Annotated in this window: 41 protein-coding genes, 1 tRNA gene and 2 rRNA genes; 23 read left to right on the top strand and 21 right to left on the bottom strand. The window is 49.5% G+C overall.

Annotated features, from left to right (window positions below; genetic code table 11):
- Together P1P89_06305 and rrf are read left to right on the top strand one after the other, a co-directional pair.
- Positions 1-627 (top strand): 23S ribosomal RNA (locus P1P89_06305); the annotation flags it as partial.
- Between the two features lie 85 nt (positions 628-712).
- Positions 713-829: ribosomal RNA gene (gene rrf / locus P1P89_06300) — 5S ribosomal RNA — on the top strand.
- A 196-nt stretch (positions 830-1025) separates the two neighbouring features.
- On the opposite strand, the gene P1P89_06295 is transcribed toward rrf, so the two are convergent.
- From P1P89_06295 to P1P89_06280, 4 genes are read right to left on the bottom strand one after another with little or no spacing between them, the layout of a single operon-like run.
- Entirely contained in the window at positions 1026-3209 is a 2184-nt protein-coding gene (locus P1P89_06295) for a hypothetical protein (protein ID MDF1591110.1), read from the bottom strand.
- A 12-nt stretch (positions 3210-3221) separates the two neighbouring features.
- Positions 3222-3965, bottom strand: coding sequence for a glycosyltransferase (locus tag P1P89_06290; GenBank protein MDF1591109.1), 744 nt, complete (start codon positions 3963-3965; stop codon positions 3222-3224).
- Positions 3944-4735 (bottom strand): methyltransferase domain-containing protein, encoded by a 792-nt coding sequence (locus P1P89_06285; protein ID MDF1591108.1) that lies wholly within the window; start codon positions 4733-4735, stop codon positions 3944-3946. Before P1P89_06285 ends, P1P89_06290 begins: the two co-directional genes overlap by 22 nt.
- A gap of 2 nt (positions 4736-4737) precedes the next feature.
- Positions 4738-5652 (bottom strand): DUF4384 domain-containing protein, encoded by a 915-nt coding sequence (locus tag P1P89_06280; protein MDF1591107.1) that lies wholly within the window; start codon positions 5650-5652, stop codon positions 4738-4740.
- A 183-nt stretch (positions 5653-5835) separates the two neighbouring features.
- Between P1P89_06280 and P1P89_06275 the strand changes: the two genes are divergently transcribed.
- Positions 5836-7407, top strand: a complete 1572-nt coding sequence (locus P1P89_06275; GenBank protein MDF1591106.1) for an ATP-binding protein — start codon at positions 5836-5838, stop codon at positions 7405-7407.
- Between the two features lie 187 nt (positions 7408-7594).
- Positions 7595-8992, top strand: coding sequence for a sigma-54 dependent transcriptional regulator (locus tag P1P89_06270; protein ID MDF1591105.1), 1398 nt, complete (start codon positions 7595-7597; stop codon positions 8990-8992).
- 188 nt (positions 8993-9180) lie between these two features.
- Here the strand turns inward: P1P89_06270 and P1P89_06265 are convergent, their stop codons facing one another.
- Entirely contained in the window at positions 9181-9453 is a 273-nt protein-coding gene (locus P1P89_06265; protein MDF1591104.1) for a type II toxin-antitoxin system YafQ family toxin, read from the bottom strand.
- Complete coding sequence (locus tag P1P89_06260; protein MDF1591103.1) at positions 9453-9713, bottom strand: type II toxin-antitoxin system RelB/DinJ family antitoxin; 261 nt, start codon at positions 9711-9713, stop codon at positions 9453-9455. The genes P1P89_06265 and P1P89_06260 overlap by 1 nt, the downstream gene beginning before the upstream one ends.
- Positions 9714-9908: 195 nt before the next feature.
- Here P1P89_06260 and P1P89_06255 point away from each other — a divergent pair, with 195 nt between their 5' ends.
- From P1P89_06255 to P1P89_06245, 3 genes are all read left to right on the top strand, one after another.
- Positions 9909-11681: an SUMF1/EgtB/PvdO family nonheme iron enzyme gene (locus tag P1P89_06255; protein ID MDF1591102.1), complete on the top strand. Its 1773-nt coding sequence runs from the start codon at positions 9909-9911 to the stop codon at positions 11679-11681.
- A 307-nt stretch (positions 11682-11988) separates the two neighbouring features.
- Positions 11989-12411, top strand: coding sequence for an HRDC domain-containing protein (locus tag P1P89_06250; protein MDF1591101.1), 423 nt, complete (start codon positions 11989-11991; stop codon positions 12409-12411).
- The gene (locus tag P1P89_06245; GenBank protein MDF1591100.1) at positions 12408-13412 is read left to right on the top strand and encodes a reverse transcriptase/maturase family protein; all 1005 of its coding nucleotides are present in this window, start codon (positions 12408-12410) and stop codon (positions 13410-13412) included. Before P1P89_06250 ends, P1P89_06245 begins: the two co-directional genes overlap by 4 nt.
- A gap of 1137 nt (positions 13413-14549) precedes the next feature.
- Here P1P89_06245 and P1P89_06240 read toward each other — a convergent pair.
- The 5 genes from P1P89_06240 to P1P89_06220 all read right to left on the bottom strand — a co-directional run bounded on the left by P1P89_06240 (position 14550) and on the right by P1P89_06220 (position 20323).
- Entirely contained in the window at positions 14550-15539 is a 990-nt protein-coding gene (locus P1P89_06240) for a ketoacyl-ACP synthase III (GenBank protein ID MDF1591099.1), read from the bottom strand.
- Between the two features lie 253 nt (positions 15540-15792).
- A complete protein-coding gene (locus P1P89_06235; protein ID MDF1591098.1) occupies positions 15793-17403 on the bottom strand; it encodes a glycogen/starch synthase in 1611 nt (536 codons plus the stop codon).
- A gap of 21 nt (positions 17404-17424) precedes the next feature.
- A complete protein-coding gene (locus tag P1P89_06230) occupies positions 17425-18912 on the bottom strand; it encodes a hypothetical protein (GenBank protein ID MDF1591097.1) in 1488 nt (495 codons plus the stop codon).
- A 721-nt stretch (positions 18913-19633) separates the two neighbouring features.
- The gene (locus tag P1P89_06225; GenBank protein ID MDF1591096.1) at positions 19634-19918 is read right to left on the bottom strand and encodes an integration host factor subunit alpha; all 285 of its coding nucleotides are present in this window, start codon (positions 19916-19918) and stop codon (positions 19634-19636) included.
- A gap of 270 nt (positions 19919-20188) precedes the next feature.
- On the bottom strand, positions 20189-20323 hold the full coding sequence (locus tag P1P89_06220) for a hypothetical protein (protein ID MDF1591095.1): 135 nt from the start codon (positions 20321-20323) through the stop codon (positions 20189-20191).
- A gap of 391 nt (positions 20324-20714) precedes the next feature.
- On the opposite strand from P1P89_06220, the gene P1P89_06215 reads away from it, so the two are divergent.
- Complete coding sequence (locus P1P89_06215) at positions 20715-21437, top strand: substrate-binding domain-containing protein (protein MDF1591094.1); 723 nt, start codon at positions 20715-20717, stop codon at positions 21435-21437.
- Positions 21438-21613: 176 nt separating this feature from the next.
- On the opposite strand, the gene P1P89_06210 is transcribed toward P1P89_06215, so the two are convergent.
- Positions 21614-21689, bottom strand: a tRNA-Thr gene (locus tag P1P89_06210).
- 23 nt (positions 21690-21712) lie between these two features.
- On the opposite strand from P1P89_06210, the gene mfd reads away from it, so the two are divergent.
- The 14 genes from mfd to P1P89_06140 all read left to right on the top strand — a co-directional run bounded on the left by mfd (position 21713) and on the right by P1P89_06140 (position 38069).
- Positions 21713-25228 carry a transcription-repair coupling factor gene (gene mfd / locus P1P89_06205; GenBank protein ID MDF1591093.1) on the top strand — a complete coding sequence of 1172 codons (3516 nt, stop codon included), beginning with the start codon at positions 21713-21715 and terminating at the stop codon, positions 25226-25228.
- A gap of 206 nt (positions 25229-25434) precedes the next feature.
- Positions 25435-26175 (top strand): SurA N-terminal domain-containing protein, encoded by a 741-nt coding sequence (locus tag P1P89_06200; GenBank protein MDF1591092.1) that lies wholly within the window; start codon positions 25435-25437, stop codon positions 26173-26175.
- 17 nt (positions 26176-26192) lie between these two features.
- The gene (locus tag P1P89_06195; protein ID MDF1591091.1) at positions 26193-27206 is read left to right on the top strand and encodes a SurA N-terminal domain-containing protein; all 1014 of its coding nucleotides are present in this window, start codon (positions 26193-26195) and stop codon (positions 27204-27206) included.
- A 27-nt stretch (positions 27207-27233) separates the two neighbouring features.
- Positions 27234-27971 carry a helix-turn-helix domain-containing protein gene (locus P1P89_06190; protein MDF1591090.1) on the top strand — a complete coding sequence of 246 codons (738 nt, stop codon included), beginning with the start codon at positions 27234-27236 and terminating at the stop codon, positions 27969-27971.
- A gap of 62 nt (positions 27972-28033) precedes the next feature.
- Positions 28034-28963 (top strand): CBS domain-containing protein, encoded by a 930-nt coding sequence (locus tag P1P89_06185; protein ID MDF1591089.1) that lies wholly within the window; start codon positions 28034-28036, stop codon positions 28961-28963.
- A gap of 44 nt (positions 28964-29007) precedes the next feature.
- Positions 29008-29385: a magnesium transporter gene (locus P1P89_06180; protein ID MDF1591088.1), complete on the top strand. Its 378-nt coding sequence runs from the start codon at positions 29008-29010 to the stop codon at positions 29383-29385.
- Between the two features lie 4 nt (positions 29386-29389).
- The gene (gene recO, locus P1P89_06175) at positions 29390-30154 is read left to right on the top strand and encodes a DNA repair protein RecO (protein MDF1591087.1); all 765 of its coding nucleotides are present in this window, start codon (positions 29390-29392) and stop codon (positions 30152-30154) included.
- Between the two features lie 9 nt (positions 30155-30163).
- Positions 30164-31252 carry a galactokinase gene (locus tag P1P89_06170; protein MDF1591086.1) on the top strand — a complete coding sequence of 363 codons (1089 nt, stop codon included), beginning with the start codon at positions 30164-30166 and terminating at the stop codon, positions 31250-31252.
- A 243-nt stretch (positions 31253-31495) separates the two neighbouring features.
- A complete protein-coding gene (gene glyQ / locus P1P89_06165; protein MDF1591085.1) occupies positions 31496-32374 on the top strand; it encodes a glycine--tRNA ligase subunit alpha in 879 nt (292 codons plus the stop codon).
- 19 nt (positions 32375-32393) lie between these two features.
- Positions 32394-34484, top strand: a complete 2091-nt coding sequence (gene glyS, locus P1P89_06160; protein MDF1591084.1) for a glycine--tRNA ligase subunit beta — start codon at positions 32394-32396, stop codon at positions 34482-34484.
- Between the two features lie 21 nt (positions 34485-34505).
- A complete protein-coding gene (locus P1P89_06155; GenBank protein ID MDF1591083.1) occupies positions 34506-34757 on the top strand; it encodes a hypothetical protein in 252 nt (83 codons plus the stop codon).
- A gap of 263 nt (positions 34758-35020) precedes the next feature.
- Positions 35021-35755, top strand: coding sequence for a nucleoside phosphorylase (locus tag P1P89_06150; protein ID MDF1591082.1), 735 nt, complete (start codon positions 35021-35023; stop codon positions 35753-35755).
- Positions 35740-37776, top strand: coding sequence for an NAD-dependent DNA ligase LigA (gene ligA, locus P1P89_06145; protein MDF1591081.1), 2037 nt, complete (start codon positions 35740-35742; stop codon positions 37774-37776). Before P1P89_06150 ends, ligA begins: the two co-directional genes overlap by 16 nt.
- 11 nt (positions 37777-37787) lie before the next feature.
- Positions 37788-38069, top strand: coding sequence for an acylphosphatase (locus P1P89_06140; GenBank protein ID MDF1591080.1), 282 nt, complete (start codon positions 37788-37790; stop codon positions 38067-38069).
- 368 nt (positions 38070-38437) lie between these two features.
- Here P1P89_06140 and P1P89_06135 read toward each other — a convergent pair whose 3' ends face one another.
- The 3 genes from P1P89_06135 to smc form a co-directional block, all read right to left on the bottom strand.
- A complete protein-coding gene (locus P1P89_06135) occupies positions 38438-38710 on the bottom strand; it encodes an HU family DNA-binding protein (GenBank protein MDF1591079.1) in 273 nt (90 codons plus the stop codon).
- Between the two features lie 295 nt (positions 38711-39005).
- Entirely contained in the window at positions 39006-40091 is a 1086-nt protein-coding gene (gene ftsY, locus P1P89_06130; GenBank protein ID MDF1591078.1) for a signal recognition particle-docking protein FtsY, read from the bottom strand.
- A 3-nt stretch (positions 40092-40094) separates the two neighbouring features.
- Complete coding sequence (gene smc / locus P1P89_06125; protein MDF1591077.1) at positions 40095-43721, bottom strand: chromosome segregation protein SMC; 3627 nt, start codon at positions 43719-43721, stop codon at positions 40095-40097.
- Positions 43722-44045: 324 nt separating this feature from the next.
- Here smc and P1P89_06120 point away from each other — a divergent pair, with 324 nt between their 5' ends.
- Positions 44046-46154: a 6-phosphofructokinase gene (locus tag P1P89_06120; GenBank protein MDF1591076.1), complete on the top strand. Its 2109-nt coding sequence runs from the start codon at positions 44046-44048 to the stop codon at positions 46152-46154.
- An 87-nt stretch (positions 46155-46241) separates the two neighbouring features.
- Here P1P89_06120 and P1P89_06115 read toward each other — a convergent pair whose 3' ends face one another.
- The 6 genes from P1P89_06115 to P1P89_06090 form a co-directional block, all read right to left on the bottom strand.
- A complete protein-coding gene (locus tag P1P89_06115; protein ID MDF1591075.1) occupies positions 46242-47192 on the bottom strand; it encodes an inorganic phosphate transporter in 951 nt (316 codons plus the stop codon).
- Positions 47192-47845, bottom strand: coding sequence for a DUF47 family protein (locus tag P1P89_06110; protein MDF1591074.1), 654 nt, complete (start codon positions 47843-47845; stop codon positions 47192-47194). Before P1P89_06110 ends, P1P89_06115 begins: the two co-directional genes overlap by 1 nt.
- A gap of 152 nt (positions 47846-47997) precedes the next feature.
- A complete protein-coding gene (locus P1P89_06105; protein MDF1591073.1) occupies positions 47998-48603 on the bottom strand; it encodes a CBS and ACT domain-containing protein in 606 nt (201 codons plus the stop codon).
- Positions 48604-48848: 245 nt separating this feature from the next.
- On the bottom strand, positions 48849-49823 hold the full coding sequence (gene hemB / locus P1P89_06100; GenBank protein ID MDF1591072.1) for a porphobilinogen synthase: 975 nt from the start codon (positions 49821-49823) through the stop codon (positions 48849-48851).
- A gap of 46 nt (positions 49824-49869) precedes the next feature.
- A complete protein-coding gene (locus tag P1P89_06095; GenBank protein ID MDF1591071.1) occupies positions 49870-51627 on the bottom strand; it encodes an AAA family ATPase in 1758 nt (585 codons plus the stop codon).
- Between the two features lie 116 nt (positions 51628-51743).
- Positions 51744-53024: an MFS transporter gene (locus tag P1P89_06090; protein ID MDF1591070.1), complete on the bottom strand. Its 1281-nt coding sequence runs from the start codon at positions 53022-53024 to the stop codon at positions 51744-51746.
- Positions 53025-53127 lie beyond the last annotated feature (103 nt).

Raw genomic sequence — 53127 nt, 5'->3', positions numbered from 1 at the left:
GTGCAAAGGTTCCCTCAGGCTGATTGGAAACCAGCCGTAGAGTGCAAAGGCATAAGGGAGCTTGACTGCGAGACCGACAAGTCGAGCAGGTACGAAAGTAGGTCTTAGTGATCCGGCGGTTCCGTATGGAAGGGCCGTCGCTCAACGGATAAAAGGTACTCCGGGGATAACAGGCTTATCTCCCCCAAGAGTTCACATCGACGGGGCGGTTTGGCACCTCGATGTCGGCTCATCGCATCCTGGGGCTGTAGCAGGTCCCAAGGGTTCGGCTGTTCGCCGATTAAAGTGGTACGTGAGCTGGGTTTAAAACGTCGTGAGACAGTTTGGTCCCTATCTTTCGTGGGCGCAGGATATTTGAGAGAATCTGTTCCTAGTACGAGAGGACCGGAATGGACGAACCAATGGTGTTCCAGTTGTCGCGCCAGCGGCATAGCTGGGTAGCTAAGTTCGGATTGGATAACCGCTGAAAGCATCTAAGCGGGAAGCCAGCCTCAAGATTAGATATCCCTCTGTATGGAAACATACAGACTTAAGACCCCTTGAAGACGACAAGGTTGATAGGCCCGATGTGCACGCATAGTAATATGTTTAGCTTACGGGTACTAATAGGTCGTGCGGCTTAGCCACAATTTTTGACACAAATGGTTGAGCGTTTTATTGTGCTTATATACAAATTGACAGCCTGAAAAAATTTATTACTTTGTTTCATTTTTTCGGTGGCAATAGCGAAGAGGCAACACCCGTTCCCATCCCGAACACGGAAGTTAAGCTCTTTAGCGCCGATGGTACTGCATGGGAAGCTGTGTGGGAGAGTAGGACGCCGCCGAAAATCTTTTAAAGCCCGGAATCAGTGACCCTGATTTCGGGCTTTTTTTGTTTTTTACCGGTTTCTATCTTACAGGACGTTTCGTAAAACTCAGCGCCGGCTTCATTTCCGGACGTCTTAGCGGTTACGGCAATCCTGCGGGTCGTGGCGGACAAAGCGGATCGTGTTCCCTTGAAAAAAAATATGATCACCCATGCCGTTATCTTTTCCCGGCTTGAAAAAATCCAAGTCGCATTTTCTCGCATAATAAACATATGACAAGTAAAAATAATCCGGCCAGGGTGAACCATAAACCGATACGAAGCGATTTAGGAAAAAAGTCGAGCAAAATCTCATAATTCCCCGGCGGAATTTTAATGGATATAAAAGTGTTTAAAAAAGGCTCAATCGTTAAAGCGTTTTCGCCTATCAAAGCATTCCATCCGGGATGGAATGACTCTGAGACAATAACCCTTCCCCGGTGAGCCGTCTCAATACCAACTTGGATGCGATTCGGCGAAAGGATTTTCATGGCCACCGGCCTAATAAAGTTATTTTCATTATCGGCTAAAAAAAACGCTCGTGGCAATACCTTTAGATTTTCGTACAAATAAACTTTTTTTTCCTGCCACCACCCGCCATGGAAATGTGGCATTGTAATGCTGTCCTGGATGATAAACTTGAGTTTCGGATTTTCTATCTGTTGGAATGTGATCAGGTGGGTAATACCCGCGATGCTGTAAAGATCGGGTCTTGCAAAATTCCATAACCGAAATCCCCACATCGTTTCTTTAATCGGTGCCGTCCCATCCATACGCGTAAGATAATTAAGTGTCGTGAGCATGGAAAGCGGTTCATAGCCGCCGGCACGGCGAATGCCATATCTGACGGATATCCAATCGTCAAAGGGTATGAGCAGGTTCTCCCTTAAATCCGCAGGTTGAATTTCTGCAACTCTCACATCCCCCGGATATTGCTTTAAGGCTTTAATAAGTTTCATGGGTGGTTTGAAGTCTTTTAGATGATATTTTTCCTTCAGGATCTCAGTCGAAAGCAGTAGCGGTTCCATTATGATCCAGCAGATTAAAATGATTTTGAAAAATTTTGTCCCATGCCGGAGATATAAGGCAGATAAAAGAAAAAATACAATAATTGAGCCAAAGAAACGGACATTCACCCCAACATTAGTCCTAAAGGGTGGGGTAAGAAGGCCAATGACGGCGAGCATTATACACAGCAGCAACAGATACCGTATTTTGGGGTGGTGATTCGAATAAAAACTTACTACCAGCCTCTCAAACCCGTGGCCTGAAAGCACGGACAATATCAAAATAGTAAATATGAGATAACGGGAAGGACTGCTGAGAAGATTCATACCAGGTATGGACTTTGCCACAATCGTGATCGGAGGAAAATCAGGACCGAAACTTATAAGCCACGGTATCACTCCCCAAATAATAATCAGCGGAAGACGATTGCGTAATGTGAAAAAACCGGTCGGTGCCAATAGGAGTCCACTGATTCCTAAGTAAGCACACAACTCCCAGGCATGATCATGGTACAGAATTTCAGGTCGAAATAGGATCCGGAACCATTGTCTAAAGTCCCAATTAAAGTGAAACCCATGTAATGAACCTTCTGAAAATACCCTGCTGGAAAGATAGGTCTGTTCAATTGCCGGAAATAATTGAACACTTATTAGTAAAAATGATATAAGGCCCGAAAGAAGGATTCTATACAGAAGGGACAGGCGTTCTTCTTTTGACGGTTCCTGGATAAAACGCCAGATTGCTTGGAGGGAAAAAAGAAAACAATAAAGAAAGGCATGCTGCGGAGTACCGGATGTAAATATCATAAAAAAGGTAATCGCCAGCCCAATCGTATAGATCCGTTTATTCCTTTCCAGTAAAAGTAATGATACCAATAAAAGCAAAGGTATCCAGCATAATGAGGTATAAAGACCTACCCAACCGGCATTAATGTAATAAAGCAATCTTCCGTTAAGCATGTATAGACAGCCGGCGAGCATACTTCCATTCCTGTTCAAACCGGTATGCCTGGCAAGCATAAAAGTGCCAATCCCGGCAATGACCATATGGATGAACTGATAAGTCCAGAGGGCTTTGAAAAAAGGTAAAAGGAGGAACAAGAAATTTAAGGGATAAAAAAGATTATATTGGAGGTTGCCGACAATAGGCTGTCCGAACATAAAGTAAGGATTCCATAAGGGAATCTCATACAGGTTGCGGAATGTATCGTATTGAAATTGTTTTGTACCATATACATAAGGAATCAGGTCGGAACCGCTGCCCGAGTAAAAATCCGTATATCCCAGCAGTATCGGGGCTTGGATACCAAAGGCCAGGAGGATGATAACGAGAAAATGATAATGCCTTTTAAACATGATTTTGAATTTTCATGTTTTATATCTTTTTCTGATTTTTAAGAATTCAAAAGGAACATTCAGGATGTCTTTAAAGGTTATTTTGGAATCGCTCCTGTCTTTCCAGTTGTTTAAGGGGACTTCGAACATTATTTTTTTCGCTTTTTCAACCCCGTAAAGTTCTTTAATGCGGGCGAAAATTTCAATATCGAATAGCCATCTGCTGATGAATTCCTCTGTAAAAGTACGATAGGCCAATTCTCTGGTAAATAACTTTGCGCCGCATTGAGTGTCATAAACAGGAAGATTTAGCAGTAAACTTGCAAAGGTTGCAAAAATCCTTCCCAGATAGTGCCTAAACGGTTTTCGAATTATCGAAGCGCCCATTCGCTTGACTCTTGATCCAAATGCCACTTGACAATCTTTATTCCTATTAAAGCATTCCTGAAGTAAAAACACCTCTTCCAGCGGGGTCGATAAATCTGCATCAAAATAACCGATGAAGTCATAATGTTCATTTGTTGATATTTTCAAAACAGTTTTTCGAATCGCCTCGGCTTTGCCCAAGTTTTCTGGGATATCATATACGATTACATGCCCTTTGCAATCATCACGCAGCTGTCTTAAAACATATAAAGTTTTGTCCATACTGCCATCATTGACAAAAGAGATGTCAATGCATGCGGATTCGGGAAATTGATAGAATCTTTTAAAATATTCTATCGATATCCTTTTTTCCTCATTGAAACATGGAACTATAATACAGACTTTTTGCATATGATATATATTGAAAGCCCAGGAAGTGTTAACCCGATCTCTTTAAGAAGACATGAAAACTTAAAATCAATGATCAGAATATTTTTCATCAATTTATTCATATACCCCTTTTGCCGCCAGTTTCCAACCTGTGTATTGCGGATCAGGGGTTTGTGGATTTTTTCGAGCAGGACTTGAAAGATTCTTAATTTTAGTAGTACCGTAAAAAAATAACCATGTCCCAATTCAGTTAAATTTGCAGCATGGAGGCGGGCTCGAAGGCTTTTTAGATTATACCTTCGATAATGTTCAAGAAAATGATCATGAGAACAGAATAATGACTGAAAGGCCGGAGCCGTGATTAAGAACAAGGTATTATCTGATATGAATTCGAATGATTGCAAGCGCTTAAGGAATGCAACATCGTCCTTAATATGCTCTAAAACATCAAGTAATAAAATCAGGTCTGCTGTTCCGTACGAATTTAAAATTAAATCATCAGTTGAGTTATACACCTCTATCCTGGTGTCCGAATACCATTTTTTATAACGAGTTAAAGCTTCCTGATCGAATGAGGTGTCTACTGCCAAAAAAGTTGTATATGGCATCCTCTCAGCCAATTGTTCGGCAAAAAAGATATCGCCGCAGCCTATGTCAATGCATACACGTTTACGGTGTAAAAAGTTTGGAAAATACTTTTTTATCAGATAGTGGACTACATCCAGTTTGGCTAGCTCCCAGGGATGTCTATTATCAATATTTCTATAGACTTTGGCCTCTTTCAGATCCATCTCTACTTTTCACCGGTCTCTATTTTCCAGGACGCTTCGTAAAACTCAGCGCCGGCTTCATTTCCGGGTGATGCGGCGGCGACAGCAATTCCGCGGGTCGTGGCGGACAAAGCGGAGCGGGTCCCCTGATAGCGGGACAGGCCTTGCCCCATTTGCTGCAGATTGACCTGGCCTAGGGGCACCTCACTGGCATAGACCACGATCTGATCTTCTCCATACGGCGGGCTCACGGTCAATGAGAAGAGGTCCCCCTGATCAGGGATTTTGTAGACTTTTCCGGCTTCAAAATAGTTGATCTGGCGGTACCCGTTGGGCAGCAGCTGGATAATCTCACCGTCCGATGATATGTTCACGATGCGGGCATAATAATTTCGGTTGCCCTGGATAAATATCTGGATATTTTCACCTTCTTTATAAGTTTTCTTGGATGTCCAGACCTTGACCGTCAACGGCCCGCCAGGACCCAGATCCTGAACAGGAATCTCTTTTCCTTTCGGTTTTAGGCTGTATTCGATTTCGGCCTTGATCCAGACATGATAGCGGCTGTTTTCCTCGATTCCAAAATCTTTCTGCTCATGGACCGAAACCGCACCTTCGGCTTCCGACCAGATGACATCGTATTTTACAACGAAATCCTCAACTTTTGTTTTGGATTGGATAAAAGTCTTGGCCATCTCAAGCGCTTTTCGTTTGGCGTCTGCAAAGGCAGCGGCACGGATATCGGTGAGGGTCATGTTGTCTGAAAGATACGCATATCCATCGACGGAGTGGATGGAAGATCGCATCTCATCATCCGGTGCGGTGACTTTTACACTTCTTTGTTCCTGACTCAAAGCCATATTCGGATTTGTAATAAAGAACACCGTAAGAAAAACAATCCACGGAATGCCGATTAATTTAAAATTGTTACATTTCATAGAATTCTCCGGAATCAAAGGGTCTGAATCTGTTTGGTTGCTAAAAATAGAATAATATATATTATTAATATTCGTCAATCGTTAAATTTGATTATTAACTTGACTGGAAAGCGGGTTTCAGTCATATTTTACTTCAGAAAATCAGGCGCTTATCATTTTATTGGGTTTTCATATGGACGGGCCGTGTTTGCAAGAGGATTAAAGACGAATATTATCGTTATAATCGCCGCACTGCTGATGCTGGCGATGCTGCTGACTGACCTGGTGGTGACCATGAGGGCGCAGCAGGATCTGGTTCAGTCCGAGGGCGAAAAGGGGTACTTGCTGTTATCGAATTTAAACAACATCATCAGGGCATCGGACGATACGGCAGAAACTGATTTGTCGAAATTAAAAAGAGAGAATTTTCTCAAATTGCCGAATCAGGAAGGTTTTTCATGCGCCCTGATCCTTTCTGTGGATGGCAATACCCTCTTGAATACCCTGGAGGCATGTGGACATACCAGAGAAATTGATGTGCTGGTGCGGCAATCGATGGGATCGGGCCGCCGGCAAATCAAGCCGGTCGGAGAAACCTGGGGCGTTTTTTGGAAACAGCCCCACACCATCCTGATTGCAACGCCCCTGTTGAAAAAAAACCGAGTCATCGCCGGCGCGGGCCTGGCGTTGCCCCTTGAAGGTGTTTATCAGTCTTTACGGCAATCCCAGCAGATTTTATTTTTATACATGGTGCTGAATCTGGTCATACTGACGGGAATCGGTCTGTTTCGGCTTTCTAAGGTCTATCTACAGCCGATTCGCCGATTGGTAAACCGGGCGGAGGAATACCGGGAGGACGATGATGAGATCCTCTTTTCCGTTCGCAAAGGCGATAGCGAGCTCAACATATTATCGAAATCCCTGAATCGGATGTTAAAACGTATTTCAGCGGATAAAGAGAAACTGCGCGCCACCGTACAATCGCTTGAAAAGGCAAATCTGGATTTAAACCAGGCGCAAAGCGAAATTATTCGGGCGGAAAAATTGGCGGCGGTGGGGCGGCTGTCCTCCGGGATCGCGCATGAGATCGGGAACCCCATCGGCATTGTCATGGGCTACCTGGAGCTGTTAAAACAGCAGAACATATCCGAATTGGAAAAAAAAGATTACCTTGTCCGGACGGAAAACGAAATACAGCGAATCAACACCATCATACGTCAGTTGCTGGATCTGTCCCGGCCGGTTCCAAAAGTTTCGAAAACCGTATCGGTTCACGGACTTATTGAAGAGATGGCCCATGTTTTAAGGGTTCAGCCGTTGATGTCGAAAGTTCATTTGCAGCTTCAACTGTCTGCTGTAAAGGATGTGATTATGGCGGATGCTGAAAAGCTCCGGCAGGTCTTTTTGAATTTAGCCATCAATGCAGCCGATGCCATTGCTGCCGGTGAGAATATCGGCGATGGGCAATTAACGATTCAAACCGAGGTGTTGTCGCCGTCCGATGGCGGCGTTTTAAAACAACAGGAAACACTGAAGATTATGTTTGAAGATAACGGCCCCGGGATTTCCCCAGAACACCTTGAAAATATTTTTGATCCGTTTTTCACAACCAAAGATCCCGGTAAAGGCACGGGGTTGGGGCTTTCCGTCAGTTTTATGATCATCGATGGCATGGGCGGCGTTATTAAAGCGGCCAGTCGGCCGGGTTGCGGAACGACCCTGTCGGTATACCTGCCGCTGCATGCCGGAGGGGACGCCGATGGGGGGGATTTGTAAATCTTTATGTCTACGTCCATTGATGTTTCCGAACGGAATAAGGATTCGAGGATTCGAGGGTTTTAGGGTTCAAGTGAAGATCAAATCGGCTATTAATAACTAACCCTTGAGCCCTTGAATCCTGAACCCCTTTCTTCCGGGTAACTGGGATTAGGACCAAATAATCGAAGGATAACGCTTAATGGAAATGAGCCAAGTAGATAGCGGTAAATTAAAGCGCCTGCTGATCATTGATGATGAGGAAAACATGCGGCACATGCTTTCGGCCATGTTCAGCAAATCCGCCTATCAGGTGGACACCGCCGCAGATGGCAGGGAAGGGTTGGAGCGAATTGGGCAGCATGCGTATGATTTTATCCTCTGTGACATTAAAATGCCGAAGATGGACGGCAACACCTTTTTGCAGGAAGCCGGATCCCGGCTGGGTTCAGCTACCGTGATCATGATGTCCGCCTATGGTACGATTGATGTCGCAGTTGAAGCCATGAAGCTGGGGGCATATGATTTTATTTCCAAACCGTTTAAAGCCGATGAAGTCCGCTTGATTTTTAAAAAAGCTGAAGAACGCGAAAAGTTAAAAACGGAAAACCGCCAGCTCCGGGAACGGATCGAGCGGATTCAGGAAAATTTCAGTTTTTATAATATGGTGGGTAAAAGCCGGGCGATACAGGCGGTGTATGGGCTTGCTGAAAAGGCCGGACGATACGATACCACCGTCCTGATAACCGGCGAAAGCGGTACCGGAAAAGAGCTGATCGCGCGGGGGATCCACTTTACGGGCAACCGGTCCGACAAGCCTTTTGTACCGCTGAATTGCGGCGGCATACCTGAAAACCTGCTCGAGAGTGAACTGTTTGGGCACATCAGGGGCGCCTTTACCGGGGCGGACAGGAATAAAATCGGCTTGTTTGAGGAGGCCGACGGCGGGACCATTTTTCTCGATGAAATTGGCGAACTGCCCCTTGCGCTGCAGGTTAAGCTCTTGCGGGTTTTGCAGGAGAATGAGATTCGGCCGGTGGGTGACTCCAAGACTCGAAAAATAGACGTGCGCGTCATTGCTGCAACGGCCAGAAAACTGGAAAATGAAATTAAGGAAAACAGGTTCCGTGAAGATCTTTTCTACCGGCTGAACGTTTTAAGAATCCATGCCCCCTCACTGAGAGACTGGGCTGAGGATATCCCTTTATTATGCCGCCATTTTATCAATCTTTTCAACGAGCGGTTCAATAAACGCGTCCGGGGCATCTCACCGGCAGCCATGGCGCTGTTGATGAAGCATGCGTGGCCGGGAAATGTCAGAGAGCTTGAAAATATGATTGAACGCGCAATGGTGTTGACGGATGAGCGCGTCCTGACGCCGGAGAGTTTTCCGGCAGAGCTTGACCCAAAGACCGCTCCCTCTATTCAAGCCAGTGACGTCTTGAGCGGCTATTCCCTTAAAACGGCGCAGAAGGTGCTGGAAAAAGAACTGATTACAAAGGCGCTGATCCAAACCAAAGGGAACCGAACCCATGCCGCGAAATTGCTCCAAATCAGCCATCCTTCTTTATTGAGCAAAATCAAGGTCTACAACATCGAAGAATAGGATAAAAACAGGCGAAGGGCACAAAGCGGTCAGGGGTCGGGAAGAGCAGAGGGATTAGACTGAAAACTGAAGACGAAAGGTGTGAGGAATATTTCCCCTCTTTGGAAAAGAGGGGTCAGGGGAGATTTTTCTTGGCGGCAATTCAATCAACTCCTTACCCTGCCTGATGTGAGGATGTTCTTCTATTCTCACTTGCGGTATAAATCTGAGTGGGTGCCGGTGCGCTCGAACACGATGCGGTCTGTTTCAACCTTATAGATAAGGAGCCAATCGGATTCGATGTGGCACTCCCGTCTTCCTATCCAGTTGCCGATCAGTTTATGGTTGCGATGAATAGGATCCAAGGCTTCTTCAGCAACGAGGGGGCGAATGACCATTTTAAGCTTTTCAAGATTCTTCCCCCGCCGTTTCATTCGCTTAACATCCCTCTCGAATTGACGCGTATAAACCGGAGTGAGCATCAGATATCCAGCTTGTTGAACATATCTTCAACATCCTCGCAGACAACAAGGCGATTGCCTGCATCCGTATCGTTGAAAGTCCGATAGGTCGTTTCACTGGGAATGGCAACGTCAAAAGGCAGGCCGTTTCGGAGCTCTACCTGTTTATAAAAAAGGGTGATCGCTTGAGTCGTGGTCAGTCCGAGTTTGCGGAAGATGTGATCCGCCTTTTCCTTTAGACCGGGCTCAATGCGGGCGCGTATTGTGGATGATTTATGCATCGTTTACCTCCATTTGTCAGTCAATGTAGCACAAACGGGGTACACCGGCAAGTAATTTAAATACACGCCGCGAAATCAAACCGCCCATTCATTTTATTTGACAATCAATCCCCATTAATTTATAAGTCGTTAAATTCAAAAACAATTTTAATATTTCCACGTATCATTCAGCATCCATGACAGAAAGGATTTGTAATGGACGCCTGCCGATTGAAAGTCCTGTTAATTTTTATGTCCGTGTTCATCCTGGGCTTGCTGCTCGTGTCCATGCCTGTAAATGCCGCTTCCAGGGGAATCAGCGTCACAACCAAAACGTCCTCCGGCGCTGCTAGGGAAATACAGCTTTATTCCGGCTACCATGCATTGGTGATAGGATGCGGTGACTACCGCGCCGGCTGGCCGCGGCTTCCCAATCCGGTAAAGGATGCCAAGGCAGTGGTGGATCTGCTTAAGCGGTCCGGGTGGAATGTGGATTTGCTGGAAGATCCTGACGGAAATTCCTTGAAAAGGGAATTAAACAGGCTGGTTACCGGTCCCGGCCGGGATAAGGAAAAGGCCATTCTGGTGTGGTTTTCCGGGCACGGCCAGACCATCGAAGAGGCCGACGGGACCAAGCTGGGATATCTGGTGCCGGTGGATGCGCCGGACCCGGAAAAGGATTTGCTGGGCTTTATGGAACGGGCCGTGAGCATGCGCCAGGTTGAGACCGTATCCAAACAGATTTTGTCAAAGCATGTGCTGATGCTGTTTGACTCCTGCTTTTCCGGGGCCATCTTTCAAATGGTCCGGGCCAAGCCTTCGGCCTATATCGAGGAGAAAGTATCCTTTCCGGTCAGGCAATTCATTACCGCCGGCACGGAAACCGAACAGGTACCCGATCGGTCGGTTTTTAAGGATGTGTTTATTCAAGGGATAAAGGACGGTTTTGCGGATTTGAACCGAGACACGTATATCACCGGCGAAGAACTCGGCGCATACCTCCAGGAAAAAGTGATTAATTACTCCCGCAAGACCCAGCATCCGCAGTACGGCAAGATCAACAACCCGAAACTGGACAAGGGCGACTTTGTCTTTGCGGTTGCCGGAATCGGTGCTGCAGCGCCGGCAGTGGCTGTAGATGCCGGTTTGTCGGCCGAACGCAAGCGTCTTGAAGAAGAGCGCCAAGAGCTTGAAAAGATGAAAGCTGAGATTGCGGAACGCAAAAGGATTGAGGATGAACGCCGGCAGATCGAGGCTGAAAAACAGAAAATACTGGCCATGGGCAAACGGTCGGATGTTGCCCCCGGCGCCGGCAAAAAAATCCAAAACAGTCTCGGCATGGAGTTTGTTTACATCCGGCCGGGGTCATTTACGATGGGAAGCCCTGCCAATGAATCCGGGCGTGATGATGATGAAAAGCAGCATCAGGTGACCTTGACCAAAGGGTTTTATTTGCAGACCACGGAAGTAACCCAGGGGCAGTGGCAAGCAGTCATGGGCAACAACCCATCAAACTTTAAAAACTGCGGAGAAAGCTGCCCGGTGGAGAGTGTGTCCTGGAACGATGCCCAAGCGTTTATCCAAAAACTGAACCAACAGGATGGGAGCGATGTTTACCGGCTGCCCACCGAAGCCGAGTGGGAATACGCGGCCCGGGCCGGGAGCGCGACAGCCTTTGCCAATGGCGACATTTCGAAAACGGGGTGCGAATATGACGCCAATCTGGATGCCATGGGGTGGTACTGCGGCAATTCAAAAGATACCACTCATAAGGTCGCTCAAAAAAAGTCCAACGCATGGGGCCTGTATGACATGCACGGCAATGTCTGGGAATGGTGCCAGGACTGGTACGGCGACTATTCCTCGGGTTCGGTTACCGATCATAGCGGACAATCAAGCGGCTCGTCCCGTGTGCTTCGGGGCGGCAGCTGGGACGACGGGGCCTGGATACTGCCGCTCCGCCATTCGCTTCTGGCTCAATCCCGGTGATCGCCGCAGGAGCGGCGGTTTCCGGCTTGTCTTGCTTCCAGGTCAGTGAGCCGGGCAAGCAGCGGAGCGCGGAATCGAGCGCAGCAGACGGGCACAGGCCGTTGCGGAGCAGGCCTGTTGCCGTCTGCTGCGGGGCGATGGCGCGTGGAGGGGTGGGTTGCCGGGTTAATAATACCTTTGATCAGGGTGCCCTTGGAATTTCATTCCTAATTCAAAATTCATGAGTTTAGTCAGCCTTTTTAACATGTCCACTCAGTTTAAATTTTTTATAATTCCGCTAAAAAGCTTTAAGGAAGCCGAATCGGATTTGAATCGCTTTTTGCGCTCCGCAAGGGTTCTGACCGTACATCGAGAGTTTGTGGACCAGGGCGATAACTCTTTTTGGTGTCTGGCGGTGGAATATCTTGGCGGCAGCCCTGAGCAGGAATCCGGCAAGGGTGTAAAAAAAAGAAACCAGATCGACTACAAGGAAGTGCTCTCTCCCGAAGATTTTGCGCTGTTTGTCCGCTTAAGGGAGTGGCGAAAGGGAATGGCGGCTAATGAAGCCGTGCCGGTATATACCATTTTTAACAACGAACAACTGGCGGCCATTTCCGAAAAAAAGATTGCAACCCTTGCAGATCTCCAGAAGCTTGAGGGCGTGGGGGAAGCCCGGGTTCGAAAGTATGGAGAAGCTGTCGTTAAAATCGTAAAGCAGGCAAGCGGTTCGGACGACGGGGGGTCTGAGTGAGACGCGCTGGCCGACTATACCCGTTGATCGCTGAACCGGACAATATTCGTTTGGCTTTTTTAAAGGCTGCAAGGGGTAAGCACAACCGTAAAGAGATTGTCAGTTTTAAATCTGATTTTGAAAACAACATCAGAAGGCTTTATGATCAAATAAAGCATCAGTTGCTGGATGTCGGCAAGTATCGCTTTTTCCATGTTTACGACCCTAAAAAGCGCCTGATCTGTGCAGCGGCCTTTGAGGAGCGTGTTCTTCACCACGCAATCATGAATGTGTGTGAGCCGGTTTTGGACACGTATGCGATTTACGATTCATACGCTTGTCGGAAAGGCAAAGGGGCGCAAAAGGCTGTTTTAAGATCCCAGGAGTTTGCGGGGCGCTACCTTTGGTTTTTGAAACTGGATATCCGCAAGTATTTCGATTCAATTGACCACAGGATCCTCATGCAATTCCTTGCGCACCGATTCAAGGACAAAACACTACTTTTGCTGTTTGGCCAAATTATCAAAACTTATCAAACAGAAGCAGACAAGGGGCTGCCGATCGGCAACCTGATTTCCCAGCATCTGGCCAATTTTTACCTTTCCGGATTTGATCACTGGATTAAGGAAGTTCGCAGAGTTCACGGATACATTCGGTATATGGATGATTTTATCCTGTTCAAAGAAGATAAAGCCTCTTTGAAAAATGAACTGCGGCAGATTCAAAGTTTTCTAAAAGAAAACCTAAAATTAGACCTAAAATCGACCACTCAGCTAAACCGAAGCTCAAACGGCATCCCTTTCCTCGGGCTCAGGGTGTTTCCACAAAGGATCCGGCTGTCTCCTTTAAGCAAGCGGCGGTTTATTCGCAAATTTCGATTGTATGAAGAAAATTTCAAAACCGGCAGATGGTCCATCAACATGCTTACGCGTCACATGGAGCCTTTGATTGAGTTTACACAGATGGCAAATGCCGCTGATTTTAGGCGGAATGTAATGATACGTTTTGGGGTTTCGTCCTGAAGCTCGAACCGTGTGCTTCGGGGCGGCAGCTGGAACAACAAGGCCAGGAACTGCCGCTCCGCCAATCGCAACAGGAACAATCCCGGTAATCGCAACAGGAACAACGGTTTCCGGCTTGTCTTGCTTCCAGCTCACAGGGAAATGGCGGAGGCCTGCCCACTGACCCGGACGAAATCCCGTCCCTGGAATTCCAGGGCAAAAACAAACCGCACTGCCGGTGCTGGTAGTTGGGACCGGATGGCCCAGCGAAATCTCCGGCAGTGCAACTTGTCAGAATGGCCGGGATCTTTTTCGCAGTTTTTTGAACAACATAATTGCCGTATCGACCTAATTTCTTACAATTTAATAATAACGACAAGAAATAAAAATCCCTCCCGGCCTCCCTTTGACATAGGGAGGCATAATCCCCCTCTTTGTAAAAGAGGGGATAGGGGAGATTTTTTAATACGATTGAAAAGCAATTACTATCCAATGCCCATCCGAATTTTCACCATACCCTTTGATTCTCACAAGGAGCTTTTTTCCGATGAAGACCTGGGGCAATCTGCCGCAGGGCGATGAATCGTGTATTTTTGTAGGAGCGAGCTTCGCTCGCGATTGGGAATATTTCGCTATCGGATGGAATTCGCAACCAGAGGTTGCTCCTACGGGAAGGTAAATCACGATATGGTGTAGGAGCAAGCTTTGCTTGCGAAAAATAAAGTGATCGGGATTTTCGCCTCCGGGTAATATTCGCAACCGGAGGTTGCTCCTACGGGATCAGAAATTAAACATAATGGAATCGGCTCATCAGAAACATCTTCGAACCGGCAGAACCTCCGAGACGGGCAGGGCGTATTCTCTCACCAAATGCACGGCAAAACGTATATGTCTCACGGATGACCCTGATATTGCTTTGATGGTGATTGACACATTCCTTTGGATGGATACGAATGGGCGGTTCAATCTTGGGGCGTTTGTGATAATGCCTGATCATTATCATATCTGAATCCAAAGTATTTTCAGAGAATTCAATGGCACCTGTTCACGTAGGAGCGGGTATGGCTTACGAATACCATCGTGCGATTAAAATTGCCCCTGGGAGGTAATTGTAACAAGTAAAAACCCGCCCCCCGATCCCCGACGACACCTTTATAATCAGTCAATAGCCCACTTGAGCAGTAAACTTCCCCAGGTAAATCCCGCCCCGAACGCCGCGATGACGATCCAGTCGCCCTTTCGCATCAATTGCTGCTGATATGCTTCCGACATGGCCAGCGGTATGGTTGCCGCGGTGGTATTGCCGTATTTTTCGATGTTCAGCATCACCTGGTCGGGTCGCAGTCCGATCTTTTTGGCCACGGCGTCGATGATTCTATAATTGGCCTGATGGGGGATAAAGAGTTTAATGTCGCTGCCGTTGAGGTTGTTTTTTTTCAATATTCTTGCAACCACATCGGTCATGCCGTTAACGGCGAATTTAAAAACTGTTTTGCCGTCCTGATACAGGTAGTGCATTCTGTTCTCTACGGTTTCATGGGTCGTTGGAACCAGACTTCCGCCGGCGGCAATGCGAAGAAAGTCAGCGCCGGAACCATCCAGATGCAGCGTAAAATCTTTTATACCCAAATCTTTTTCCGGGGTCGGCTCCAGCAGCACGGCGCCGCCGGCGTCGCCGAATAAAATGCAGGTGTTGCGATCCTGATAATCAATAATAGCGCTCATTTTATCGGCGCCGATCACCAGAACTTTTCGATGCCGGCCGGATTCGATAAATTGCGCACCGGTTGCCAGGGCAAACAGAAAACCCGAACAGGCGCCGTTTAAATCAAATCCCCAGCAATTAACGGCGCCTAGTTCCTTTTGGACAAGTGCGGCTGTCGGCGGCACCGTCATATCGGGTGTTGTTGTGGCGACGATTATCAGGTCAAGGTCTGCGGCAGATATTTTTCGCTGCGCCAGAACCATTTTGGCGGATTCAACCGCCATATAGGAAGTCCCCTTGTCTTTTTCAAGAATTCTTCTTTCGCGAATTCCGGTCCGCGTCCTGATCCATTCGTCGTTGGTGTCGACCATCTGTTCCAGATCCTTATTGGTCAGTCTTTTATCCGGCACATAGTGTCCGACGGCGGTAATAATTGCGTGCATGAAACGCTCCCATGACAGTATTAAAAATTAATTTGTTGCCCGAATTGAGCGAAAGATGAGGCTGCCCCAGCTTCCCCCGCTAACGGGATCTTCATTTCACTCGGAAAGGCGTCCAATGGTGAAACAAAAAATGTATCAAAATTCGATTGGGTCTAAAACAAAAAAACTTCTTTTATCATACTCAATTGCATCCTGCAAACAAAAGGAATAAACAGATTTATTTTAAGGATTATATAAATCTATGGAAGGATCTCTATGACGATAAAAAATGGGAGCGGACTCTTGACCGGATTGCCGCCTGGTAAATTTTTAGATACTGGCCGGCAGGTATGGTCCAGGAAACATCCATTGCCATTGCATTCCGGATGAGTTCCTGCCAGCGCTGGGGATCATTTCTGAATAGACCAATGGCGCGCCTGAGCGTTTCGGAGAGCAGCTCGGCTGCCGGCAGGATATCGGCCATGGCAAAGCTATCGGCAACCGCTTCTTTAAAACCGAATCCGTTCGCCTTTGCACCTGCCTGCTCATCGGTGACGGTATCCACGATCCCGCCGACAAAACGGACAATGGGAAGGGTGCCATAACGCATGCTGATCATTTGGGCCAGCCCGCAGGGTTCATAGACGCTTGGCATCAGAAACAAGTCTGCGGCGGCATAAATCAGATGGGACAGGCCGGTTTCAAACCCTTCCCAGAAAAAGAGGCTGTTTTTATTCGCTTCCGAAAGGTCTCGTATTTCGGCGGCATACCGCCTGCCCGTGGAATCTTGGGGATGGGCCGAACCCAGGATGGCGATTTGAATATTATCCCATCCGCATAGTTTTTCCAGTATCGGCATGAGAATGGCCGCTTTTTGATCCGTTATCCGCCCGATGAATGCCATTATCAGGGATGCGTCTTTGATTTCTGCAAATGGGTTGAGGCCTTCTTTTTGCCAGCTTTTCAGTAATTTTCGAATCAGCCGTTTTTGTTTTATAACCGAATCAATCGGATCGGATTTTGAAAAATTGTAGGGTGCGATGGTCGGTTCGTTTTTAGGATTCCATTCAGCAGTGTCAATTCCATTGACAATGCCGCATAAGTGACGGGATCTTTCCTGGAGCAGATGGTCGAACCCGCCGCCGAACGCCGGTGTCCGGATTTCATGGGAATAAGTGATGCTGACGGTGTTAATCAGGTCGGCAAATCCCAAACCGCCCTTGGTAAAGTTTAAACGGTTCTGGTGTTCCAACGACCGGGTCTGCAAGGGCTGAAAGAGGCTTTTATCGAAGCCTGCCTGAAAAAGGAGCCTATCGGTCGGTTCGGTAAAGGTGTCGTCGGGAAAGGCGCCCTGATAGAAATAACCGGCATTATGGGTCGTGTAAAGTGTCGCAATTCGCCCAAGATAGGGATCGCTGCGATAAAGGGTGTTCAGGTATACCGGGATTAAGCCGGTGTGCCAGTCATTGCAGTGAATAATATCAGGGTGAAATTTATCAAATGTCCTTAAAAATTCAATGGCGCCTCTGCCTAACAGGATCGCCTGTTCAGGAGAATCGGTTGCCTTGTCAAACGCGTCCATACAAAGCAGATAACAAGGGACCCGGGGTTCATCGTTGTTTGATATCGGAAGAAAATAATGACAGACGTGGGCACGTCGCAATTGACCGCCAAGCGGAATCGGTATCTCTGTGGCAATAACCGAATCGAATCTGTTTTCGACACCTGTGCCTGAGACGGTTTTATATCCCGGCATTAAAACCCGCACATCCATGTCTTCCTTTGCGGCAAGCGCTTTGGCAAGGGCCGTGGCCACATCCCCCAGGCCGCCGGTTCCGTCGATTCCCCTAACCTGGTTGGATACAATCAGGACGCGCAACTTCATTTAATGCTCCTCTCGAACAGATTAAGAAGTCCGGAGATCTAAATATTCCAAGATTTTTCGACGGCCGTCATAAAATTCCATGGCCATCTTTTCCACCACTCGGTCGACTTCATGGTGATAGAATTCCTGCGCCTTTTCAGGGGGGACTCCCATTGACGGTTGCATCCTTCTGACATCCCCGAAAGTTAAGGCCCCCAGTTGCAAAATTTTTTCCCGGCAAAATTCAAGAAATGCCGCAGTATATAAATAGTTGAGGCAAAGCTTTATCGTTTCCGTATCTTGCTTTGAAAGCAGATAGGCAATGCTCTGATACAGTATGTCGATCCACAGGCGGCGCGTTACTCCCAAAAATTCAAAGGAATCGGTATCTCGTGCCGGCATGCCGGCCAGACGGGAATGCGATTTTTCGATGGATGCAAAGGTGCCGGGCAGCAGCACTTTTTTCATGGGCGCTTTAAACTGGTTGAACCTTTCAATCAATACATTTCGCTTGATATCGACATTAAATACATTCGTAAAGCCCGGGTCAATAAATGCAATACCGGTTTGGTCCGCCCCCCATGTTGTCGGGCGCTTGACGGGGAAGTCATCCTTCAGTATGCGCATCAGTCGCCCGTCTTTTTTTTCGTAGTGCATCATTCTGCCAAGTGCCGCACCGATAACCTCACCGGGCATAACGGACAGTTTGGCGTCGTCGGTGATGTCATGCAACTTAGCGCCCAGGTAGGCTTCATAGATGATAACATCGGGATCGGCGATATTGTCAAATGTCGTTGCAATATCGGTCCCGTAGCGGCGCCGGTGTTCATCCCATTCCGCATTGCGTTCATGCCGCACAGCCCCGGCCGATAGGACAATGTCTCCGGAAATTCCCCCGGGTACGTATTTACCCATGAGCGTTGTCAGGGGTCCCACCACAAATCGGGTAAGAGATGCGTCGACAAAATGGCGGGCATAACGGGCCGTAATAAAGAATTCTTTGTTTTTGTTATCGGTTTGATGCAGTGTTTGGATCTGCCCAAACACTGCAAACCATGGCTTCAGATCGTTTCGCAAGTCGCCGTCCAGCAGGATCAGTTTTGTCATGGTCGGACACCCCCCGACCTCATCAAAGATGAGTTTCAGGGCGCTGCCCTTACCCGGGGTGCGGTCGTTTTTGTATCCATCATAGGGGACGGCCGCTACCAGTAGATTTTTTGAAAGGGAAGGGCCTAACTGCCGGAAAGTTTCCGCTGAGGCTTCCAGTGCGGCCGCAAGGGTCGAATTATCGGGCGAATCCATCCGGCAGGTTCCATCCGACACGATAAAGGCGACCTTCCTGCCCGGATAAATTTCGGCGACAGCCTTTAACCCACCGGCAAGTTCCTTGCCGATATTGTCGGCATTCTGAAAGGTTGGATGCCCGACCACGATTTCGGTTTTAGATCGGGACAGAAGTTCACCCAATTCACCTTCAGCTAATGGGCATACACCCTGGTAAAGGCCGTCAGCTAATGTAAAGATCGACATGCGCTCCTCCTTTGTTAAGGAATTGCGTGGGAGTCCCGGCGCATTTACTCAGAAACCTGATAACGGTTTGCCTGCACTTGCAACAACGGGGTTTAGGCCGCGTCATCTATGGCTTTCCCCTACCCACCGCAGCGGGACTGTGGCGTAATCTTTAAATACCTAACTTATACCGCTTTACATAATAAAGTTCCGAAACAATGAATTGCGGTATAAGCGGTTGTAGAAAAAAACGTTGGGATAACGGAACGTTTTTTTGACAACCGCTATAAAGGTGCAGTGAAACCCATTTCATGTCAAGGAAAAATTGAGGCTGAACGGGTTGATGGACCAAAGGCGTTCAGGGTCAACCCAGTGATGATCACACGGAACCTTGTGTCGATGGGTGGTACGATGGGAACGACCCAGGGAGGTCGGCTTAAGTCTGAAGATGACGGAAGCCCTGATCCTTCATTTCGGCGTCTGGAAATTGATTCAGGGTCATGGGTCAGGTCTAATGGCAGGAAGCTGTCAATCCGTCGTAGCCAACAAGATCGGTTGTCGATAATATTGTCGAAAAGTGTTTACAGCGATTTGAAAATGCATTGAATGAGAATGCTTCATCGGAAATGAAAGGCAATTTTGCCCAGCGCCTTTCATTTCGGTATGAATTGAATCCATCCGGAGTCCGCATTGGAGAATGTTGTATATAAGATCAGACGCAGAACGGATACTGCGAAAAGATCTAAAATGCTCTATTGATTTTGTTCCTTAGTTTTCCGGAGCACTTAAATGTAACAACTTTTCGTTCGCGCAGAATCAGGTCTGATCCGGTAGCAGGATTTCGTCCCCGGCGTTTGTTTTTATCTTTCACGCAGAATTTTCCAAATCCTGAGATTAACACATCATCGCCCTTTTGCAATTTCCCTTTGATAATTTCAAGCAGGGTTTCGATTAGCTCGACAGATTTTTTCTTCGTAAATCCCAGTTCGTGTACCTTTTTAACAATATCATTTTTAGTTAATGCCATAACGCCTCCTCAAAGGACATTTCCACTTGCAGTGGTAACGAGTCGACCTTGCCCATTTACGTTGAATTGTTGTCGATGATTTGTTTTCACTAAGGTCAAAGTGTTTCCAGTAGTGCCCGGTCCAGTTTGACTACCGGCGTTTCAAGGACTATTTTTGTTTGAAAATTTGTAAAAAAATAAATGTTATTTGCAACTAACTGATTTTTTAATATATAATATAAATACCCATTGGTCAAGAGGGATTATTGCTGAAAATTAAGATGACTGAATTTATTCATCTTTGGTTTGTTCCACATCTTCCTTTTTGGCAGGACTAAGTTCATCGATATTTTTGATGATCGTATTGACCTTTTTAATGATTTCGTCAATTTCAGCCTTTAATTTTCTATCATCGGTATCTGCCATTTTATTTTTCCGTTACACAAGGTGACCGGCGTGCAATATTTTTTTTTAGTTTCGTGAAGAAAGGGCATCATGTTTTATTTTTTGAAAAAGATGATTCGCAAAAAATAAGCTTAATGGTATAGAAAATATTTTACCAACAGGCTATAAGCAAAGGATTTGTTGGTATGACCGAAAAATCCTTTGGGTTAACTGACGCCAGCGTTTGGACGTGACCCTTGGATCTGCTGATTCAGAATATCTTAGCACATATAATAATTATAGTTACTTAGCAAGATTTTTTTGTATTTTTGTTTCATGTTGATTACCCGCAGAAATCGGGGATAATAAAAGACATGCGACTGACAATCGCAATTCACGGATAAAGACTTTAAGTGAAAGGATTAGGATCATCATGAATACCATCACCCATGACTTCAAGGTCATGACCTCGGGCACCTTTACAGCAGCATATCTTGAACTCATTCCACAGATAGCGCTTTTTACCAAGAAAAAAATCGTTACAGCCGCAACTTCCATCGGAACAGGTGAGAACTCCATCCCAAATCGGTTGAAACGTGGAGAGGCCGTGGACGTTGTCATTGTGGCCGATGCGGTTCTGCGGGGATTTATCCGGGACGGTTTGGTTTTGGCCCAAACTTATACCCCTGTCGTGCGGTCGGTGATTGGAATGGCTGTCCGGGCCGGCGCACCCATTCCGGACATCGGCACGGTCGAGGCGCTCAAACGCACGCTTCTGCAGGCGAAATCCATCGCATACTCAGCCAGTGTCAGCGGTCAATACCTCACTACCGAGTTGTATCAGCGCTTGGGCATTGCAGACCAGGTGACAGGCAAAAGCCGGCGCATCGGCGGAGGTGTGCGGGTCGGCGCCGTGGTTTCGCGTGGGGAGGCAGAGATCGGCTTTCAGCAGATCAGCGAACTGCTCCCTGTCCCTGGGATAGCGCATATCACTCCGCTCCCGACGGAGGTTCAAAAGGTCTCGGTGTTTTCGGCTGGTGTTGCCGCCAGTTCCGCGGATCCGGACCTGGCCCACGCAGTGATCAAATTCTTCACGTCCCCGGAGGCGGCCCACGCCATTACGAAAAGCGGATTGGAACCCATTGGTAATCGATAAGGGGCGTCTTTATAAATTCCGATTGCATTTAAGTGATGAATAGGCTAAATTTTTATTCGTATTTTTTAGGCAGAACATCAAAAAAAAGGTCAAAGTGCGGCATTTTGACGCATTTTTGAATTTAAAAACAAAAAAGGGACTTCGGGAATAACAACCCGAAATCCCTTCAAATTTTATGGAGCCGGCGCGCGGAGTTGAACCGCGGACCTGCTGATTACGAATCAGCTGCTCTACCAGCTGAGCTACGCCGGCTCAGGCTGTGCATTACGTTGTTTATGAGCCAAAATCAAGAAAAATTTTCATATGAAAAATTAGCGGACTCTCTTCGCAAGGGGGCCGCCGGTGTCGACGCCACCGGTCTTTCCAAAGCAGCCGGGGCTTGTGTTGCCGCCAGGCTGCACCGGAAACTGAACATACCGCTTGTTGTGGTCACAGCTTCGGCAAAGGAAGGGGAACGGTTTGTCGATGATTTTTGTTTTTTTTCAAATAGGTCCGCCCAGAGCATTTTTTATTTTCCGCCTTATAATATCATGCCGTTTAAACGGGTATCCTACCACAATGAAACGGCAGCCGGACGGATTCGCACCCTTTACAATTTAATCGACAGCTCCCAGCCGTCGATCTTGGTCACCAGCGTTGATGCTGTCCTGCAGAAGCTTATTCCCCGCTCGGAACTATGTCGGTTCGCAGAACTCATCCAGAAGGATGAGGAAATCAACCGGGACCTGTTGATCAAAAAGCTAACAAGCGGCGGCTATATTAATACTGCGATTGTGGAAGAACCCGGTGATTTCAGTATCCGGGGAGGCATCGTCGATATTTTTTCAACCACTTATGCCGATCCACTCAGGATCGAGATGGTTGGAGACACGGTCGAAGCCCTGCGGTTTTTCTCAACCACGACCCAGCGAACCATTCGCCATATCCATGAAGCCGTAATCCTGCCGGCCAAAGAGGTGATCCTGACGCCGGATTCTCTTCCTGAAATCATCAGTCGGATCAGAGAACAGGCCGCCTCTTTGGAAATGCCGGTTACACGCGTTCGCGAATATATTCGGTGCATCAAAGACGAAGGTGTGTTTTCAGGTGTCGAGAGTTTGATACCTTTAATTTATACCCTTCCAGGGACTTTTTTCGATTATATACCCAAAGAAGCCCTTTATATCCTGTCTGATCCGGGGGAACTTGAAAGGGCGGCGGAAACCTTTGCGGCCCAGGCCGACAAAAATTTCAAGACTGCCTGTGAAGCGGGCAAATTGTGTCTGCGGCCGGAAGCTTCCTATATGGACTGGCAAACGGCCATGGAGGCGATCAATCGATCGGCAGTGTGTTCGTTCCATCCGCTTCCGATTCAAAAGGAAACGACCGCGCCAGAGCGGCGCCCGCTGCAGATTCACTTTTCAGTATCCGACAATACCGCTTTAAGTGCGGCATTAAACATTACCAATAAAAAGGAGAACCTGCTGCTGCCGCTCGCCAGGCGCATTGGCGATCTTGAAAAAGCCGGAAATCTGGTCCTGCTGGTCTGCCGGACCGAGTCCCAGGCCCATCGGCTTAAGGCTTTGCTGATCCCGTATGGTATTCACCCGGGTTTTATGGAGAATTTTCCGACACCGGTAAAACCCAAGGGTGCCGTTTATATCTGCCCGGGGGCGTTGTCGGCCGGTTTGATATGGCCTGAAGAAGGGTTGGCCGTCATAACGGAGGCGGAAATTTTCGGGGCCAGAGCGCACAAGCGCAAGATCCAGAGAAAAGAGGTGATCGACAAACTCCTTGGGGTTGAAGACCTCAAGAGCGGGGACTTTGTTGTTCATATTGAGCATGGCATCGGACACTACCGGGGGCTTGCAAAGCTGAACCTAAACGGGAGCGAAAACGATTTTCTTCTGATCGAATACCGGGACAACGACAAGCTCTACCTGCCGGTGGATCGCCTGGGTCTGGTGCAGAAATATCTGGGAATGAATGACGCCGAACCGCTGCTGGATAAACTGGGAGGCACATCATGGGACCGGGTCAAAAAGAAGATAAAAAAATCGGTTGAAAAAATTGCCGGTGAGTTGCTCCAGATTTATGCGCAGCGGACAGTCAGCAAGGGGTACAGTTATGAGGCGCCCGACGGCTATTATCAGGATTTTGAAGCTGCGTTTCCCTATGATGAGACCGCCGATCAGATCAAAGCGATCCAGCAGGTTATGGACGATCTCGCGCGGCCGATTCCAATGGACCGGCTGGTGTGCGGCGATGTCGGATACGGTAAAACCGAGGTGGCGCTGCGGGCTGCGTTTGTTGCCGTAAATGCCGGCAAACAGGTTGCTGTGCTGGTTCCCACCACCGTTCTGGCGGAACAGCATTATACAACCTTTTCAAGCAGGTTTAAACGCTATCCCGTTCAAATCGCTTCTTTGAGCCGATTCCGGTCTCTGAAAGAGCAGCGCACCATCATCGATGACCTCAAAGCCGGCAGGACCGATATTGTCATCGGAACGCATCGGCTGCTTCAAAAAGATGTTTTGTTCAAGGATCTGGGTCTGATTGTTCTGGATGAAGAGCAGCGCTTCGGGGTGCGACACAAAGAACAACTTAAAAAAATCAGGAGCACGGTGGACGTATTGGCTCTGTCGGCAACCCCGATCCCCCGAACCCTGCATATGTCGCTGATGGGCATCCGCGATATCAGCCTGATTTCAACACCGCCGGAGCATCGTCATGCCATCATTACTTATATTTGCGAATTGGATGACGCCATTATTGCTGAAGCCATTCGCAAGGAACTCAACCGCAACGGGCAACTTTTTTTCGTTCATAACAATATCCACAGTATCCAGGCGATGGCGGCGCACCTGCAGCGCCTGGTTCCTGATGTGCGGCTGGGAGTGGCCCACGGCCGAATGGACGAAGGGGCACTGGAAAAGGTCATGTTGAAATTCGCCGCCAGAGAGATCGATATGCTGGTTTGCACAACCATCATCGAGTCCGGACTGGATATTCCTTCGGCCAACACCATTCTGGTCAACCGGGCGGACCGGTTCGGCCTATCCCAGATGTACCAGCTGCGCGGGCGTGTGGGACGCGCTGAAGAGCAGGCCTATGCCTATTTGTTTATACCGTCAGAGAGCCTGATGGGTAAAGATGCGCAGAAGCGCCTGAAGGTCCTGATGGAACACAGTGACCTCGGGTCCGGTTTCCAAATAGCGATGAATGATTTGAAAATCAGAGGCGGTGGAACGATTTTGGGGGCCTCCCAGTCGGGTCATGTCGCGGCTGTGGGGTATGATATGTACTTGAAGCTGATGGAAAACGCCATCGCAGAGCTTAAGGGGGAGCCCGTTTTGCCGGACTTGGATCCGGAAATAAACATTGCAATGTCGGCCTTTATAACGGAAGGGTATATGCCGGATATTGACCAGCGGCTGCTGGCCTATCGCCAGTTGGCAAAAATGACGGAACTTTCAGAAATTGCCGATTTCAAATCAGGACTGCTGGATCGTTATGGCGCCATTCCGGCTGAAGTATCCAATCTGCTTCTGAAAATTATGCTGAGAGTCCTTTGTATCAAGGCCGGCATAAAAAAACTGGAACTGGGCGACCACCGGCTGGCAGTGCAATTTTCAGAACCGCATCAAAAAAATCCGGCCGGTATCATCAATATGGTGGTTGCAAACGGGAAACGCTTCCAGTTGACGCCCGACGGCACCTTAATCATCCGGCTGAATAAAAGTAGCACCGGGGGGCTTTGGGGCGAGGCTAAAAACATCTTGAAAGAAATTATTCAACATGGTAACGGCTGAACACCTTCCGGTTGCGTTAAAAAAGAAAACAATACGGGTATTTTGCCGGTAAGTTTTAAGGTGAGTGCGAATGGTGCTGCGCTAGCCATGTTGCTATTTTTAACGTTTTCTGATGAAATATCCAATGCCCGAATACCCGACAACAGAAATGATGATGAATTAACCCTGCGACAACAGGTTTAGCCATACTTTGGGGTGCGTCTCTTATGCGATACGGCTCGAACACGAAAACAAAAATACGGTTACCGGAACGGTTGCTTCATGCCGCTTATCCGCCATTGATTTTGGCCGCCGTCATATTATCCGTATTATTCCTGTCTTCCTGCACGGATACGGCGCTTAATTTTGACGATGCGTATTTGATTCAGGTCAGCGAACGGGTCGTGACCGTCAGCGATTTTAATCAGGCGTTTGAAATTGCGAAAAGCGCGTATCCGCATAATCTCTCGCAGAATTCGGTTTTATTTAAAGAGGCACAGGTTCGCATGCTCAATCAGATGATCGAAGAACTGCTCGTGCTGCAACGGGCGGCAGAACTGCAGATCGAGCTTACTGAATCTGAAGTCACCCAGGCGATTGCAAATATCAAAGCGGATTATCCCGAAGGCGTTTTCGAACAGATGTTGCTTGAATATGCCGTTTCTTACAGTTTCTGGGAAAAAAGATTGAAAATAAGGTTGATGATGGAAAAGGTAGTTGAACGGGAGGTGCACCAGAATATTACCTTGACGCCGGAGGAAATTGCCAGGTTTTATAAGGAAAATTATAAAGGAAAACAGCCGGCTCCGGACAAGGATCAGGAAAAGACAGATATAAACAGATTAATTGTCAAACAGTTGCGACGACAAAAAGCAGAAGCGGCTTATCTGCTTTGGATAAAAAATCTGAGAGAGAAATATACGGTCGATATTAATCAGTCGCAATGGAAGCGGCTGACCGGTCTTTAAATCGTAACAGGAAAAATATGCGTTATAGATGGGAACGAAAAAAAAACAATGCCTGGATGTTCGGCCTTATGTATATGGGCTTTTTCGTCTGGGTGGGTGTGGTTGGGATTGCGACGGTCCATGGTGCCGAAATCGTTGATCGAATTGTCGCAGTTGTCAACGACGACATCATCACGCTCAATGATTTAGACCATGCACTCAAACCCTATATGAGCCAGATCAAATCGATGGGTTATACCGCCGAGACGGGATCCGACGTACCAGCCAAACTCCGGAAGGATATTCTAAATCGCCTGATCGACCAAAAGCTTACCGATCAGGAGATCAAGAAAGCCAGGCTCGCGGTCAGTGAAGCGGAAGTCGACAGTGCCGTTGAGAGAATAAAAGAAAAAAACCTTTATTCCGATGCGGACTTCCGAAAGGCTTTGGCCGAAGAAGGATTGTCCCTGGAAGAATTTCGCAAAAACATGAAGGAGCAGATTCTGCGGTCCCGGCTCGTCAATCGGGAAGTTAAATCCAAGATTGTCGTTACCGAACAAGATGTCAAAGCGTATTATGAAGCCCATTCTGAGGAATTCGGCCGTGAACAGACATATCACCTCCGGAATATTATCATGAGGCTGCCCCGGATGGCCGGTGAGGCTGAAAAACAGGATGCCTTGAAAAGGATGGCGGGGGTCCTGGAAAAATTAAACAATGGGGAATCGTTTGAACATCTGGCCAGACAGTATTCCGAATCGAATCTGTCTGCCGAGGGCGGGGATCTTGGGTTTTTTAAACTGGAAGCCCTTTCGCCACAGCTCCAAGAGGCCCTGAAGGATTTAGATGCGGGCAATTTTACCCCCGTGATCGAGACGGACCAGGGATTTCAGATCTTTTATATTCAGGAAATCAGGAAGGCACCGGGCAAGCCGCTAACGGAGGTTGCAGCCGAGATTCAGGAAAAATTATACAATGAAATAGTAGAAAAGAAATTTAACCAATGGCTGGGAGAACTCCGCAATCGTTCACATATCAAGGTCATAGAGTAGTATCAACGGGTATTCATGAAAACCATCGTGGCAAATAAGAGATCGCTGTCGTTTGGACGGTATTTAAAGAATGTCCGGCTTGACAGGGGCATCAACCTGCAGCAGGTCTCAATGGAAACCCGGATCGGAATAGACAATCTGCTTGCAATTGAGCGGGAGGATCACGACCGGCTGCCTGCCGAGGTTTTCGTTAAAGGCTTTATACGCGGCTATGCCAAGTCGGTCGGCGCAGATGCGGACGATGCCGTCCGGCTCTATTTGTCCGGCCGCAGGACGTTCCAGGAAACGGCCCGGGTTGATGCCGATTTGATAAAGTCCGGCATAAATTTCTGGCCGCGCCTCCTGCTGTCCCTGGGCGTTTTGTTTTGCATTATGACGCTGTCGGTCTTCATAACGTCGTTTCCCCGGAAGAGCGATGTAAAAAAAGAAAAACTCAGACCCAAAGCGATTACAAAAAATGAGCTGGCCGTGAGTACCCCCCTGCCCCAGCAGACAGCGTCTCCGCTTATGCCCCTGCCGACCGTAGTCCCTGAGAAGTTGCTGCTGAAAATCTTAACCGTCGAAAAGACATGGCTTAAAGTCATTATCGATGATCAGAAATCACGGGAATACAGCCTGAATCCCGGCGATCGGCTGGAGCTTGAAGCGTTGTCCGAATTCAACCTGCTGATCGGCAATGCGGCGGGCGTCCATTTGAATATCAACGACAAGGACCTCCCTGTTCCCGGCAACAAGGGTCAGGTCGTAGCCCTCAAGATTCCGTAATGCCGGTAAAAAGCCTGCTGAAAACGGATCGCTCCTGAACCGGATAACAGGTGGTGAAAATTATGCAGCCTGATCAAAATAAAATTCTGATTGAAAGCATCAAGCGGTTATTGCGTCGGGAGGCTACATCTTATCTTCGCAAGATCGTGAATAAAACGCATGCCGCGGACCTGTCGATCGTCTTTAGGGCATTATCATTGACCGATCAGCGTAAGCTCTTTGAAATGATTGAAGACACGGAGCAGAAAGGCATATTGTTCCGTGAGCTTGATGAGGATACATTTCTGCAGATCATTGACGACATGTCGCCGGATAGTGTCGTTGAAATCCTGGAAAGCATGCCCACCGATGATATTGCCGATCTTATCGGCCGGCTGCCGGATGAAAAATCGGAAGTATTTCTGGAAAAAATGAAAAAGGAGGGATCCGAGGAAGTTGAAGGACTGCTTCGCTATGACGATGATACCGCCGGCGGCATTATGGTTCCGGATTTTATTGCATTAAGACAAAATGTCACAGCCAGGCAAGCGATCGAGTCGCTGCAAAAAGAGCACCTCGATGTTGAGATGCCATTTTACCTTTATGTGGTGGATGAGTATGGAAAACTGGTGGGTGTCAGCTCTCTGCGGCAGCTGGTTGTCGTCACGCCGGAAACCCGCCTGAAAGACTTCATGTCCACCGATGTCATTTCCGTTCGAACCGACGTCGATCAGGAGGAAGTCGCGCGGATTGTGGCACGGTATGATTTTTTGGCAGTTCCGGTGGTTGATGAGGCCAACCGCCTCGTCGGTATCGTTACCGTGGACGATGTCATCGATATCATGCGGAAAGAAGCGACCGAGGATATCCTTAAAATGGCCGGCGCCGGCGAGGAGTTTGTTGAGACCAAATCCGTTTTAAGGAGCACCCGCATCCGGCTGCCCTGGCTGTTTGCCAGCTGTCTGGGGGGATCGTTGCGTTTTATATTATCGGCCGGTTTGAGGGGAGTTTAAGCAAATTCGCCTATCTGGCCGCTTTTATACCGGTTATCATGGGAATGGGGGGAAATATCGGCACCCAGTCATCAACGATCGTGGTCCGCGGACTTGCCACCGGTCGTCTGAACATCCGTGATATCTGGACGGTTGTTTTGAAAGAACTGAGCATCGGTCTTATCCTGGGGGGCGTCTATGGGCTGCTGATCGGAACGGTGGCGCATATGCGCTATAATATCCTGGCACTGGCATTTTCCGTCGGGATTGCCGTGGTCAGCTCCATGACGGTTGCCGCTCTGGTGGGCTCACTGGTTCCGATGTGCTTTGCACGGGTCAATATTGATCCTGCGGTTGCAACTGGTCCGTTTGTAACAACCGCCATTGATATCATCAGTGTGTTTTTCTATTTTCAAATCGCGACAACGCTTCTTAATATATGAAAACATGTCAAGCTTTTCAACACCCGCCATTATGCTCCGCCGAACCGACTTTGGCGATTATGATCTTATCATTACATTTTTCTCCCTGAGCAGGGGTAAGATTTCCGTTATCGCCAAGTCTGCCAAAAAAAGCACCAAACGATTTTCAGGCGTCCTGGAGCTTTTTTCCGGGTTGGAGATTGTATGCCGGGAACCGCGTACCAAAGGGCTGCCGGTGCTGGAAGAAGCCACTTTGCGGCAGCCCTTTGCCGGTATCCGGGCCGATATTTATAAAACCGCCTATGCCAGTTACTGGGTCGAGCTGGTTCAAGGGTGGATTGAAGAGAACGAAAAACAGGTTTCGCTTTACCGTCTGCTGGAGTATGTTTTAAGGCAACTGGACGTCGGCAAAGTGCCGGAAGCGGCCCTGAGCGTCCTCTTTCAGATGAGATTCATGCGATTGTGCGGACTTTCACCCAATCTGGTAAATTGCAGCAGCTGTAGGGCCGAAATCGACCAGACCCATAAAAACAATCTGGCGGTTGATCTGTCAAAGGGAGGTATTTTATGCAGCCGATGCGTTGCAGAGTCGCCCCGCCAGATGGTTTTATCCAAAGGAACCATCAAACAGCTCATCTGGGCCGAGAGCGGTAATATCGCCACAGCCGGCCGGATTCGTTTCACGCCCCAGGCCTTAAAGGAAGGACAGCTATTTTTAGAAGATTTTGTGCCGTTTCATCTGGGGAAGAAACCGCGCAGCCTTGCATTTCTGCAGAAAATACGCGGGTAAGGGAACAAAATGACAAAACAGTCCAAAAACGTTCTAAAAACCTCCGGGATGGGGTGGCCGCTGGAAAAAATCGAAGCCTCGGCGCCGTGCCGTGTTGACATTGGCGGCACCCTTGACATCAGCACATTTTATTATCCCCTTTGCGGGCTGGCGCCCTGCACCGTTAATCTGGCTTTAAACTTAAGAACACGGGTCACGCTGATCCCCAACAGCAATCTGAAAGTCAAGGTTTCTTCCAGGGGGTTTAAGAGCGCAGAGTATGCTGTCGGGGATGCGCCTTTTCAACATCCGCTGGGGCTTATGTTTGCCGTTGCCGCCTTTTTCAGAGCTGAGGGGGTACACATCCTGATTGATTCGGTTTCGCCTCCCCAAAGCGCACTGGGTGGATCTTCGGTGGCGGCTGTGGCCCTTGTTGCAGCGTTTGCCAAGGCCCGGGGACAAATCGGGACGCTGACCCCGGCGCTGAGAACTAAAATTGCGATCTTGGCGCACGAAATCGAGGCAAGCGTGGCGGGCGTGCCCTGTGGGTTGCAGGATCAACTGGCTGCCGCATTTGGGGGGGGGCATGCATGGTATTGGCAGGCCGGCCTCAAGGGCTCCGGCTTCAGGCGCAGAACCCTCCTGGACCGAAAGGCATGTAACAAGATCGGGCGCCATTTACTGCTGGCTTATTGCGGGATTCCCCATGAGTCCAAAAATATTAATTCCAGGTGGGTCGGTCAGTTTCTCAAAGGATCCCACCGGGACCGCTGGCAGGAAATCGTGTTGTGTACCCACCGCTTTGCTGAAGCCATCACGGTAGAGGATTATAGCGCTGCCGCTGCGGCGATGAACAGGGAAACGGCGATCCGCAGAAAAATGACGCCGGATGTGCTGGATGCTGTGGGCCGGCGTTTGGTAGATGCTGCCGTACGTACCAACTGCGGCGCTCGATTTGCGGGCGCCGGCGGCGGCGGATGCATCTGGGCCCTTGGCCATCTGGAGGATATTGACAGGCTGAGGGGTCTATGGGAGACGATCCTTTCCGAAAGAACGGACGCCCGCCTGCTGGCGGCGTTGATTGATACGGAGGGGTTATCTCTGACTGCTGGGCCTTAAGTGAACCGGCATCAGGATGGCGCCGGCAACGACCCGATTTCGCGCCGCGATTACGCCATGATCCAGTCAAACGGTCTCCATCGGGTTTTTGATTGACTACGGTGTGTCTAAGTAATAATGATTCCTTTGGTATTAGCGTTGAGCAACGATTGCTGTTGCCGAAATTACGCAGCGTTTCAGTTTTCGGATAATTCCGTCTCAAATGGAAAATATGTGTGAATACGGTTGTGAAGGATAGAAAAAATGAATTTTCAACAAGTGATACTTTCATTGCAGAGATTTTGGAGCCGAAAAGGCTGCCTGTTGGTTCAACCCTATGATCTGGAGGTGGGGGCCGGGACATTTCATCCGGCAACACTCTTAAGGGCGTTGGGGCCTGAACCATGGAAGGTAGCGTATGTCCAGCCTTCCCGGCGGCCCACGGACGGACGATATGGCGAAAACCCCAATCGGTTGCAGCATTATTACCAGTATCAGGTGGTCCTGAAGCCCTCACCCCATGATGTCCAGAAGCTCTACCTGCAAAGTCTTAAAGCGCTCGGAATCGATCCGCTTGAGCACGACATCCGATTTGTGGAGGATGACTGGGAGTCCCCCACACTGGGCGCTTCCGGACTGGGCTGGGAAGTCTGGCTGGACGGTATGGAGATTACTCAGTTTACCTATTTTCAGATGGCCGGCAGCATTGAACTTTTCCCCACATCCGTCGAAATTACCTACGGCCTGGAGCGTATTTGCATGTATTTGCAGGGCAAGGAGAACGTATACGAACTGCAGTGGAATGACCGGGTTACCTATGGTGACGTCCATCACCAGCAGGAAGTGGAACAGTCGACCTATAATTTCGAACTGGCGGATGTCGACATGCTGCTGAATCTTTTCAACACATATGAGTCCGAATCACGGCGAATTATTCAGGAAAAACTGGTACTGCCGGCCTATGAATACTGCTTGAAGTGCTCACACACCTTCAACCTTCTGGATGCCCGCGGTGCGATCAGCGTGACGGAAAGAACCGGTTATATCGCCCGGATTCGCAATCTGGCCAGAACTTGTGCGGAAGCATATCTGGAGCAGCGGGAGAGGCTGGGATTTCCCATGCAGAAAAAACAGGCGTTATAAAAGTATAAACGGAAAAAAAATGAAACCATTATTGATAGAGTTGGGAACAGAGGAAATTCCGGCCGGTTATATCCGGCCTGCGCTGGATGGTTTTGCGGCACTGCTGCAGCAGGAGTTGGATCAGAACCGGATTGGATACGGCAACGTCAGGATGTTTGGAACGCCCCGCCGGATCGCGCTGACGGTTGAAGCGGTTGCCGCCAAACAGAGCGCTCTGATTACGGAAGTGCTGGGCCCTCCTGAACGGATCGGTTTTGATGACGACGGCAACCCCACCGTAGCCGCCTGTAAATTTGCCGAAAAAATCGGTGTTCCCCTCAACCGGATCATAATCAAGGAAACACCCAAGGGGTCATACCTGTGTGCCAAAAAGGCAGAGCGCGGGCTTTCAACCAAAACGCTGCTGACGCGCATCCTGCCCCGGACGATTCTGGCGATACCCTTTCCCAAGACAATGAGATGGGCCGGTTTGAAGATTTTATTCGCAAGACCGATTCACTCCATCCTGGCCCTTTGGGGAGACCAGGTTGTTTCTTTTCGTTTGGGAAATATCACCAGCGGCCGCTATACCTCCGGACACAGGTTTATGCAGCCGGGTAAAATTAAAATTGCCGATCCCGACACCTATGTGACGGCCCTGCAGCGCGCCCATGTCATCGCCGATATGGCTGAACGCAGAACGCTGCTTTTGAACGAAATTGAAAAAGCAGCCGCTGCCAGCGGCGGTTCTATCCTGCCCGACGAAGAGTTGGTGGAAATTGTTACCAACCTGGTTGAATTTCCCAAGGCAGTGCTGGGGCGCTTTGATAAAAAGTTTTTAGAGCTTCCCCAGGAGGTATTGATTACGGCCATGCGCGAACATCAAAAGTATTTTGCCGTGATCGACAAACAGGAAGGGCTGCTGCCCTGTTTTGTGGCGGTCAACAACACCCAAGCAAAAGATATGGATCTGGTCGCCAAGGGGCATGAACGGGTCTTGCGAGCCCGGCTTGAAGATGCCCGCTTTTTTTATAAAAGCGATCTGGCGGAATCGATGGACGCGCGGGTCGAAAAGCTGCGCGGTGTTCTGTTTCAGGCCGAGCTGGGAAGCGTTTATGAGAAGGTCATGCGCCTGATCCGTTTGGTTGACTTTTTGTCCCAAGAGACCGGTCTGGATTCAGAGACCCGGGAAAAGGTCGGCCGGGCTGCTTTATTAAGCAAATCGGACCTGGTCTGCCAGGTCGTGGGTGAATTTCCCAAACTGCAAGGCATCATGGGACGGGTTTATGCCCAGATCGGTGGTGAGTCTCAAATCGTGGCGCTGGCCATCGGCGAACATTATCAGCCGACATATTCAGGCGGCGCGCTGCCCCAATCAATCGCCGGGGCGCTGCTGGGTATTGCCGACAAGATCGACACCATTTGCGGTTGTTTCCGGGTGGGATTGATCCCCACGGGGGCATCAGATCCTTATGCCCTCAGGCGCCAGGGGATCGGCATCATTCAAATCATGCTTTCGCAAAACCTTTACCTGTCATTGCGTCAACTGATTGAAAAGAGTCTGGCCCTGTTTGCCGACACACGTGATGCCGAATTCAGCCAAACCGTCGAGCGGGTCTACACGTTTCTGCGGGATCGCATTGCGCATCTGCTGGCGGAGGGAGGTTTTTCAAAAGACGTGATTGCCGCTGTCGTGAGTGTTTCCGTCGACCATGTGCCGAATGTCTGGAAAAGGGTTCAAGCCCTGCAGGTCTTAAAATCGGAACCGGACTTTGAACCGCTGGCCATTGCGTTTAAACGGGTGGTTAATATCATTAAACAGGCCGGCGGGAGGGAAATAGATCACGGTGCCGGAGCTGTTGATGTAAGCCTTTTTCAGCACGATTGTGAAACGTCTCTTTTTGCAGCTTATAAAAAAGTAAAGGAAAAAGTGACGGATCATCTGAATCAGGGGGCTTTTAACGAAGCGCTGTTGGATATTGCATCCTTGCGGGATTCTGTTGACGCATTTTTTGACGGGGTTATGGTGATGGACGAAGATGTGCGGCTACGCGCCAATCGCCTGGCTCTGATGGGGCAGATCTCAGCGCTGTTCAGCCTTTTTGCCGATTTTTCTAAAATTTCAACCTAAAATTTATGATGGGAGGAACATATGGCGTTTGACCCTGAGAAGGACAAGGTTTTAAAAAAATGGGTATGCGAGGAAACCGGACTGGTGGTTTCTATCAACCAGTACGCAAATGGCGAGCCGAAAGTTCAGATCGGCCCGCGGGTGATTAAAACAAAAGAGGGGAAAGAATCCCAGCGCAAGGCCGGCCGGATGACCATCGAGGACCTGATGTGGTTTTATGAGATCATTGACGATGTCAAGGACTCCCTGTCGCAACTGGCCGGACCGGCCTGATGGAGACGGGCAATGAAGAGCCGTCAATCCAAGATTCTGAGCGAACTTCCTTAAGGAAATCCCCCCGTTCCCCCCTTTGAAAAAAAAGGGGGGCGGAGAGGGAATTGTAAAAATGAGGGGAATTATACTCCTCCCTTTTTTAAAGGGAGGCCGGGAGGGATTTTGAAACGTATGGGAAATTATGTATATATAGGAATGTCCGCAAGGGCGGGGCGGGCAGATTCTTAATATGAACGCCATACTTCCGCATCCGGATGACAGCAGTGACTACCGATGATGCCATTACATACCCCGTGATCGGCCATGGCTTTCCCGAGCCGGGGTCTTTCGCTTTGATGGTCGCCACGCAGAGTGACCTTCAGGCGCTTTGCCGGCTGTTTCACATAACTGTGGATCAATATTACGCCCTTTATATGAGCCGATTGTATGTCGTATCCAGCAACGGCCGGCGCTTTTCCATTGTCGGCCCGCTGGTGGGGGCGCCTTATGCCGCTATGATTCTTGAAACATTGATAGCCGGGGGTGTCACCAAAGTCTTATTCTGGGGTTGGTGCGGCGCCGTTTCAGTCGGGGTAAGGATCGGGGATATCATCGTACCGAACGGCGCCATTATTGATGAGGGTACATCCCGTCATTATGGATCGGATTTTGCGCGCATCTCGGCGCCCTCAAGTGAAATGACAAAAGAAATCACGGCGGCCCTGACGCATCATCGCCTTGATTTTCATGAAGGCGCCGTCTGGACCACCGATGCGATCTTCCGGGAGACCCGCGCAAAGGTCGAAGCGTTTCAATCCCAAGATATGCTTGCGGTTGAGATGGAAACATCGGCCCTGTTTACCGTTGGAAAGTATCGCGCGGTGAAGGTGGGCGCGCTCCTTGTGGTTTCCGATGAGCTGGCCACCTTTACCTGGAAACCCGGGTTCAAGGATCCGCGCTTCAAACAAAACCGCCGAAAGGCATGCAATGCCATGGGGACGCTATGTCAGAATCTGTAGACCCCGATCGTGTTAAAAAAATCGAAACGCTGCGACAGGCCCTGCATTACCATAATCACCGCTATTATGTCCTGGACGACCCTGAAATTTCAGATGCGCAGTATGACCGGATGATGCGGGAGTTGGTGGACTTAGAGACCGCCTATCCGGAATTGATTACTTCGGATTCCCCGTCCATGCGGGTGGGCGCAGCGCCGTTGGCGCAGTTTGAAACGGCTCGGCACTCACTCCCCATGTTGAGCCTTGAAAATGGATTCGGAGAGGCGGATATACTTGAATTTGATCTGCGGGTGAAAAGATTTCTCAAAACAACGGAACAGATTCAATACACGGCTGAACCCAAAATGGACGGCATCGCCGTTGAGCTGGTTTACCGGAGCGGTAGGCTGGAACGGGCGACGACCCGGGGTGATGGCGTTAACGGCGAGGTCATAACCGCAAACGTGCGGACTATCCGCGCCGTTCCCCTCGTTCTTCAGGATACCCATGATCGAGAAATTCCGCCTCTGCTTGAAGTACGCGGAGAAGTATTTATCAGCAAGGCGGGCTTTCGGCGCTTGAATGCGGAACGCCTGCAGCTGAATCAACCACCGTTCGCCAATCCCAGAAATGCAGCGGCCGGTTCATTAAGACAGCTCGATTCCCGGGTTACGGCCCTGCGTCCCCTGGAGGTGTTTTTTTACGGGGTTGGAATGGTGCAGGGGCTTTCCCAGGAATCGCATTGGGACATCCTGTGTTCGCTGCGCCAATTGGGTTTTAGAATCAATCCTGAAATCAGGCCGAACCTAACCATCGTGGACGTGATGGACTTCTATCGGCGCCTTGATGCCAACCGACATGATCTGCCGTATGAAATCGACGGCGTGGTGATCAAGGTTGACAAGCTGCCGCTTCAACGGCAGTTGGGCAATACCTCCCGCAGCCCCAGATGGGCGATTGCCTATAAGTTTGCGGCCCTGCAGGCGACGACCCGGATTGTAAGTATCGAAGTCCAGGTCGGTCGGACGGGAGCGCTGACACCGGTTGCACATTTAGAACCTGTTAACGTCGGCGGTGTGGTGGTCAGCCGCGCCACCCTGCACAATGAAGATGAGATCAAACGAAAGGATATCCGCATCGGGGATACTGTTTTTGTTCAACGGGCCGGGGATGTAATCCCGGAAGTCGTCAAGGTCGTTGTATCCCGGCGGTCCGGACATGAAAAAAAATTTAGAATGCCGGCAACCTGTCCTGTCTGTAAATCCCAAGTCGATTCTGCAGAGACCGAAGTTGCAGCCAGGTGCATCAATGCTGCCTGTCCCGCGCAGATCAAGGAGCGGGTAAAACATTTCGCCTCAAAAGCCGCCTTTGATATTGACGGCCTGGGGGAAAAACTGATCGAACAGCTCGTTGCCAGGAATCTGGTAGGGTCTTACGCGGATATTTTCCATTTAACGGCGGAAACCCTCAGCGGACTGGATCGCATGGGAACAAAGTCTGCCATGAATCTTGTCCGGGCCATTGAAAAAAGCAAGCGTATCCGTTTGGGCCGCTTCATTTATGCCTTGGGTATCCGGCATGTGGGTGAACACGTGGCCAAAATTCTGGCAGGCGCGTTTCATGACTTAAACGCAATTCAAAACGCGCGCACCGAGGATTTGGAGTCCATAGACGGCATCGGCAGCGTGGTGGCGGAAAGCGTCGCCGGTTTTTTCAGGGAAGCGCAAAACCGCATCACGCTTGACCGCCTGCTGGCAGCCGGTGTTCAGATCGTTCCGGATTCACAACCGGCCGAGGGATCGTTAACGGGTCTGGTGTTTGTTTTAACGGGAACCCTGGAGACCCTTGCAAGACATGCGGCCCAACAATTGATTGAAGCGGCGGGGGGAAAAGTCAGCAGCACCGTCAGCCGCAATACCGATTATCTGGTTGCCGGCAAATCCCCAGGTTCGAAACTGCAGCGGGCGCAGGAATTCGGAGTTAAGGTCATAGACGAGAACGCACTGAAAAAAATGCTGTCCGGATCTCCGGATCAGGGATAGATGGGGGGGGCATGGAAACAAAGTCAAGAAGGCGTGTCATCATCCGGGGACGGGTGCAGGGAGTGTTCTTCCGGATGGAAACCCAGCGTGCGGCCGATCGGCACGGCGTTTTTGGGTGGGTCAAAAACCGGGCGGACGGAGCCGTCGAAGCCGTATTCGAAGGCGATACGGATAAGGTCGATGCGGTCATCGACTGGTGCCGCCAAGGGCCGCGCCATGCCGATGTTAAAGGCGTTGATATCCAAGAAGAAAATTATACCGGCGAGTTTAAGGAATTTAATATCGCTTATTAGTGTCGTGGCCTGCGCATCCGTTGCAAAATCAATATCGCGCCCGCGCAAGCGGGAGACCAGACAAATGGTGCCTGGATTCCGGCTTGCGAGACGGTGTCGTAATTAACAAAACAAGAGCTATAACCTGTTAAGTCATTCCGGGCCTGACCCGGGCACGTCGTCAAGCTTTAGCGCTATCCAGAATATTTTCAATTTCATAGGATCCTGGATGCCGGATCAAGTCCGGCATGACGTGAAGAAAAAAATCCATTCAATCGGAACACATTGTTGGCAATCACTTATGGCGTATAGATGGGCGCTAAAAAAAGAAGCGGTTCATAAACCTTGCAACAGCTTATGAACCGCTTTAAAATTGGAACCAGTTAAATTTAAACGGCGGCTTTGAGTTTTTTGCCCGCTTTGAATTTTACAACGTTGGAAGCCTTGATTTTGATCGGGGCGCCGGTTTGCGGATTGCGTCCCTTGCGGGCTTTGCGACGGCCTTTAGAAAAAGTACCAAACCCTACCAGTGTCACCTTGCCGTCTTTTTTCTTCAGCGCTTTGACGACTCCATCCATAAAAGAGCCTAGTGCGGCAGCGGCAGCGACTTTGGAGATTCCAGCATCTTTTGCCATTTTGTCTACCAGTTCTGCTTTTGTCATAGTACCTTCCCCCTTTTTTGATTATTGATTGATGGTTGAATCGTCCGCCTATTTCAATACCCATTACAGTAGGACACCGATGATGTCAATAGAAAAACAGCCTGCTGTAACACTTTTTTGGGGTAGCCCGTTGCTGATGAACGCTGTGATTGGGTTTGCGGACAGGTGCCGCTCTAAATTGACCAGCACCCTCCATCAGCGCATAGGACTGAAACAAAATGATTTAATTTTTTTGTGGGTATAGGGCGCCGGCGTTACGTCAGGGCGCGTATCCGCCGCAAATCCTGCGAACAACTTAAAACAGGGCGTTTACGAATTGTTTGGGATCAAAGTCCTGGAGGTCTTCGATTTTTTCACCCACGCCGATGTATTTCAGCGGTATATTCAAGGTGTCACAAATACTGACGACAATGCCGCCCTTGGCGGTGCCATCCAGTTTTGTAACGGCAATCGCCGTAATGCCCAAGGCGTCGTGGAACATCCTGGCTTGGGCCAGCGCATTCTGTCCGGTGGTGGCGTCCAGGACCAGAAGGATTTCATGGGGCGCCGCCGGGATTTTTTTGGAAATAATGCGTTTCATCTTTTTCAGCTCTTCCATCAGGTTCACCCGTGTATGCAGCCGACCGGCCGTGTCGACCAGAACGACATCCATACTTCTGGCCGCCGCAGCTTCAAGGGCATCAAAGGCAACCGCTGCAGGATCAGCCCCTTCTTTGTGCTTTACAATTTCGGCACGGGCTCTTTCGGACCAGATCATGAGCTGTTCAATGGCTGCGGCGCGAAACGTGTCGGCGGCGGCAATCAGTACTTTTTTGCCGGCGGCGGTGGATTTGGCGGCCAGTTTTCCGATGGTGGTGGTTTTGCCGACGCCGTTGACGCCCACGACCATGATGATCTGCGGTCCGGCTGAGGGCTGGGCGGTGCCTGAAGATTCTTTTTGAAGGATGGTCTGGATTTCATTCCGCAGGACGGTTTTCAGTTGGGCGGGGTCGGTCATGCCGGCAGAAGTAATCCGTGCGATCAGCTTTTCGGCGGTTTGGACCCCCATGTCCGAAGTGATTAAGAGCTCTTCCAGTTCTTCCAGCAGACCGTCATCAACCGTTTTGCGTCCGGCAAATAATTTTTCAATTCCGCCGGTAAAGCTAAGGCGTGTTTTTGCCAATCCCGATTTTAACCGTTTGAAAAACCCGGGTTCTCCTGAAAGGTCGGCTTTGTGCGGATGGGCTTCGGGGCTGACGTCGCCGGAATCGCCCGAAACGGTTTCATTTGCCGGGGGGGTGTCAATGCCGTCAGATGTGTTGCCCTTTTTATCCGGGCTGCCGATGCCGGCGGTTTTTTCATTAACGGCCTTAGATTTTTTAAACCAACCAAAAGACTTCATTTGTTAATTGGGCGCCCCTTGCCGTTCGAAATTTACGGAAACAATTTTGGAAACCCCTCTATTTTCCATCGTGATGCCGAAAAGGGTGTCGGCAAATTCCATGGTCCGCTTGTTGTGAGTGATCATGACGATTTGCGATTTCTCCCCGATGATTTTCAGCAGTTCGTTGAAGCGAAAGATGTTGGCCTCATCAAGGGGGGCATCGATTTCATCCATCAGGCAAAACGATGTCGGCTTCAGTAAAAAGATCGAGAAAATAAATGCAATCGCCGCCAGTGCTTTTTCGCCGCCAGAAAGGAGGCTCATTCGCGTCAACTTTTTGCCGGGAGGATGAATCATGTACTCCACACCGGTTTCAAGGGGCTTTTCCGGTTCGGTCAAGACCAGCTTAGCAGCCCCCCCCTCAAAAAGGCGGGGAAATACCTCCGTCAGTTTTTCATTCACCCGATCAAACGTCGCCAGGAATCGTTCTTTTGTTATTTTATTGATTTTTCTGATAACCTTATGGAGGTCTTCCACGGCCGTTTCAAGATCATCGCGTTGGGTGCAGAGAAAATCGGAGCGTTCCTTTAATTGTTCATACTCCTTGATGGCGCCGAGGTTGACATCGACAATTTTGGAAATTTTGCCCCTGAGCCGGGTCAATTCGTCTTCCTTTTCCTGCAGGGCGGCTTCCGTCAGTTCGTCCGGTGCTTCCAGCAGCGAAGTGAATTCGGTCTTAAGTTCTGTAAACGGCTGGTGGTAGCGTTCTTCCAGGCGGCTTGAAATGTTGTCCCGCTGCATCTTGCGTTGGGAGTGTTCAATTTCAAGGAGTTGCACTTTCTGGAGAACTTCCTCGCGTTCGTTCTGGACTGCTGAAATGGTGCTGTCTTTTTCTTTTAAGGTGTTATCAATCGTCAGGTAGTCGCCTTCGCTGAGTTCAAGGGACGAATCCAGTTGTTTCAAGGCTGCATACATGCCGGCCAGCGTCTGCTCGAATTCAGCAACTTTTTCTTTTAAGGCGGTCCGCTTTTGGATCTTTTGATTGATTTCCTGGGCAAGCTGTTCCAGGCGTCTGATGCCTTCCGTTTGAAATTCCTGCAGGCGTGTCAGTGTATTTGTGCTGTTTTCCACCTTGGCATTCAAGGCCGTCAGCTGCAGCTTCAGGTCGACAATCCGTCCGTCGAAATCTTCCAGTTGGTTGGACACGGTGCGGATGTTATTGTTTAGATCGGCAACCTTCTTTTGGGCGCCGGCGACTTCGGATTCTATTTCAGCCAGAGCGTGGTTGTATCTGGTCATTTCTTCTTCGATATTGCTCTCTTCGCCCATAAGCTGTTCCTGCTCCAGGCGGACGACTTCCAGATGGCGTCGGGCGTGCTTCAATTCTTCCGAAATTTTATAGAGTGATTTTTCAGCCTCGATCTCATTTTGGACTGCTGTATTTTTCTGTTCGGTAAAATTATGCAGGGTGGTTTCCAGGGATAAGACCGCCCCCTCAAGCCTTTTTTGTTCCTGCCGGGCGGTTTCCAGTTCCTTGTCCAGGCTGAGAATGTGTTGTTCGAGCTCCTTCAGCTCCTGTTTCTTGGTGAGTATTCCGGATAAATTTTCCTTGTTGCCGCCGATCATAATACCCTGGGGGGTGATCATGTCGCCGTTTTTCGTTACCACCGACTGCAAGGCGCCGTTGCGATTGAATATTTCCAGCGCCTCGGTGATGTCGTCGGCGATCACGAAATGACCCAACAGCGCCTCGGCGATGGGCTCAAACCCCGGTTTGATGGAGACATGATTGAGCAGGCGCCTGGAAGCGTCCGGCTTTTTCAGCGGGCCGTATTCAAGCGGTTTGATGGCGGCCATGGGGATGAAGCCGCTGCGGCCGGTGCTCCGGGTCTGGAGAAAATCGATGGCGCCGGTCCCGGCTTTCTGGTCGTCCACAAGGATGTATTGCAGGGCTTCTCCCAAGGCGGCTTCTACCGAAGGTTCAAACGACGGCGCCGGCTCGACGATATCTGTCACCAGGCCGACAACCCCCCTGATTTTTGGAGACTTCTCCGGGTCTGCGGCGCCGGATGAATCATCGGTTTCCCGGGCATTTTTCATGATGGCCCGGACCCCCTCTTTATACCATTCGAAATTTTCCTCCATTTTCCTTAATGTGCTGAATCTGGAGCGGAGCTTGTTGCGTTCCATATCGATGGTCTGAACCGTTTTAACTTGCCGGCCGAGCGCCTTGCTCTCGGCTTCGAGCCGGGCGCGGGTCTCGTCCAGACGCCGGTCTAAATCGGCGATGATTGCCTTGCCCGCTTTAAGTTCTTCGGTTGCCTGAACTTCTTTTTCCTCCAGGCCCGTGACCTTTTGAGCGGCGACCGCCTCTTCCTCATCGATCCTTTTCAGGCGTCTCGTGAGGTTTTCTTTGTTGTTCTGGGCATTCTGAAAAAAATTTTTATATTGCGCTTCCCGGGAGATCCTGTCCATGAGTTCGGCTTTACTGTCTTCAAGCCGCCGGTTAAAACCGGCCAGTTCTTCTCTCAGGCTCTGGGTGGACAGCATTTCCTCACTAAGGGTCGCCTTTATGGATTGACTTTGGGCTTTCAGTTCGCTGTTTTGATTTTTTACCTGTTCAATTTCAGAAAGGATGGATTGGTTCTTTTCGATGAGTTCCTGCCGAACGATATCCAGTTCAGCCGATTCCTGGGCCAGGCGTTCGATATCTTTATTCAGATAGGCCAGATCATTTTCCCTTCTGTCGATACTGCGCTGGGTCTCGAATTTTTGCGATTTCTGCTCAGATATCTCCTGGTTTTTCTGCCAGCGTTGTTGTTTAATGTCTTCGATAGCCGCGTCCAGTTTTTTAAGCTGCGCGATGTGTTCGATGTCCTTATCCTTCAGGCTTTTCAAAAGGGCGTCGGTTGCCGTGATCTGTTCGGTGAAAACATCGATGCTGTGAAGGGCCAGCACGACATCGAGGCGCTTGATGCGGTCCTGAAATTTTTTATAGAGTTCGGCCTTTTTGGCCTGGCGTTTGAGGCTGCCCATCTGACGTTTGACTTCCGTAATGATATCGGAAACCCGCAGAAGATTTTGATTGGTGGAATCGACTTTGCGAAGCGCTTCATTTTTTCTGCTGATAAAGCGGGTAACGCCGGCGGCTTCTTCGATGAAATAACGCCTTTCTTCCGGTCCTGCATCCGTTATGGCGCCGATGTTCCCCTGCTGAATTACGGCATACGATTTGGGGCCCAAGCCGCTGCCCATAAAGACGTTGTGGATGTCTTTGAGCCGGCAGAGCTGCTTGTTGATATAGTAGGCGCTTTCGCCGGAGCGATACAGGCGCCGGGTGAGCATGATTTCAGTAAAATCCTTTAATTCTTCGGGGGCGGAGCCGTTGTCATTGAGCAGCGTTAAAGAGACTTCCGCCATGTTCAGGGGCGGTTTGCCGTTTGTCCCGGCAAAAATGATATCCTCCATGGCTTTGCCGCGGAGTTGCTTGACGCTCTGTTCGCCCATCACCCATCGGATGGCGTCAACGATATTGCTTTTGCCGCAGCCGTTGGGGCCGACGATAGCTGAAATGCCGGAGGGAAATTCGATACAGGATTTATCGACAAAAGATTTAAAACCATTGATTTCGAGTTTTTTAAGCTTCATATGTTAAGGCCTCCTGTCCACCTGAAGGTCTGGATAGACGTTGCCGATAGTTGTCTGTAGCAAAAGTGTTTTATTGACTTTAGATGGGTACCAAAAATCAAACCAAATGTAAAGGGAAAAACACAATTTACGGTGTGTTTTGTAAAACCATACTACAATATATAGTAGGTTCCATATCAAATACTAATCATTTCGGCTAATTATTCTTGACACTGGTGCAGCGCCCCAGTTAATATGTTTTTCCGCTTTATAACTAAGGCAAAGTTTTGACATCTCAATTATTTCTTGAGTTTACCAACACTTTATTTTTATGGGAGGGGATGGATGACTGGCAAAAAAACGATCAGCCCGGAAAAGCTTTTAGCCGACAAAAAAGTTCTTGAAGCAACCGACAGCGTCAACCGTGAATTGTTGGAGCGAAGGGCTTACCGTCCTCCCATCTGCAAGGTGTTTAAAAGTTCTTTCACCGCCTTGGCGGAAGATGAACGCTATCGTTTTGTAATCCATAACGAGGCCCGCAAGAAACTGCCGAATATCATCGAAAATAAGGTTCAAGCGGTTGTGCCGGCCAAGTCCCCGGACAATGCTTTTATATCCGCTTATACCCAAAAGCGTAATATCGGTATTGTCTTTTCCGGTGGGCCTGCGCCCGGCGGGCACAATGTTATTTCCGGCCTTTACGACGCCGCCAAAAAGGCCAACCCGGAAACACGGGTTTACGGATTTTTGGTGGGACCGGACGGGATTATTGAAAATGAGGCCATCGAGCTCAGCGATGAATTGGTGGATAAATATCGAAACCTGGGCGGATTTACCATGATCAAGACCGGCCGAACCAAAATTGACTCCAAACAAAAGATGGCCCTTTCCAAAGAGACCTGTAAACAACTCAAGCTCAATGCCCTGGTGATCGTGGGGGGTGACGATTCCAACACCAATGCCGCATTTCTATCCGAGGAGATGACCGGCATGGGTGTCCAGGTGATCGGTGTTCCCAAGACCATTGACGGGGACATCCAGGTCAGAGACGCCAACGGCCGGGTGTTGTGTGCCGTGTCATTCGGATTTCATACGGCTGCCAGGGCGTTTGCCCTGGCGGTCAGCAACCTCTGCACGGACAGCAGCTCGGATGTCAAATATTGGCATATCTGCAAGGTCATGGGGCGTGTCGCCAGTCATCTGGCGTTGGAGGTCGCCCTGCAGTCGCATGCCAACATGACCCTGATCGGTGAAGATCTGGCCGACTACGTTGATAAGAAGCGGTTGGAAAAAGCCCAGAAAGAAACGGGCACGGACTACAATTCCTACGGAATGACCCTGCGGCATCTTTCCCGGGTCATCTGCGACGGCATTGTCCGGCGGGCTTCGGTGGGAAAGAATTACGGCGTGATTGTCATTCCCGAAGGGGTGCTGGAGTTCATCAATGAGATTCAGGTGTTTATCATAAAATTAAATACGATCATCGCCGAATACAATCAGACACACGACACCGATTTTCATTCCGACGTCCCCCATCTTGAGGCCAAACTGGAATATCTGCGGCGGCTGGCCAGACGTTCCCGGGAAGACGCCGCTTTTACAATCTGGAACACCCGCGATGATGAGCTTTTTAATGATATCCCCGCTTTTTTCCAGGAAGGCCTGCTGATGGAGCGGGACAGTCACGGCAATTTTCAATTTTCACAGGTTGAAACCGATAAGGTTCTCATGGGAATGGTCAAGGATTACCTGGAGATCCTCTATGAAGAAGGCAGTTATAAAATCGGTATCTCCCGCGATTACTTTACAAAAATCCTGAAAAAGGACGGTCTGGATCCGGAGCTCTACGGCCGCTGTTTATTTAAAAATTTCAAAAATGGCGGGATGCTGATCATTAAACCGGCCATTATTTCGATCAAGACCCTGAAACAGGAGCTGGTCAAGGCCGGCATCTTTAGTGATGACAAAGAGATTCCCGGCGCTGTTCTGAAAATATTCAACCAATCCATTCCCAAATTAAAGACCCAGACACATTTTTTCGGGTATGACGGCAGGGGAAACGACCCGACCCGTTTTGACTGTATTTATACATACAATTTGGGGTTGACGGCCTTCAGCCTGATTGTCAACGGGGTTACCGGTCAAATGGCGGCCATCAAAAATCTGGAAAAAGAATTCAGCAAGTGGGAGCCCATCGGGATACCCATCGCGCCGATGATGCACCTTGAAGAACGCAAGGGCAAGTTGGAGCTGGTATTGGAAAAAAGCCTGGTGGACGTCGATTCAGCCTCTTTCAGGGTCGTCAAGGCGCTCAGGGAGAAGTGGCTGGCGGCAGTCCCCGGCGATGACGATTACCGCAGACCCGGCCCGATCCGTTTCTCCGGAAAGAGCGTGGAGGAAAGACCCATTACCCTGGTGTTGAATGCCATTGAAGGTTCATCCGGCCGGATGTGACGGCCTCTTGTTTATCGCGGGATTATAACCGGGGATCGGCTGTGGCGACTCGAAAGATACCGATGGGGAGGGCAGTTGTTTGGAATATCAGGCATAGTTGGGTGGGATATAATATAGGTGAAACAGAAAAAAAATTATCAGTGCGCAGAGGCAGGCCAGAACCGGCGTCAGCAGCCATCCGATCAGGATGTTGAGAAGGGTCCCCCGGTTGATGGTGTTGCCCCCCTTTATGACGCCGATGCCCAGAACCGCACCGATGACACCCTGGGAGGTTGAAACCGGGACGCCGATAAAGGTGAAAATATGGACCGACACGGCCAGGGACAGGACTACGATGAGCGCTGAAAAAGGGTCCAGTCGAACCAGTTTTTTCCCTACTGTTTCCATAACCGGCCGGCTGTAGGTCATAATCCCCAGGGCGATGCTGACCCCGCCGATGAGCGCCGCCCCGAAAACGCTGATTAATCCGGCGCCGACAAAAACGGCCGTGACATTGGCGACGTTGTTGGCCCCCAGCGTGTAAGCCCCGTAAATACCCGCTAAGATCAGAGACAGCCGCAGAAGCGCATCAGACTCAAAAAGATTGAGATTGGCTCGATTATAGAAACTGCCGAGCCAGCGGTATAAAAAAAAAGCAATGATTGCCGCGCCGATGGGTGTTGCCACCCAGCAGGATACGACTTTCCCCAGGCCGGCAATATTGAGCTGATTATTCAAAAAGCCGATTCCCAAAATTGCGCCCACAACCGCCTGGGAAGTGGATACCGGCAGTCCAAAAGCCGTCATGATGGTTACGGTAAGCGCGGCGGCCACCGAGGATATCACCGCTTGTTCAAGGTTAAAGCTGGTCAGTCCCTTGAGGGTGTCGATGCCGGCCTGGCCGGACACGAGTGCGCCGATGATGACGAAGACGGACGCCAGCACCGCGGCCGTCCAGAATTTAAGCATTTTTGACGATACGGCCGTACCAAAAACATTGGCCGCATCATTGGCGCCCAGCGACCACCCTAAAAAAATGCCGCCCAGAAGTGAGAACATCAGACCCGCCGTTTAATGTTGATAATATTGATACGTTTTGACACCCGGTCGGCCTGATCTGAAATTTCTCCGATCAACCCGATCAGTTCCTTCATCTGAAGTTTTTGGAAAGGATCGATGGGGGCATCGAAAAGCTTGGTAATAATCCGCCGTTCGATATGGTCGCAGTGGCTCTCATTGCTGTCGATTTGCGTCAGGAGGTCGCGCATGCGCTCATTTTTTTTAAAAAGCGCGATTACCTCCCGGTTCATTAAATCGCAGCATTCCAGGCTGATTTTAATCAGTTCTTTGGTGTCGGAAAGAATGAAATCCGGCAGGGAGAGTTTCTGGGTCTGGATCGAGTACAGCACCTTTTCAAAAAGGTGGGGGATGATGTCCATGGCATCGAGCAGCAGCATGATATCGCCGCGGGATTCGGGAATCAGCGCTTTTTCATACATCAGGGATTTGACTTCTTCGCGGATATCATCGGCCTTGGATTCAAACTTGTGGGTCTGGACGATCAGATATTCAAAATTTTCACAGAAAGCGCCGTTGAGCAGGCATGCCTCCAGCGCGGTCAAAAAACTTTTCTGGGTCGACTTGAGCGTGTCCAGGTAAACATAAATCAGGTTTTCCACCTGTGATTGTTTTTTAAAAAGGAAACTGAGCATACGTCACTCCCTGTAGATTGAAAACGAGCAAGCCCATTGGGTAACAGAAAAAAAAGACCCTTTTCCGAAGGCCTTAGAACGTTAAAAAGGCAGGTTGCCTCTTCGTTGCAACCGTATCGTCAGGCAACAATTAAAAAAGGGGAACGGTGCACTTAGTCCATGGCTTCGGGTACACTGAAGCCTTCCGCCTCAAGCGCTTTTTTTATAACATCGGTTTTACAGGAAAACAGACGGAAAAAATAGGTTCTTTTTCCTTTTTGACGGACCGTCATCCCGACATTGATGATGTCGCCGCCCTTTTCCTGGACGATCTGGGAGGCCTTTTTGAAAGAGCCGGGTTTATCCTCAACCTCAACATCGATGCGGGAACTGGCATTGAGGATGCCCATCATGTCGATAAATGCACGCAGAATATCTGTTTCCGTAATAATACCCACCGGTTTATTATCTTCGATTACCGGCATCCCGCCGATTTTATACTTGTAGATGAGCTGTGCCGCGATCTCAATATCATCTTCCGGTGACACGGTAATGGGCTTTTTGACCATCAAGTCCGCGATCGTCAGATCCCCCAGCATGGAAGGGATGAGACCCTGTTTTAAATCAGCCAGTGTGGCAAACCCCTTTAGCTTATTGGTACGGGAGACAACCGGCAGGTGACGGATGGAATTGATCTTCATCAATTCGATTGCATCCTGAATCGAGGCGTTATTCGTAATGGTAATCGGATCCGGAATCATGAGGTCTTTAATCTTCATGGCGAAACCTCTTTAGTGGGTTTTCAGTTATGATTCGTTATGCACCGCAACAGCGAGCGCTAACCCCGTCCCGCCAAGGCGGGACTGCAGTGTTCTTCAATTATTTAACCGGTTGGGGACACAAGAGTCAATAAAATTATATAGAATTGGCGTTTGAGTCCGAAATTGACGCCATGGTTGCATCGGCAGCCAACCATACGGCGCGCCTTTTAGCCTAACGACAATTCCGGTTTAATCGAAGGAGTTCAAGATTCTAAAATTTGAGCGGCCTCCAGTGCGAAATAGGTCAGGATAACGTCTGCACCGGCGCGTTTGATGGCGGTCAACGTTTCCAGCATGACTTTGCTGCCGTCCAGCCATCCCATTTTCGCGGCGGCTTTGATCATGGCATATTCGCCGCTGACGTTGTAGGCCGCAATCGGCAGGTCGATTTCCTGGCGGACACGATAAATGATATCCAGATAGGGCAGGGCCGGTTTGACCATAATGATGTCGGCGCCCTCTTCGACGTCCATGGTCGCCTCGCGGATGGATTCCAGTGCGTTGGCCGGGTCCATCTGATAGGTCCGGCGGTCGCCGAATTTCGGCGACGAATCAGCGGCCTCGCGAAACGGCCCGTAATAGGCCGAGCAGTACTTGACGGCATAGGACATGATGGGGATATGGCTGAAAATGTCGTCGTCCAGAACAGCGCGGATTTCAGCCACGCGGCCGTCCATCATGTCGGAAGGCGCCACCATGTCGGCGCCGGCTTTGGCATGAGAAAGAGCGGTGCGGGCAATCAAGTCCAGGGAAGCGTCGTTGTCGATGACGTCGCCTGCCACAACGCCGCAATGACCGTGATCGGTGTACTGGCACAGGCAGACGTCGGTAATGACCGAGAGGCCCGGCACTTTGCTTTTCAGCTCTTTAACCGCTTTCTGGACGATGCCTTCCTTGCTATAGGCGCCCGTTCCCAGCGGATCTTTTTTTTCAGGGACGCCGAACAGCATCACCGCCGGGATATGGCGTTCAACAGCTTCTCCGGCGACCTTCACCAGGTTATCCAGTGATAGCTGATATTGTCCGGGCATCGAAGGGATCGGATTCTTGACCCCTTTCCCGCCGACGGCAAAAAGGGGCAGGATGAAATCGTCAACGCTAAGCGTTGTTTCGCGGATCATGCGCCGAAAGGCCTCGTTCTGGCGCAGGCGTCGGGGGCGGTAGTCGGGGAAAAGCATCACGCACTCCTTTTCTGGGATAAAACCTGTTGTTGCAAAAGCAGGGTTAAGTTTCCCTTAACATGCTCAGTTCATTTTTTATCAGGGTGTTAATAAATGTTTCCGGATCGTTCAGCGCCTGTCGGGTTATAAAAAATCGGTTTTTACCGGTTTTTTCCCGTATCAGCTTCAAACCGAGCTTCAGGTCGTCGGACATCCGGTCGTAGAATGATGCAATCGAAGCCGATGATATGACAACCTGTTCGATGATGCAATCAACGGCATCGTCTTCAAGTACAATGTTGATGTCATGACTCTTGAAAAAGGATAATTCCAGTTTTTTGATTTCATCATAAAACGTTTTTATTTTTTTGATGGTATGATTGATGTCCATCACATGCCGGCAGTAGAACGTCGCCAGGATGTCGATCCGGGAGGGGGTCAGGGTCAGGTTGTATTTTTCCGCAAGATTACTCTGGTTCCGACGGATGTAGTCTTTCACAGATTCCTTTTCCGCCCGGGACAGGCGCTGGAAATCTTCAGCCCATTTTGTATCCTCGGGCTTCTCCAGGATGTCTTTGAGGGAGTCCCGGGCATTTTCGATCACGTCTGCAGTTACCGCGAATTGTTTGATATCGGTGGAAGGCAGCTTTTTTTCAAACACCAGCAGGGCTTTTTCAACGGCGCTGATCAATCCTCGGGCGCCGGTGTTTTCGTCAAAGGCATATTCAGCTAAAATCCGAAGGGCCTCATCCTCAAATTTAATGTCGATGCCGTAGGCGCTGAAGTCGAGCTTTTTGCCCAGAATGATCGGATTATTGGGATTTTTCAGAATCTCAAAAAGGTCTTCTTTGGTCAGTTTTTCAAATACGGACCTGACCGGCAGGCGCCCCACGAACTCGGATTCAAAGCCGAACGCGATCAGATCTTCCGAACGGACATGCTTGAGAATGTCTATCTGTTCCTGGGGCTTTGAAATGTTGGCGCCGAAACCGATGCCCTGGTCGGAGATGCGTTTGCCGATGATGGGAATCAGCTCCGTAAAAGCGCCGCTCACAATAAAAAGGACATTTTTGGTGTTGACGGTGCGCTTGTCCCGTTCTCCGGTTTTACGGAATCTTTCGATTTCCTGCATCATCGAAATCGGGTCGTGGGGTACTTTCAAATCGACTTCGGTTTCTTCCAGGGGCTTGAGAAGCGCCCGCTGGACACCGGTCCGGGAAACATCGGCACCGATCAAGTTATGGCTCGATGCGATCTTGTCGATTTCGTCAATATAGATGATGCCGTACTGCGCCAGATCAATGTCGCCGTCGGCCTCCCGCACCAGGTCCCGCACCAGATCTTCGACATCGCCGCCGACATAGCCGGTTTCGCTGAACTTGGTGGCATCGCCCTTGACAAAAGGGACGCCGATCTTGGCGGCGATCAGCTTGATCAAGTAGGTTTTGCCGACACCGGTGGGTCCGATCATGAGGACATTGTTTTTGATGCTGCCGACCATTTCGCTGATGTTGTTGCCGGCGGCCTGGATGTGTTTGATGCGGTTAAAATGGGTACAGATCTTGGTGGCCAGGATCGCCTTGGCGCTTTCCTGCTTGACGATATACTGGTCCAGGTACGCCACCAGTTCTTCGGGTTTCATGCTAAAATTAATCCCCTTGCCGGTGTGCGAATAGCGGCGGTCCTTTTCCACCGTCTCCTCCTGGGGCAGCATCAGCGGCGATATAATCTTAACGTTATCCCCGAATTTCTTGGTCAGAAACTCGCTGATTTCTTTTTCGATTTTTTTTGGGCTGGGTATTTTTTCGTTATCTTCTTTCATGCACAAGATAATAATCACATGCGGTTAAAAATGCAAGCCATGCAAATTTATTAAAGGGATACAAGATCAAAAGGCATAGGGCAACATGATTCAGATGCGGGGGCTGCTCCGGAGCATCACCCTTTAGAATCAATCCCGGGGATTTTGGGTTTTAACGTGAGAATAAGGGCGGCCACGATCAGAAGCGTGGCGATGCAGATCAGCCAGCCGGGTCCATATGATCCGGTTTTATCAAAAATATAACCGCCGAGGACGGGTCCGATGCTGCCGCCGACCCCGGTTGCAAAAAATATCAGCAGCCCGTAGGCCGACCCAAACACCTGCTTATCGAATCGATCCGATATCATATAGGGCATAACCGGCGCCATCGAACCGTAGCCGAATCCATAGATGAGGGCAAAAATGTAAAGCGTCGTGACAGTTTCAGCCCTGTAAAGGAATATCATGCCCATCGCCATGATTATGAAACCCGTCGATGCCGAATGCTTGGCATCCCGCACGCGATCGCATAGCCACCCGAAGAATAACTTTCCGCAGCTTCCGGTGACGCCGATGATCCCCAGAGCGGCCGCAGCTTCCAGGTCATTAATTCCCCTGTTGATGGCATAGGCGATCTGACAGTTAAAGGTCATCATTACCGTCATCACGGCCAGAATGTTACAGCAAACCAGGATCCAGAACTGTGAGGTTATGAGAACCGGTTTGAGCGAGGGTTTTGCTGTGATGGAGACAGCAACCTGAGAGGGGCTGTTGTCGGAGGCCGGTTTGTCTCCGTCCGGCAGCAGGCCCATCTGATCGGGGCCGCTTTTTCCCATAAACCCATAGGTTATTAAAATACCCATCACCAGCATCAGCATCCCAATGGACAAAAACCCGCTGCGCCACCCGAAGTGCTTGACAATATAGCCGGCCATCGGCGCCATCAGCATGGTTCCGATTCCGATGCCCATTGAAGATATGCCGATGGCCAGCCCTCTGTAGCGATTAAACCATTTTGCAACCGTTACACTGTTGACCACCATGCCGCACCCGGCTGTACCGGCCCCCACCAGGACGCCGTAGGAAAGATATAACCCCAGCGGGGTCTGGACATGGCTAGCCAGGAGCAGTCCGGCGGAGGTGAGCAAAATTCCGGTGATCATAATCCCCCGGGGAGCAAACCGGTCCAGCAGCCGACCGGCCAGGATACTTGAAAGCGCATACATGATAAGATTGATGGAGGCGCCGAACTGGATGATCGTCATGGACCAGTTGTACTCGGCAAACATGGGTTTTACGAATACGCCGAAGGAATATCTTACGCCATAGGTAATCACCATGATCATAAATGTGCCAAAGACCACATACCAACCCCAGAAAATGGGTTTACCTTTGGTTCTCAATATCTGTCGATTCAAGATCTCATCCTAAAGGGCGTCTGATTAAAAAAAATGAGGGGACATCCTGAAAATGAGGGGACATTCTATAGTCCTCATGTCAAGTATTTTTTTTAACCCCGTA

The sequence above is a fragment of the Desulfobacterales bacterium genome (genome assembly GCA_029211065.1).
Taxonomy (GTDB): domain Bacteria; phylum Desulfobacterota; class Desulfobacteria; order Desulfobacterales; family JARGFK01; genus JARGFK01.
The sequence above is the reverse complement of the archived record's forward strand: the minus strand, read 5'-3'. Positions and strand labels throughout refer to the sequence as shown.

Coding starts and splice junctions, on each gene's coding strand:
- P1P89_06295 (MDF1591110.1), bottom strand. CDS start 3,209: ATGTTTAAAAGGCATTATCATTTTCTCGTTATCATCCTCCTGGCCTTT.
- P1P89_06290 (MDF1591109.1), bottom strand. CDS start 3,965: ATGCAAAAAGTCTGTATTATAGTTCCATGTTTCAATGAGGAAAAAAGG.
- P1P89_06285 (MDF1591108.1), bottom strand. CDS start 4,735: ATGGATCTGAAAGAGGCCAAAGTCTATAGAAATATTGATAATAGACAT.
- P1P89_06280 (MDF1591107.1), bottom strand. CDS start 5,652: ATGAAATGTAACAATTTTAAATTAATCGGCATTCCGTGGATTGTTTTT.
- P1P89_06270 (MDF1591105.1), top strand. CDS start 7,595: ATGAGCCAAGTAGATAGCGGTAAATTAAAGCGCCTGCTGATCATTGAT.
- P1P89_06265 (MDF1591104.1), bottom strand. CDS start 9,453: ATGCTCACTCCGGTTTATACGCGTCAATTCGAGAGGGATGTTAAGCGA.
- P1P89_06260 (MDF1591103.1), bottom strand. CDS start 9,713: ATGCATAAATCATCCACAATACGCGCCCGCATTGAGCCCGGTCTAAAG.
- P1P89_06255 (MDF1591102.1), top strand. CDS start 9,909: ATGGACGCCTGCCGATTGAAAGTCCTGTTAATTTTTATGTCCGTGTTC.
- P1P89_06240 (MDF1591099.1), bottom strand. CDS start 15,539: ATGCACGCAATTATTACCGCCGTCGGACACTATGTGCCGGATAAAAGA.
- P1P89_06235 (MDF1591098.1), bottom strand. CDS start 17,403: ATGAAGTTGCGCGTCCTGATTGTATCCAACCAGGTTAGGGGAATCGAC.
- P1P89_06230 (MDF1591097.1), bottom strand. CDS start 18,912: ATGTCGATCTTTACATTAGCTGACGGCCTTTACCAGGGTGTATGCCCA.
- P1P89_06225 (MDF1591096.1), bottom strand. CDS start 19,918: ATGGCATTAACTAAAAATGATATTGTTAAAAAGGTACACGAACTGGGA.
- P1P89_06220 (MDF1591095.1), bottom strand. CDS start 20,323: ATGGCAGATACCGATGATAGAAAATTAAAGGCTGAAATTGACGAAATC.
- P1P89_06215 (MDF1591094.1), top strand. CDS start 20,715: ATGAATACCATCACCCATGACTTCAAGGTCATGACCTCGGGCACCTTT.
- mfd (MDF1591093.1), top strand. CDS start 21,713: ATGAGCCAAAATCAAGAAAAATTTTCATATGAAAAATTAGCGGACTCT.
- P1P89_06200 (MDF1591092.1), top strand. CDS start 25,435: ATGCGATACGGCTCGAACACGAAAACAAAAATACGGTTACCGGAACGG.
- P1P89_06195 (MDF1591091.1), top strand. CDS start 26,193: ATGCGTTATAGATGGGAACGAAAAAAAAACAATGCCTGGATGTTCGGC.
- P1P89_06185 (MDF1591089.1), top strand. CDS start 28,034: ATGCAGCCTGATCAAAATAAAATTCTGATTGAAAGCATCAAGCGGTTA.
- P1P89_06180 (MDF1591088.1), top strand. CDS start 29,008: ATGGGGGGAAATATCGGCACCCAGTCATCAACGATCGTGGTCCGCGGA.
- recO (MDF1591087.1), top strand. CDS start 29,390: ATGTCAAGCTTTTCAACACCCGCCATTATGCTCCGCCGAACCGACTTT.
- P1P89_06170 (MDF1591086.1), top strand. CDS start 30,164: ATGACAAAACAGTCCAAAAACGTTCTAAAAACCTCCGGGATGGGGTGG.
- glyQ (MDF1591085.1), top strand. CDS start 31,496: ATGAATTTTCAACAAGTGATACTTTCATTGCAGAGATTTTGGAGCCGA.
- glyS (MDF1591084.1), top strand. CDS start 32,394: ATGAAACCATTATTGATAGAGTTGGGAACAGAGGAAATTCCGGCCGGT.
- P1P89_06155 (MDF1591083.1), top strand. CDS start 34,506: ATGGCGTTTGACCCTGAGAAGGACAAGGTTTTAAAAAAATGGGTATGC.
- ligA (MDF1591081.1), top strand. CDS start 35,740: ATGTCAGAATCTGTAGACCCCGATCGTGTTAAAAAAATCGAAACGCTG.
- P1P89_06140 (MDF1591080.1), top strand. CDS start 37,788: ATGGAAACAAAGTCAAGAAGGCGTGTCATCATCCGGGGACGGGTGCAG.
- P1P89_06135 (MDF1591079.1), bottom strand. CDS start 38,710: ATGACAAAAGCAGAACTGGTAGACAAAATGGCAAAAGATGCTGGAATC.
- ftsY (MDF1591078.1), bottom strand. CDS start 40,091: ATGAAGTCTTTTGGTTGGTTTAAAAAATCTAAGGCCGTTAATGAAAAA.
- smc (MDF1591077.1), bottom strand. CDS start 43,721: ATGAAGCTTAAAAAACTCGAAATCAATGGTTTTAAATCTTTTGTCGAT.
- P1P89_06120 (MDF1591076.1), top strand. CDS start 44,046: ATGACTGGCAAAAAAACGATCAGCCCGGAAAAGCTTTTAGCCGACAAA.
- P1P89_06115 (MDF1591075.1), bottom strand. CDS start 47,192: ATGTTCTCACTTCTGGGCGGCATTTTTTTAGGGTGGTCGCTGGGCGCC.
- P1P89_06110 (MDF1591074.1), bottom strand. CDS start 47,845: ATGCTCAGTTTCCTTTTTAAAAAACAATCACAGGTGGAAAACCTGATT.
- P1P89_06105 (MDF1591073.1), bottom strand. CDS start 48,603: ATGAAGATTAAAGACCTCATGATTCCGGATCCGATTACCATTACGAAT.
- hemB (MDF1591072.1), bottom strand. CDS start 49,823: ATGCTTTTCCCCGACTACCGCCCCCGACGCCTGCGCCAGAACGAGGCC.
- P1P89_06095 (MDF1591071.1), bottom strand. CDS start 51,627: ATGAAAGAAGATAACGAAAAAATACCCAGCCCAAAAAAAATCGAAAAA.